The 57,671-nt window shown below is 33.5% G+C and carries 61 protein-coding genes; 8 read left to right on the forward strand and 53 right to left on the reverse strand.

What is annotated here, in order from left to right; all coding sequences use genetic code 11:
• Positions 1-242 precede the first annotated feature (242 nt).
• Positions 243-680: a CopY/TcrY family copper transport repressor gene (locus ACO5V7_RS06040; protein ID WP_485485460.1), complete on the forward strand. Its 438-nt coding sequence runs from the start codon at positions 243-245 to the stop codon at positions 678-680.
• Positions 681-958: 278 nt separating this feature from the next.
• Here ACO5V7_RS06040 and ACO5V7_RS06045 read toward each other — a convergent pair whose 3' ends face one another.
• The 23 genes from ACO5V7_RS06045 to ACO5V7_RS06155 all read right to left on the reverse strand — a co-directional run bounded on the left by ACO5V7_RS06045 (position 959) and on the right by ACO5V7_RS06155 (position 23,691).
• On the reverse strand, positions 959-2,485 hold the full coding sequence (locus ACO5V7_RS06045) for a BCCT family transporter (protein WP_485485461.1): 1,527 nt from the start codon (positions 2,483-2,485) through the stop codon (positions 959-961).
• Positions 2,478-3,212 (reverse strand): sugar phosphate nucleotidyltransferase, encoded by a 735-nt coding sequence (locus ACO5V7_RS06050; RefSeq protein WP_485485462.1) that lies wholly within the window; start codon positions 3,210-3,212, stop codon positions 2,478-2,480. Before ACO5V7_RS06050 ends, ACO5V7_RS06045 begins: the two co-directional genes overlap by 8 nt.
• Positions 3,212-4,969, reverse strand: coding sequence for a phosphotransferase (locus ACO5V7_RS06055; protein WP_485485463.1), 1,758 nt, complete (start codon positions 4,967-4,969; stop codon positions 3,212-3,214). The genes ACO5V7_RS06050 and ACO5V7_RS06055 overlap by 1 nt, the downstream gene beginning before the upstream one ends.
• 122 nt (positions 4,970-5,091) lie before the next feature.
• Positions 5,092-5,469, reverse strand: coding sequence for an iron-sulfur cluster biosynthesis family protein (locus ACO5V7_RS06060; protein WP_485485464.1), 378 nt, complete (start codon positions 5,467-5,469; stop codon positions 5,092-5,094).
• Positions 5,470-5,526: 57 nt separating this feature from the next.
• The gene (locus ACO5V7_RS06065; RefSeq protein ID WP_289014902.1) at positions 5,527-6,084 is read right to left on the reverse strand and encodes a DivIVA domain-containing protein; all 558 of its coding nucleotides are present in this window, start codon (positions 6,082-6,084) and stop codon (positions 5,527-5,529) included.
• A gap of 13 nt (positions 6,085-6,097) precedes the next feature.
• Entirely contained in the window at positions 6,098-6,889 is a 792-nt protein-coding gene (locus ACO5V7_RS06070) for a YlmH family RNA-binding protein (protein ID WP_485485465.1), read from the reverse strand.
• Positions 6,890-7,176: 287 nt separating this feature from the next.
• Positions 7,177-7,626 (reverse strand): cell division protein SepF, encoded by a 450-nt coding sequence (locus ACO5V7_RS06075; RefSeq protein WP_485485466.1) that lies wholly within the window; start codon positions 7,624-7,626, stop codon positions 7,177-7,179.
• Positions 7,626-8,309, reverse strand: coding sequence for a YggS family pyridoxal phosphate-dependent enzyme (locus ACO5V7_RS06080; protein WP_485485467.1), 684 nt, complete (start codon positions 8,307-8,309; stop codon positions 7,626-7,628). The genes ACO5V7_RS06075 and ACO5V7_RS06080 overlap by 1 nt, the downstream gene beginning before the upstream one ends.
• Positions 8,309-9,598 (reverse strand): cell division protein FtsZ, encoded by a 1,290-nt coding sequence (gene ftsZ / locus ACO5V7_RS06085; protein ID WP_314046734.1) that lies wholly within the window; start codon positions 9,596-9,598, stop codon positions 8,309-8,311. Before ftsZ ends, ACO5V7_RS06080 begins: the two co-directional genes overlap by 1 nt.
• Before the next feature lie 23 nt (positions 9,599-9,621).
• Complete coding sequence (gene ftsA / locus ACO5V7_RS06090) at positions 9,622-10,950, reverse strand: cell division protein FtsA (RefSeq protein ID WP_485485468.1); 1,329 nt, start codon at positions 10,948-10,950, stop codon at positions 9,622-9,624.
• 129 nt (positions 10,951-11,079) lie between these two features.
• Positions 11,080-11,937, reverse strand: coding sequence for a cell division protein FtsQ/DivIB (locus ACO5V7_RS06095; RefSeq protein ID WP_485485469.1), 858 nt, complete (start codon positions 11,935-11,937; stop codon positions 11,080-11,082).
• Positions 11,938-11,955: 18 nt separating this feature from the next.
• Positions 11,956-13,059 carry an undecaprenyldiphospho-muramoylpentapeptide beta-N-acetylglucosaminyltransferase gene (murG, locus tag ACO5V7_RS06100; protein WP_485485470.1) on the reverse strand — a complete coding sequence of 368 codons (1,104 nt, stop codon included), beginning with the start codon at positions 13,057-13,059 and terminating at the stop codon, positions 11,956-11,958.
• Positions 13,056-14,435, reverse strand: coding sequence for a UDP-N-acetylmuramoyl-L-alanine--D-glutamate ligase (gene murD / locus ACO5V7_RS06105; protein WP_204702771.1), 1,380 nt, complete (start codon positions 14,433-14,435; stop codon positions 13,056-13,058). Before murD ends, murG begins: the two co-directional genes overlap by 4 nt.
• Positions 14,436-14,525: 90 nt before the next feature.
• Positions 14,526-15,482, reverse strand: a complete 957-nt coding sequence (gene mraY, locus ACO5V7_RS06110; protein ID WP_049555036.1) for a phospho-N-acetylmuramoyl-pentapeptide-transferase — start codon at positions 15,480-15,482, stop codon at positions 14,526-14,528.
• 20 nt (positions 15,483-15,502) lie between these two features.
• Complete coding sequence (locus ACO5V7_RS06115) at positions 15,503-16,996, reverse strand: UDP-N-acetylmuramoyl-L-alanyl-D-glutamate--2,6-diaminopimelate ligase (protein ID WP_049555037.1); 1,494 nt, start codon at positions 16,994-16,996, stop codon at positions 15,503-15,505.
• 16 nt (positions 16,997-17,012) lie between these two features.
• Positions 17,013-18,791, reverse strand: a complete 1,779-nt coding sequence (locus ACO5V7_RS06120; RefSeq protein WP_485485471.1) for a peptidoglycan D,D-transpeptidase FtsI family protein — start codon at positions 18,789-18,791, stop codon at positions 17,013-17,015.
• Between the two features lie 5 nt (positions 18,792-18,796).
• Positions 18,797-19,168 (reverse strand): cell division protein FtsL, encoded by a 372-nt coding sequence (gene ftsL / locus ACO5V7_RS06125; RefSeq protein WP_485485472.1) that lies wholly within the window; start codon positions 19,166-19,168, stop codon positions 18,797-18,799.
• A gap of 21 nt (positions 19,169-19,189) precedes the next feature.
• A complete protein-coding gene (rsmH, locus tag ACO5V7_RS06130; protein WP_485485473.1) occupies positions 19,190-20,134 on the reverse strand; it encodes a 16S rRNA (cytosine(1402)-N(4))-methyltransferase RsmH in 945 nt (314 codons plus the stop codon).
• A gap of 14 nt (positions 20,135-20,148) precedes the next feature.
• The gene (gene mraZ / locus ACO5V7_RS06135; protein ID WP_039848828.1) at positions 20,149-20,580 is read right to left on the reverse strand and encodes a division/cell wall cluster transcriptional repressor MraZ; all 432 of its coding nucleotides are present in this window, start codon (positions 20,578-20,580) and stop codon (positions 20,149-20,151) included.
• A gap of 181 nt (positions 20,581-20,761) precedes the next feature.
• Positions 20,762-21,115 carry a hypothetical protein gene (locus ACO5V7_RS06140; RefSeq protein ID WP_485485474.1) on the reverse strand — a complete coding sequence of 118 codons (354 nt, stop codon included), beginning with the start codon at positions 21,113-21,115 and terminating at the stop codon, positions 20,762-20,764.
• A gap of 164 nt (positions 21,116-21,279) precedes the next feature.
• The gene (rpmF, locus tag ACO5V7_RS06145; RefSeq protein ID WP_005605990.1) at positions 21,280-21,459 is read right to left on the reverse strand and encodes a 50S ribosomal protein L32; all 180 of its coding nucleotides are present in this window, start codon (positions 21,457-21,459) and stop codon (positions 21,280-21,282) included.
• A 41-nt stretch (positions 21,460-21,500) separates the two neighbouring features.
• Positions 21,501-22,055: a YceD family protein gene (locus ACO5V7_RS06150; protein WP_485485475.1), complete on the reverse strand. Its 555-nt coding sequence runs from the start codon at positions 22,053-22,055 to the stop codon at positions 21,501-21,503.
• Positions 22,056-22,365: 310 nt separating this feature from the next.
• Positions 22,366-23,691, reverse strand: coding sequence for an ISLre2 family transposase (locus ACO5V7_RS06155; protein ID WP_485485476.1), 1,326 nt, complete (start codon positions 23,689-23,691; stop codon positions 22,366-22,368).
• 367 nt (positions 23,692-24,058) lie between these two features.
• Here ACO5V7_RS06155 and ACO5V7_RS06160 point away from each other — a divergent pair, with 367 nt between their 5' ends.
• The 7 genes from ACO5V7_RS06160 (at position 24,059) to ACO5V7_RS06190 (ending at position 27,734) form a co-directional block, all read left to right on the forward strand.
• The gene (locus ACO5V7_RS06160; protein ID WP_485485477.1) at positions 24,059-24,547 is read left to right on the forward strand and encodes a hypothetical protein; all 489 of its coding nucleotides are present in this window, start codon (positions 24,059-24,061) and stop codon (positions 24,545-24,547) included.
• Between the two features lie 63 nt (positions 24,548-24,610).
• Complete coding sequence (locus ACO5V7_RS06165) at positions 24,611-24,838, forward strand: hypothetical protein (protein ID WP_485485478.1); 228 nt, start codon at positions 24,611-24,613, stop codon at positions 24,836-24,838.
• 13 nt (positions 24,839-24,851) lie between these two features.
• Complete coding sequence (locus ACO5V7_RS06170; RefSeq protein ID WP_485485479.1) at positions 24,852-25,385, forward strand: DpnD/PcfM family protein; 534 nt, start codon at positions 24,852-24,854, stop codon at positions 25,383-25,385.
• Between the two features lie 320 nt (positions 25,386-25,705).
• Complete coding sequence (locus tag ACO5V7_RS06175) at positions 25,706-26,134, forward strand: anti-CRISPR protein AcrIIA5 (RefSeq protein ID WP_485485480.1); 429 nt, start codon at positions 25,706-25,708, stop codon at positions 26,132-26,134.
• A 2-nt stretch (positions 26,135-26,136) separates the two neighbouring features.
• A complete protein-coding gene (locus tag ACO5V7_RS06180; RefSeq protein ID WP_485485481.1) occupies positions 26,137-26,817 on the forward strand; it encodes a hypothetical protein in 681 nt (226 codons plus the stop codon).
• Between the two features lie 54 nt (positions 26,818-26,871).
• Positions 26,872-27,183, forward strand: coding sequence for a hypothetical protein (locus ACO5V7_RS06185; protein WP_485485482.1), 312 nt, complete (start codon positions 26,872-26,874; stop codon positions 27,181-27,183).
• Positions 27,184-27,209: 26 nt separating this feature from the next.
• Positions 27,210-27,734 carry an anti-CRISPR protein AcrIIA6 gene (locus tag ACO5V7_RS06190; RefSeq protein ID WP_485485483.1) on the forward strand — a complete coding sequence of 175 codons (525 nt, stop codon included), beginning with the start codon at positions 27,210-27,212 and terminating at the stop codon, positions 27,732-27,734.
• A gap of 102 nt (positions 27,735-27,836) precedes the next feature.
• Here ACO5V7_RS06190 and ACO5V7_RS06195 read toward each other — a convergent pair whose 3' ends face one another.
• The 30 genes from ACO5V7_RS06195 to ACO5V7_RS06340 form a co-directional block, all read right to left on the reverse strand.
• On the reverse strand, positions 27,837-28,157 hold the full coding sequence (locus ACO5V7_RS06195; RefSeq protein ID WP_485485484.1) for a helix-turn-helix domain-containing protein: 321 nt from the start codon (positions 28,155-28,157) through the stop codon (positions 27,837-27,839).
• A complete protein-coding gene (locus ACO5V7_RS06200; RefSeq protein WP_485485485.1) occupies positions 28,157-30,145 on the reverse strand; it encodes a DUF3991 domain-containing protein in 1,989 nt (662 codons plus the stop codon). Before ACO5V7_RS06200 ends, ACO5V7_RS06195 begins: the two co-directional genes overlap by 1 nt.
• A gap of 59 nt (positions 30,146-30,204) precedes the next feature.
• Complete coding sequence (gene mobP2 / locus ACO5V7_RS06205) at positions 30,205-31,455, reverse strand: MobP2 family relaxase (RefSeq protein ID WP_485485486.1); 1,251 nt, start codon at positions 31,453-31,455, stop codon at positions 30,205-30,207.
• Positions 31,452-31,871, reverse strand: coding sequence for a hypothetical protein (locus ACO5V7_RS06210; RefSeq protein ID WP_485485487.1), 420 nt, complete (start codon positions 31,869-31,871; stop codon positions 31,452-31,454). The genes mobP2 and ACO5V7_RS06210 overlap by 4 nt, the downstream gene beginning before the upstream one ends.
• A 19-nt stretch (positions 31,872-31,890) precedes the next feature.
• Positions 31,891-32,148: a hypothetical protein gene (locus ACO5V7_RS06215; RefSeq protein ID WP_485485488.1), complete on the reverse strand. Its 258-nt coding sequence runs from the start codon at positions 32,146-32,148 to the stop codon at positions 31,891-31,893.
• Between the two features lie 437 nt (positions 32,149-32,585).
• Complete coding sequence (locus ACO5V7_RS06220; protein WP_485485489.1) at positions 32,586-33,437, reverse strand: hypothetical protein; 852 nt, start codon at positions 33,435-33,437, stop codon at positions 32,586-32,588.
• A gap of 15 nt (positions 33,438-33,452) precedes the next feature.
• Positions 33,453-33,995, reverse strand: coding sequence for a hypothetical protein (locus ACO5V7_RS06225; RefSeq protein ID WP_485485490.1), 543 nt, complete (start codon positions 33,993-33,995; stop codon positions 33,453-33,455).
• A 12-nt stretch (positions 33,996-34,007) separates the two neighbouring features.
• The gene (locus ACO5V7_RS06230) at positions 34,008-35,111 is read right to left on the reverse strand and encodes a lysozyme family protein (RefSeq protein ID WP_485485491.1); all 1,104 of its coding nucleotides are present in this window, start codon (positions 35,109-35,111) and stop codon (positions 34,008-34,010) included.
• A gap of 5 nt (positions 35,112-35,116) precedes the next feature.
• The gene (locus tag ACO5V7_RS06235; protein WP_485485492.1) at positions 35,117-37,645 is read right to left on the reverse strand and encodes a VirB4 family type IV secretion system protein; all 2,529 of its coding nucleotides are present in this window, start codon (positions 37,643-37,645) and stop codon (positions 35,117-35,119) included.
• 35 nt (positions 37,646-37,680) lie between these two features.
• The gene (locus tag ACO5V7_RS06240) at positions 37,681-37,995 is read right to left on the reverse strand and encodes a DUF5592 family protein (RefSeq protein WP_298729653.1); all 315 of its coding nucleotides are present in this window, start codon (positions 37,993-37,995) and stop codon (positions 37,681-37,683) included.
• 3 nt (positions 37,996-37,998) lie between these two features.
• Complete coding sequence (locus tag ACO5V7_RS06245) at positions 37,999-39,693, reverse strand: pLS20_p028 family conjugation system transmembrane protein (RefSeq protein WP_485485493.1); 1,695 nt, start codon at positions 39,691-39,693, stop codon at positions 37,999-38,001.
• A 12-nt stretch (positions 39,694-39,705) separates the two neighbouring features.
• Positions 39,706-41,988 carry a VirD4-like conjugal transfer protein, CD1115 family gene (locus ACO5V7_RS06250; RefSeq protein ID WP_485485494.1) on the reverse strand — a complete coding sequence of 761 codons (2,283 nt, stop codon included), beginning with the start codon at positions 41,986-41,988 and terminating at the stop codon, positions 39,706-39,708.
• Entirely contained in the window at positions 41,981-42,388 is a 408-nt protein-coding gene (locus ACO5V7_RS06255; protein ID WP_485485495.1) for a single-stranded DNA-binding protein, read from the reverse strand. The genes ACO5V7_RS06250 and ACO5V7_RS06255 overlap by 8 nt, the downstream gene beginning before the upstream one ends.
• A gap of 48 nt (positions 42,389-42,436) precedes the next feature.
• A complete protein-coding gene (locus tag ACO5V7_RS06260) occupies positions 42,437-44,467 on the reverse strand; it encodes a JAB domain-containing protein (RefSeq protein ID WP_485485496.1) in 2,031 nt (676 codons plus the stop codon).
• Entirely contained in the window at positions 44,457-44,801 is a 345-nt protein-coding gene (locus ACO5V7_RS06265; protein ID WP_485485497.1) for a hypothetical protein, read from the reverse strand. The genes ACO5V7_RS06260 and ACO5V7_RS06265 overlap by 11 nt, the downstream gene beginning before the upstream one ends.
• Before the next feature lie 133 nt (positions 44,802-44,934).
• Positions 44,935-45,741 (reverse strand): hypothetical protein, encoded by an 807-nt coding sequence (locus ACO5V7_RS06270; protein WP_485485498.1) that lies wholly within the window; start codon positions 45,739-45,741, stop codon positions 44,935-44,937.
• A 2-nt stretch (positions 45,742-45,743) separates the two neighbouring features.
• Positions 45,744-46,931 carry a hypothetical protein gene (locus tag ACO5V7_RS06275; protein WP_485485499.1) on the reverse strand — a complete coding sequence of 396 codons (1,188 nt, stop codon included), beginning with the start codon at positions 46,929-46,931 and terminating at the stop codon, positions 45,744-45,746.
• A gap of 11 nt (positions 46,932-46,942) precedes the next feature.
• Positions 46,943-47,257, reverse strand: a complete 315-nt coding sequence (locus tag ACO5V7_RS06280; RefSeq protein ID WP_485485500.1) for a TrbC/VirB2 family protein — start codon at positions 47,255-47,257, stop codon at positions 46,943-46,945.
• Positions 47,257-47,454 (reverse strand): hypothetical protein, encoded by a 198-nt coding sequence (locus ACO5V7_RS06285; RefSeq protein ID WP_298730803.1) that lies wholly within the window; start codon positions 47,452-47,454, stop codon positions 47,257-47,259. The genes ACO5V7_RS06280 and ACO5V7_RS06285 overlap by 1 nt, the downstream gene beginning before the upstream one ends.
• Positions 47,455-47,534: 80 nt before the next feature.
• Positions 47,535-50,678 carry a SpaA isopeptide-forming pilin-related protein gene (locus tag ACO5V7_RS06290; protein WP_485485501.1) on the reverse strand — a complete coding sequence of 1,048 codons (3,144 nt, stop codon included), beginning with the start codon at positions 50,676-50,678 and terminating at the stop codon, positions 47,535-47,537.
• 158 nt (positions 50,679-50,836) lie between these two features.
• Complete coding sequence (locus tag ACO5V7_RS06295) at positions 50,837-51,670, reverse strand: hypothetical protein (protein ID WP_485485502.1); 834 nt, start codon at positions 51,668-51,670, stop codon at positions 50,837-50,839.
• A gap of 70 nt (positions 51,671-51,740) precedes the next feature.
• Complete coding sequence (locus ACO5V7_RS06300; protein ID WP_485485503.1) at positions 51,741-52,187, reverse strand: hypothetical protein; 447 nt, start codon at positions 52,185-52,187, stop codon at positions 51,741-51,743.
• 156 nt (positions 52,188-52,343) lie between these two features.
• Positions 52,344-53,318 carry a DNA cytosine methyltransferase gene (locus ACO5V7_RS06305; protein ID WP_485485504.1) on the reverse strand — a complete coding sequence of 325 codons (975 nt, stop codon included), beginning with the start codon at positions 53,316-53,318 and terminating at the stop codon, positions 52,344-52,346.
• Between the two features lie 24 nt (positions 53,319-53,342).
• A complete protein-coding gene (locus ACO5V7_RS06310; RefSeq protein WP_485485505.1) occupies positions 53,343-53,720 on the reverse strand; it encodes a hypothetical protein in 378 nt (125 codons plus the stop codon).
• A 108-nt stretch (positions 53,721-53,828) separates the two neighbouring features.
• Positions 53,829-54,863 carry a replication initiator protein A gene (locus ACO5V7_RS06315; protein WP_485485506.1) on the reverse strand — a complete coding sequence of 345 codons (1,035 nt, stop codon included), beginning with the start codon at positions 54,861-54,863 and terminating at the stop codon, positions 53,829-53,831.
• On the reverse strand, positions 54,856-55,158 hold the full coding sequence (locus ACO5V7_RS06320; RefSeq protein ID WP_298730168.1) for a hypothetical protein: 303 nt from the start codon (positions 55,156-55,158) through the stop codon (positions 54,856-54,858). Before ACO5V7_RS06320 ends, ACO5V7_RS06315 begins: the two co-directional genes overlap by 8 nt.
• Complete coding sequence (locus ACO5V7_RS06325; RefSeq protein ID WP_485485507.1) at positions 55,148-55,426, reverse strand: hypothetical protein; 279 nt, start codon at positions 55,424-55,426, stop codon at positions 55,148-55,150. Before ACO5V7_RS06325 ends, ACO5V7_RS06320 begins: the two co-directional genes overlap by 11 nt.
• A gap of 45 nt (positions 55,427-55,471) precedes the next feature.
• Positions 55,472-56,296 carry a ParB/RepB/Spo0J family partition protein gene (locus tag ACO5V7_RS06330; RefSeq protein WP_298730165.1) on the reverse strand — a complete coding sequence of 275 codons (825 nt, stop codon included), beginning with the start codon at positions 56,294-56,296 and terminating at the stop codon, positions 55,472-55,474.
• Between the two features lie 4 nt (positions 56,297-56,300).
• The gene (locus ACO5V7_RS06335; protein WP_485485508.1) at positions 56,301-57,089 is read right to left on the reverse strand and encodes a ParA family protein; all 789 of its coding nucleotides are present in this window, start codon (positions 57,087-57,089) and stop codon (positions 56,301-56,303) included.
• Positions 57,090-57,134: 45 nt separating this feature from the next.
• The gene (locus ACO5V7_RS06340; protein WP_485485509.1) at positions 57,135-57,632 is read right to left on the reverse strand and encodes a type III toxin-antitoxin system ToxN/AbiQ family toxin; all 498 of its coding nucleotides are present in this window, start codon (positions 57,630-57,632) and stop codon (positions 57,135-57,137) included.
• Positions 57,633-57,671: the final 39 nt, after the last annotated feature.

Here is a 57,671-nt window from a genome sequence, read left to right on the forward strand (position 1 = left end):
ATTCCGAAATAGAAATACAAGAAAATGCATTCCAATCTCACTTGAAACTCACGAATTTAATTATATCCACTCTAATCTATTTTTGCAATATTTTTACCATATTTTGTATTGTTCTTTTTGGCAGACACAAAATATAGTTGGTCAAATTCTTGCTTTTCGACATTTAGTAGTCAGGTCATTTATCGCATATTTGACAGAATCAGTCGACGATTGTAGACTAAAAGCGAAAGGAGTTCTATACTATGACTGAATTTCAACCAATGAGCCCTTCGGAACGCCAAGTCATGCGCGTACTATGGGCAAACCCAAGTAGTACAAGTGGATTTATCATCGAACAACTGCAGAAATCATTCCCTTGGAGTGAATCAACTGTAAAAACACTTATTATTCGCCTAACGAAGAAAGGCTATATTCAAATCGATAATCGAAAGAAACCCTTCCACTATTCTGCAACAATTTTGGAAAAAGAGCAACTCGACCAAGAGACGGATGCACTTCTTGAACAAGTGTGTCACAAACAAAATGGAAATTTACTCCATACACTAATCAATAAAGCCACCTTAAGCCAAGATGACATTCAAGTATTAGTGAATGCCTTAAAAGAAAAAGCTACCACCGCTCCTACTTCTGTTGCGTGCAACTGCTTACCTGGGCAATGTAATTGTCACCACCATCACTAACATAAAAAAACTATTGCTTACAGCCATAATGACTTTAAACAATAGGTTTTTTTGAAGTTATTCCAATTTGCACTATTTAAAACTTTAGCTAAATGACTATGAATCTTACGGATTTAATAGTAGCAGTAATGGGAATACTATTAAAACGAAATAGAGGGAGTAAGGAATTCATTCCTTACTCCCTCTTTGAGGCTTTAAAGGATCAAGACCTAGGCTTGCTCCTTTATTCCATTACAGCTACTATCCTTAATCCGTATAGGATTCATAGTCATGTCTTCTTACGATTTCAAATAGTCCTTCGCATCTTTAAAGAAACTTGCAATAATCATAATGATAATAATTCCAATTGGGAAGGCTGCAATAATGGCTACCGACTGAAGATTATACATTGAATTTTCAGAGAAAATCAACGCGATTGGGAATAGAATCAGTACTAATGACCAGAACATACGAACACGCTTATCACTATCATGTGTATGTGTTAATTCTTTATATGAATAAGCAGATACTACCAGTGTTAATGCATCAAACGTCGTCGCGTAGAAAGCAATCATGGTCACAGCCAGAAGTAATAATCCAATATTCGCTAATGGCATTGTCTCAAAAATTTTAAGAATCGCGGCAGCATAATCCGCATTCGTATTCAAAAGCCCTGTAATATCTACGCCATGTTTTAATTGTTGCGCAAGGCCGTAGTTCCCAAGAATAATGAATGCTGTAAATGTTCCTGCAATTCCCCATGCATATCCGCCTAGTACCGTATTTTTAACAGTACGACCTTTTGAGATACTTCCGATAAAGAAAGGTGTCGCTACACACCATACCATCCAGTAAGACCAGTAATAAATCGTCCATTTTTGAGGGAAACTTGTCTCGCGAAGTGGATCTAACCACGTAGACATTCCGATAAAGTTTTGAACAAGATTCCCAATTGCGCTAAATCCTGTTTCAAGAATATAAACAGTCTCTCCTCCTAGGAATAGGAAATACGCAAGAAGTGCAAAGAATAAGTAGGTACAAATTGCTGCTAATTTTGAGACAGCTTCCATTCCTAACATAACAGTACTTGTATAGACTACCGCAATTAACAATAATACAACAATAGTAATTAGTTTCGAATTTTGAATTCCAAACACTTGGCTCATGGCCGCTGAAAGAAGTGGTGTCGCTAGAGAGAATGTTGTTGCTGTTCCAGCTATTAATGCAAAGATCGCGATTAAGTCAATGACTTTCCCCATCCATCCATCTACTTTATCTCCTAAAAGAGGACGACAAGCTTCTGAAAATTTTTGTTTTTCTACTTTTCGATTATGTAACATAAATCCAAAAGCAACAGCTAACATGATGTAGAATCCCCAGGCAATAGGTCCCCAGTGGAATAATGGGAATGTTGAAGCCCATTTTTGAATGCTTCCAAGCTCTCCAAGATAGGACTCTTGCGCATAGAGCGCCCACTCAATCATGGCATAGAACACAATATCTGCAGCCATCGTAGAAGTAAAAATCATAACTCCCCATTGGAAATTCGAATACTCTACTTTAGCTTCATTCCCACCTAAAACGATACGTCCATATTTAGAGAAAGCCACATACACACTACAAAGGAATACGCCAACTCCTAGCATCGCATAATAAATACTAAATTGATCTCCTAGAAACCCTCGAACTCCTTCAAGTACAGCAGAACTAGAATCAGGGAATATTAAAAATAATAGTCCTAAGAATAATACTCCAAATAGTGGTACAAGTGTTGCTATCCAGTCAATTTCATCTCTTAACGATTTTTTCTCCAATTCATTATTCATAATGAGCCTCCTCTAATAATGTTTGATACGATGCATCCATTGTTACTAATTCTTCCAAGCTATCGATTTCTACGATATCTCCCTGTTGCATTGGATAGATGCCCATTTCATATTCTGTGGGGTAACAAAACATCGCAACATCATCCCAATATATTTCATGATTTTTCTTTTCTTCAAACTCAATTTCTAAATGATGTTTTAACTTTTCCCCGTCTTCTTTTGTCCAACGAGAAATGCTATATAATTGCCATCCCTTTTCTCCACCAGTACGACTACAGCTGGTAACGACTCCATCAGTATTCACTTGCATGAGCCATTCATCCGTGCCATTTTCTACAGGAATACAAGCGTAACCTGAGCGTGTAAACTCTGGATGTAAAATATTACTGTTAAAAATCAATTGGTCTCCATCCAAAATAATGGCTTCTTCTAAATGCTCTCTGACAGCATAAAGAGAAGAAATATTGTTGGCAATATCAAAATAAGGATTTTCTACAATTGTAAGGTTGGGATAATCTTTTTTTAACTCAGAAAATTTTTCCTTTAAATAACCGACGACCACATAAATCTCGTGAATCCCTTGCTCATATAGGGCATCGATTACCGTATCAATCATTCTTTTCCCATTTACTTTTACTAATGGTTTTGGAATTTCATTGGTTATTGGACGCATTCGTGTCCCTTTTCCCGCAGCCATAATAATTGCTCGTTTAATCGTATTTGTCATTAATTTTCCTCTTTTGCTAATTCTTCTTGCACAATGCGGTAGAAGTCTTTGGCATAACGGTATTGCATCAATGAATACTCTCCAAAGTCTACCCCTAAGGTCCGTTTATATTCGCACCAGTTGCTCCAAAGCATTCCGCTAACAGCCATATACGCATAAATTTTAATACGTGTCATCTTTTCGCATTTCCCTTCAAAATAAAGGTCTATCAATTCGTCCGCTTGTTTACGGTCATAACCAGCGTAAATACAAAACATTGCAATATCGATATGCGGGTCTTGCATTCCTGCATATTCCCAGTCAATCAGTCGAATATCTCCTTCTTTCGTGAAAAGAAAATTATCGTAGACTGAATCTATATGGCTTAGAACTGGCTCCTCTTTATATCTTTCAACAAAACTCTTTAAGCTTAAAATTTCATTTTGCGTTTTTTCATGATCCTTATAATAAGAAACTTGTCCATTCCATAAACTTTGATAAAATACAATCTGTTTAAATGGATCAAATGTATGAGCGACTTTCAGTTTAGACGCATGAAACTCACGAAGTTTTGCCATACAACGTTTCAAATCTTCTTTATTTTCACTATCACAAGAGCGTGCTCCATCTAGATAGGCTGTAATCTTATACCCATTCTCAGAATTCATATATACAACGTCGTCACAGATTTTCTTGCCTTCTAACACGCGGTATACATCAGCTTCTTCCTTACGATTGATAAGATGATCCGTTCCTTCCCCTGGAATACGCATAATGTACTTTTGTTCTTTACAAGTAAATAAGAAACTACGATTCGTCATTCCTTTTTTCAAGACTTCAATATTGATGATTTCCTCTAGAGGAACCTCTAACGCTTTTGAAATATTGACTAAAGCATCCGTTTCAAGATGACTAGATGATCGATCGATTTCACGTAACTGCTCGTAAGTGTTAATTTCAGTAATCTTTCTATCATCAATCATTTTGGGATACACAATATACTTTCGATCTTTATCTTCTAAAGTAACTTCCCAAAAAGACTTCTCATGTCGTTCTTCCTCAGCAGCTATATCTAATTGCTTGGCCACTACTTTAGCTTCTTTTTCGGCAAGATAGCAAATTCCGTATGGTCGATTCCCTTTTCTTCTTTTCTCACTAATGATAATTTCTTGTTTTTTATTGACTCTAAAAAAGCTTTGTTTCACTTCTTCGTGTCCAATCAAATACCAAGAATATAGTTCATCCTCTGCAAAAGGATTCTCTTTACACCATAAGTCACAAGGAACAATATAGGTGTTCCCTAGTAATTGTGAGACTCTTTGTAGGGAATAAAAATTATTTTTCGAAGCATAATCAGTGTTTACTGCTAATTTTACTTGATATTCATCTATTAAATATTCGTACTGCTCTTTCATAAAGCCTACAACCACAGTAATATCCTTTACTCCTACTTTTTGTAATTGTTTAATCAAACGTTCAATAAGCGGCTCATTTTTTACTTCTAGGAGCCCTTTTGGAGTTTCGGTATTGATGGGAACCATTCGCATCCCAAAACCAGCCGCTAAAATAACTGCATTTTTAGGTTTATTTTTCTTGAATAAGGTTTTGGCCTTACTTGTAATTCGAAAGTCTTCATCGACTAGCTGTAATTCTCTTAACTTTTTTATTTCACGATTCACAAGTCCTAGAGAATAGCCGGATAAATCTGCTAATTCTCGTTGATTATGAATATCGTTCTTTTTCATCAGTTTCAATAAATCTAAATTTATTTTGTTCATAAAATCCACCTCTTTTGTTTTCGTGAACAAAATTAGTATACTATTTCTGCCTAGAAGGTACAAGTCTTTTTAAGGTAAAGAAATATTTAAAAACAAAAAAGATGAGCAAATACTCATCTTTTTTACTCTATAAAATCAATATTGAGTCTCATGGATAAGATTCCTGCCTCACTTTTTAAGTAGAATCCATATTTATCAACACTATAATCGACTACATTTTTTTGATCAAACATCATTTCATAATGACTAGAAACATAAACTTTTCCAAAATTAGTCTCTAATAACTTGTCGAACTTACGATGTAAAGTAGACTCCTCTTCTTTTTTTAAAATGACTAAATGGTACTTTTCATTGACTTGGCAATGACACCCTCCGCCTTCGTCGTAGAAAGGACTATCTCCATCAGCATAATCCATAACGAAAAAAACATCCTTTAATCCTTTTTCATTGATCAATTTTAATAGTTTATCTTTAGCTGTTTCACTAAAACTAATTTCCATTGCTTTCCCTCTTTCTATCGAAAAAGGAGACCTCCTTTTGGTCCCCTTCTAAATTGGTTATTGTTGTTCTTCTTCAGTAAGATGCTCAGTTCTTTTAGCACGTTTTTCGATAATTGAATCAATTGTCGGTGGTGTCACTTCAATTTGTGAAGGTGTATTTAACACCATATCCCACTCTTCATTTTTAATCATTTCTAATTGTGTTTGACTTAAGATTTGAAGACGTTGACGGAAAATACGTGTTTCCTTCTTAATTGCGTCTGTTTCACGATTAATTTGAGTCGCTTTTTCAGCTGCCTCTTTTAATAATTCTTCAGCTGTTTTTTCTGCTTCGAAAATAATGATTTCCGCATCTTTACGCGCATTTTCACGTAGTCTGTCTGCTGCTTCTTGAGCTACAATAATAGATTTATTCAAAGTTTCTTGAATAGAAGTAAAGTATTCTACTTTTTCTTCATTAAATTTCACGCGTTTTTCTAAATCTTTATTTTCACGAATTAAATGTTCTAATTCTTTTTTGACTTCATCCAAAAAGTCATTAACTTCTTCTGGATCAAATCCTTTAAATTTGGTTGAAAAATCTTTGTTATGAATATCGTTTGGTGTAATTGACATGAATAACTCCCCTTTATTTTTTATTTTTTTCTAATAGACCAAGTTCGATTTTAATTTTATCTTTTTTTGTTCGTCCTTCAATTTTTTGAATTTGAAGGCGCCCATATCCGCGAATGGATACAATATCTAAAATTTCCAGCATAAAGTCCGGGCGATTCTCTTCTGTCCAATTCACCTTTACTTTTCCACTTTCAATCATTTCTTTGGAACGTTGTCTAGATACATTAAAAACTGAAGCAATCACTGTATCTAAACGAAGAGAACTCACAACCGTTTGAACATTCGTCCAGTGGTCAATGGGTATAATTAATTTCGTATAATCGATTTCTTCTAAACGAACACTCACGTTTCCAATCTTTTCTAATTGCTGTTTAACATATTCTTTCATGTTTTGCGCACAAAACAATTGCCATTCTTCCCCATCAGAAATAATATCCCCAATCAGGCTACGATCAAACCCTAGACTCATCACAGACCCTAAAATTTTTCCATGCCCTAGAGTAGCAAATTTCTTAGGATATTGAATGTGAAATAATGTGTATTCAAAATCATCAGGTCTAGGTTTGTAGTATTCTGGGCAAATCATACATCTTTTTCTCTCAGCGGCAATATACCCCCCATCAAAGAAGTAACGAATGTCATCGTATTGGCCAGCAATCGCTTCTACAATAAATTGCTGACGTGGATCTAAATAATTTGTTAATACAGGGGCATATTGAAGACGAACTTCTTCTACCCATTCTTCAACCTGCTTTAAAAAAGATAATTCCTCTTTTCTAAAATGTTGTTCAACTCCAGTTCCCATAATCCTTCACCTTGTTAAAAAATTAAATGTATGAAATTAACAATCACTAAATTAATGAAAAAAACAACAACCATATAGGTCAATAATGCTAACCCATAATTTCCAATTCTTGAATTCTTAAAAAGACTCACAAAAGGTCTACATACATTATCTAACCCTTCTTCAATACACATCGGAAGTTACATATTCCAATAAATATTCAGCCCATATACCATTAAGAATACTGCATAAAATGACAAAATAAAAGTGAATTATTCAATTAGTACACTTGCTATAATAATCTACCTCTAAAAATCAAGACTTCGAAAAGCATCTCCTGCTCCTTCGTCAAAGTTTCCTTGTACTTGAAAATTCGCCGGTGAGCAGATAAAAATTTCATCTCTTACTTTTTGAACATCTCCGTTAATAGCATACGCCACTCCTACTACAAAATCAATGACACGTTTTGCATCTTTTGGTTCCATCCGTTTAAAGTTGATGAGTACTGCTTCCCCTTTTAAGAGAGCATCTGCTATACGTTCCGCTTCAGAATAAACGCTAGGTTCCATCACATAAATTTTAGATGTTTTCTTTACTCCTGGGCTTTGGAAAGGAACGACATTCGAAGAATTTGATCTAGAACTTAGTGGAGTCTGAGTGTTCTCTACTGACTCTTTAACATATTCCATCTGATCGTCTTCTTCATAATAATCATCTTCAGGACTTAAAAAGTTTTTTACACGATTCATGAATCCCATTATTTTTCCTCCGTTTCAAACCAACTTGTACCAATTCGAATATATGTAGCTCCACACTCAATTGCAATTGGAAAATCTCCACTCATGCCCATACTTAACTGAAGGGGTTGTGATAGTTTTTCCTTCTCTTCAATCTCTTTAGCTAATTGTGCTAAACGCGAAAAAAAGAAGCGAATTTCTTCATCGCTTGCTTCAAAAGGCACCATCGTCATTAGCCCAACAATATGGATTTTTTCATACTGTTTACTCTCTTTATATGCGACAAAAGCCTCTTCAGGTGAAAAACCATGTTTCGTTTCTTCACCAGAGACATTTATTTCTAACAGACAGTCCAAAGGTTGCTCGAGACGTTTATCAATCTCACTCATAATGGAGAGTCTATCAAGAGCATGAAATAAATCAATGTGATTAATAACTTGTTTTACTTTCCGCTTTTGCAAAGGACCGATTAAATGCCAGAAAATATCCTCTTGGGGAAATTGTTCCTGCCGTTCAAGTAGTTTTTCAACACGATTCTCCGCAAAATGTCGAAAACCCAAATCATACATCTCTTGAACTTCTTCTTGAGAGCGATTTTTTGTCACAACAATAGGACAAACTTCCGTAGATAGTCTATGAACTTGGTTACAAGAAGATGCAACCAAGTTCATAATACGACTTACATTCTGTTTAATGATACCCATTAATTTCTATTTCTTTTTCTGAAAAATGGCGGAGTATCTAATCCATCATTTTCAGCTTGTTTTGGCTCAGAAGGAGCTTCTACAAAATTGCTTTGCGCAAATGGTGAATCTGCATCAGTTGATGAAGAAGTATCACGCACTGTAGTTTCACGACGGATATCCCAATCACCAAACAAGTCTTTTTCTGCTTTCTTTTCTTCTACAACTTGTGGTTTTGAAGGCACTTGTTTTTCTTGGAAAGTTTGAGGATTATTCCCTAAATCTTTACGAGTTGAAGTACTGCTTGTAAATGGAGAACGGTTAGCGCGAGTTACTGACTTTTTTTCGTGTTTACGCTCCTCGTCAATTCCTGTTGCGATAACAGTAACAATGACTTCATCTCCCAAGTTTTCATTGATTGAAGTACCGAAGATAATGTTTACTTCACTTGTTGAAGCTGCTGCAACGATATCTGAAGCGTCTTGTGCTTCAAATAATGTTAAGTCTGCACCACCAGTGATGTTTAATAGGATTTGTTCTGCTCCATCGATAGATACTTCTAATAATGGTGAAGAAATAGCTTTTTTTGTAGCTTCTGCCGTACGGTTTTCACCGCTAGCAACACCAATCCCCATTAATGCTGAACCTTGATCTTTCATCACTGTCTTCACATCAGCGAAGTCCAAGTTAACGTAACCAGGTGCAGTAATTAAATCGGAGATCCCTTGTACCCCTTGACGTAATACATTATCAGCTTCACGGAAAGCTTCTAACATAGGAGTCTTTTTATCAACGATTTCTAATAAGCGATTATTTGAAATCGTTACTAATGTATCTACGTTTGCTTTTAATTGTGCAACACCTTCTGCAGCGAAACGACCACGTTTTGGTCCTTCGAAGCTAAATGGACGTGTAACAACACCCACTGTTAATGCGCCTAATTCTTTTGCAATACGAGCAACAACTGGTGCAGCACCTGTACCAGTACCACCACCCATACCAGCAGTAACGAAAATTAAGTCTGCTCCAACTAAAGCTTCACGAATTTGTTCTTCACTTTCTTCTGCAGCTTTTAGACCGATATCAGGTAATGATCCAGCCCCTAAACCTTTCGTTAATTTTGGTCCTAATTGAATTTTAGTTTCTGCTTCTGAATTTCTTAAAGCTTGAGTATCAGTGTTTGCTACGATGAACTCTACACCTTGTACTCCTTCTGAAATCATACGGTTAACAGCGTTGTTACCAGCACCACCAACACCAATGACTTTAATGACTGCGCCATCTAAATTTGTATCGAATTCGAAATCCATTTTATTTCCTCCTTGGTTTCTTCTTAATTTTCGTCAATAAACATTTTAAAGAAGTTCTTCACTTTTGCTCCAAACCCTTGTTCTTCACCGCTTGCTTCTTGTTCTACATCTTGAGGTTGTTGAACTTGAGCTGTTAGTTGAGTCTGTACAGGTGCACTTTTTGGAGCGCTTTGTACTGGACGTTGTTCTACAACAGGTTTTCCTTTTTGTGCAATACGGTGAACATCATCTAAGCTTGCTGCATATTGAATTAACCCCATACTAGTTGCATAAATAGGATTTCTCATTCCCATTTGCTCTGGAATATAAGTTTTCACTTGTACTCCAAAAATTTCTTGTGCTAACTCTTGAACTCCTGCAAGTGAAGAAGCTCCACCCGTTAACACGATTCCACCTGGAAGTTTTAAGGCTTCCACTTGGTCTAAAGCACGTTTTACGGTTTCAAAAGTTTGAACAACACGGGCTTCAATAATTTCTGATAAGTAATGTTCATCTACTTTGATTGGATCTTTCTTTCCAATTGTCTCAACAGGGAAGAATTCATCTGCACTCGTTTCAGATGAGATTGCATATCCATATTCACGTTTAATACGTTCTGCATTTTCAAAGCTTGCATTCAAGATGATTGAGATGTCTTTTGATACGAAATCTCCACCCTCTTGATCCACAAATGAGAATTTCAACTGATTGTCATGCATAACAGAAGCACTAGTTTGTCCTCCACCCATGTCAATTAAAATTGTTCCAAATTCTCTTTCACCTGGAGTTAATGCTACTTGACTAATCGCTAATGGTTGAATCACCATTTCTTCAATATTTAATCCAGCTTTGTCAATACAACGTTTAATATTATGAACAATCGTCTTAGGTCCAGTAATCATGCTCGCAAATAATTCTAAGCGAACACCAATCATTCCACGAGGATCTTTAATCCCGTCAAATCCATCCACAATGAACTCCTCGGGAATAACAGAAATAATTTCGCGTTCAGGTGCAACTGAACGAACTTTTGCAGCAGAAATCACATTGTATACATCCACATCTGTAATTTCTCTATTTTCACTTGATACGGCAATCATTCCATGACAAGGTTCGATTGAAATTTGATTACTTGGAATTCCAACAATAACGTCCTTGATTTGGATATTTGATTTTTGTTCTGCTTGTCGTACTGCTTTTCGAATTGATTCAACTGTTTCATCAATGTCTACGATGACTCCACGGCTTAATCCTTCTGATTTTTCATTGCCGACTCCAATAATATTTAATTGTCCTCTGACATACTCAGCTACTACAACTTTTATTGAAGTGGTTCCAATATCTAAACTCACATAAATTCCCTGATTTTTCACGTTTATTGAAACCTCCTATACGATTATTCATAATTCATTTTTTAATGTTAATTTTGTTAGTGATACTCCTTATATTTTAACACATTTAGGTTCACTACAAAAAACATATGAGCGAGTTTTAAGACTTTTTTATCGAATCGTTGTATCCGGTGTAAAGTATATTCCCACTTCCATATCAACGGTTCCTTTTTTACCATTCAACTGTTTCGCAATTGATGGATAATACACTAATTTATCCCCAATATCCTTTAAATTTCCGATGACTCGATTTCCATCTTTCATCTTCAAATAAATTTTTTGGTGATTTTTAATATCATTTGGATACTGAATTTCTTTTATCTCTCGAATAATATTACTAGAAACTTTTTCTAATTGCTTTGCTAGTGTCTTATACTGAGTTTCTTCAGTAAAATCTACTAATTCTGGATATTCTTCTGTAGAAAGATTTGCTTCCACTTCGATTGTTTGACCATCAGCAAGAAGTTCAAATGTTTTCTCTTCCGTTTTAAAATAACCAATAGCAGGATTTTCTTCAATATTCAAACGTATTTTATTCCATGCTACTAATTCAATAGAAGCATCTTTAATTTTTGGACTGGCAGCTTTTAAAAGCGTTGCGGTACGTGTACGATTGGCTAAAATCGTCCAAATACTTTGCCCTTTGACAATTCCATCTTTCTCTTGAACCAGTTCAGTAGAAACTTGACTCAATCCTACTACCTCAATCTCAGAAACTTTTGATAGTGGAGAAATAAAATAAATACTCCACGCTAAACATACGATAAAAATTCCTTTTAATAGTGTTGCATTCGTAATCCCTTTTGATTCAGGTTTTTTCTTTTTGGATTTAGGTTCTTTTTTGGGAGGACGTACATCCTCTTTTGGAACTGTCTCTTCTACTCTAGAAGTAGGTGAGTTTTGCTGCGCTAACTCCCAAGGTGTTAATTCACGCGGAGGAGCTTCTTTTGGTGTCTTTCGATTAAACATATTCTCCTCCTTCTATCTTTATTTCACTAGAGAATGAATAATTGTTTCAAGTCTCGTTGAAGCATCAGTAATTCCCAAAGCTTTGGAATTACTTGCCATTTGTAGACGTTTTGGTTCATCTTCCATAATACAATCAATTTCTGCAACTAAACTCTGTCCATTTAAATCTTTCTCTAAAATCATAGTCGCTGCATCTTTTTCTACTAACGACATTGCATTGGCTTCTTGGTGATTTTCAGTCACATACGGACTTGGAATTAAAACGCTTGGTAATCCTAGAGCTGTTAATTCAATCAATGTTGTTGCTCCACTACGGCAAACTACTAAATCTGTGTTTTGGAACATTTGCACCATATTATTAATATATGGTAAAACTGTGACATTTTGCAATGGTTTTTTCAAACTTGTAATATGATTGTTGATTTTGTCATAATGCACTTGCCCTGTCACCATAACCACTTGATAATTTTTAGCTTCTAATTCCTCTAAAGCCTCTAAGAATGATTCGTTCATTCGTAATGAACCTCGGCTTCCTCCAAAGATTAATACAATAGGTTTTTCTTTTTTGATTCCAAGTGAATCTAGATAAGCATTATCACGAACAGCATTCGCTAACTCTTGTCCACGAGGATTCCCTGTCATGACCACTTTATCTTCGTATTTTGCAAAATCTTTACGAACCGCGTCGAAGCAAATTGCAATCTTTGAAACTTTACGCGCTAAAAATTTATTGGTGATTCCTGCTAAACTGTTTTGCTCATGAATAATGGTTGGAATGCCCATATTGGCTGCTGCGTATAATACTGGCGCACAAACATACCCTCCAGTACCAATCACGATATCTGGTTTGAACTCTTTTACAATTTCTTTTGCTTTAAAATAACTTGTGCAGAAATACCATAATGTCTTGAAGTTTTCTAACGATAATGAACGAACGATTCCTTGAATCTTAATCGTTTTAAAATCATATCCCGCTTTTGGAACGATAGTACTTTCTAACCCACGTTCAGTTCCTACATAGAGAAACTCTGTTGAAGGGTCTTTTTCTTTCAAATAATTCATTAAGGAAAGAGCTGGATAAATATGTCCACCCGTTCCTCCTCCTGAAACTAATACTCTCATCTTTTTTCTCCTATAAAATACAGTTTATCTACTGCTTCAATGAAACAATCGCCACGTACTTCAAAGTTAGCGAATTGATCCCAACTTGCACACGCTGGTGAAAGCAATACAATTTCACTTTTACGACTCGCTGCATACGCTTTTGGTACTGCCTCTTCTAATGTGTCTACTACAGTTACTGGAATAGATAGTTTTTCAGCAGTCGCTTTCAACTTCTGTTTTGTTTCTCCGTAAACGACCATTTCACGGACATTTCCAAGAGAGGGTTCTAATTCCTCAAAACCATTTCCACGATCTAATCCACCCGCAATCAATACAACAGATTGATTTGTAAAACTACGTAATGCTGTTTGTGTCGCAATAATATTCGTTGCTTTTGAATCGTTGTAGAATTTACGACCTTCAATGGTTTTCACATATTGTGTACGGTGTTTTACCCCGTGGAATGAACGAACCGCTTTTTCGATTCCTTCATTAGTTGCACCTTGTAATTTACTAATGGCAACAGCTGCCAACACGTTTTCCACATTTTGAACGCCAGGTACTTGAATGGCTTCAAGAGGCATGACTGCCTCCCCATTAAAGTAAATCGTTGTCTCATCCGGATAAGCACCGTGTTCTAAGACCGATTTGCGGCTGAAAGGTACTAATGTCGCTTTTGTATGGCCTTTAATAAACTCATATAATTCTGGGAAATCCGCATTGTAAACAAGGAAATCCTCTTCTGTTTGATTTTTAGTAATTTTTAATTTTGCTTTTACATACTCTTCACGTGTTCCATGATAATCTAAATGTGCGCTAAAGATATTCACGATACACGCTACTTTAGGACGAAACTCTTCAATTCCCATTAATTGAAAACTTGATAATTCAGTAACATAAATATCTGTTTCTTTTGAATCTTCTGCTAGTTGCGATAAAGGTACTCCGATATTTCCGCAAGCAAAAGTTCTTCTTTCTGGGAAGGATTCATGTAGCATCAAGCTCGTTAGTGTGGTTGTCGTCGTTTTTCCATTAGAACCTGTAATACCAAGAACGGTTCCTTCCATGACACGTTGTGCAATTTCAATTTCAGTATAAACTGGTAAACCTTTATCAACAGCTTTGGCTACTAAAGGATTTGAATAAGGAATCCCTGGGTTTTTAACAACGAAATCCACGTCTCCATCAAGTAACTCTAGTGGATGCCCCCCAGAAACCACTTTAATCCCTTCAGCTACTAACCCTTGTGCGTCAACACTTTCTTCAAGTGGTGTTCGGTCGTTCACCGTCACATCTGCTCCTAAATGGTATAGCAATTTCGCTACATTCACTCCACTTTTAGCAAGTCCAATGACTAGTACTTTTTTATTTTCAAATGCATGTGTATTCCGCACAATGATTCCTCCAATTTTCTCTTTTTAATATGTATATGGAGAAAGGCTGGACAAAAATGGCCAGCTCTCCGTTAAAATATGTTAATTCTCTTAGAAAATAATCGCAACAATTAGCCCCGCAACGAAACCGACAGCACTAAAGACTGAAACGATTTTCACTTCTTTCCATCCACTCATTTCAAAATGGTGATGAATAGGACTCATTTTAAAAATTCTTTTTCCTGTCAGTTTAAATGACCCTACTTGCAGGATAACGCTAAGAGTTTCAAAAACGAAAATAATCCCAACAAGAAGTAAGGTCCATTCTTTATGAAGCATAATAGAAATAATTGCAAGTCCTGCTCCAAGAGCTAATGAACCAACATCACCCATAAAGACTTTCGCCGGTTTCCAGTTGAATAATAAGAAGCCTGCTAATCCCCCTACTACACAGAAACAAAATACAGCAATTGAATTTTGACCTGCATGAGTTGCGATAATTCCGTAAGTTGCATATGCAATAATATTTGTTGAAGTGGCTAATCCATCTAAACCATCTGTTAAATTCACTGCATTTGAAAAACCTGCAATCCAAATAATTGTGAATAACGCAAAAACAATAATACTATTTACTTCTCCAAACAACGGAAGGTAAATAAGAGGTTGGTTTCCACTTAAAAGATACAGTGCCACAAAAATTGCAGCTCCCAATAATTGAAGAGCAAATTTTTCGTGACTCTTTAATCCTTCATTTTGTTTCTTAAACACTTTAATATAATCGTCAAGAAATCCGATAGAACCAAAGAAAGCAAAGCCGATAACTCCACTTAATAATACAAAATTGAAATGACCAAAAACGGCTCCCATAATTAAACTAGATAAACTAATCATACAAAGAAAAACTAGTCCACCCATCGTTGGTGTTCCGCTTTTAGCTTTATGCCAAGATGGCCCTTCATCTAAAGTCGTTTGTCCTAACTGTTTCATTTTCATAAATTGAATAAAATGTGGTTCGGCAATTACCGTTGCTAGAAACGATAACCCGACTGCTAAAATGATTTCAATCATAATACTCTCCTTTTTCTACCCTAGTTCTTGTACCCTAATTTTTCAAGCGCTTGAACCACCGTCTCAACTTCATTGTAAGGAATATATTCTTCGCCAATCACTTGGTAAGGTTCAACACCTTTACCCGCAAATAACAAGATATCTCCTTCTTGCGCGAGTTCTAAGGCTCGTTCTATTGCCTGTTTTCTATCATCTACACATTCATATGGAGTATTTTCGTTTTTTCTACCTGATACGATTTCAGAGTAAATTTTTTCTAAAGACTCCTGTCTAGGATTGTCTGCCGTTAAAATCACATAATCCGATTTTTCAAAAGCAATCTCTCCAAGTTCTGGCCTCATACTTGAATCCCGATTTCCTCCACTATGTCCCATAATTGTGATTACACGATTTATTTTTACTTCTTCGAGCGTTGACAACACGTTTTCTAACCCATCTGGGGTGTGAGCGAAGTCAATAATGACTTGGAATGGCTGGCCTTTTTGGATTAATTGCATTCGTCCACCTACACCAGGGAACTTGGCAATTTTTTCAATCGCCTTTCGTAAAGGAATTCCATTAACCATCGCTACTCCAAACGCCGCCAACACATTGTAAACATTAAATAATCCAATCATTGGAATCATTACAGGAAGTTTTTCACCATTCACGGTTACTACAAAAGTTGTCATCGCTCCATTGCTCTCAATTTCAGTAGCTCGAATATCTGCTTCTTCAGTAAAGCCATAGGAAATAATTTCGGCTGATGTAGAATATGCAAATTGCTCAAAATATTCCTGGTCACGATTTAGGATAGCTACCCGTGGCTTCTCGTTTTTAGAATGATTTCCTAATTGTGAGAATAGTAAGCTCTTAGCATGCGCATAATTTTCCATTGTTTTATGCAAATCTAAATGTTCATGCGTAAGGTTTGTAAACACTGCCACATTATAGTCAATCCCCCACACACGCCCCAATTGAAGAGCATGAGAAGAAACTTCCATAATACAGGTATCTCCACCAATTTCCTTAACCTTTTGCAATGTTTCATGCACGGTTAATATTTCTGGTGTTGTATTTCTTGTTTCAATACGTTCCTCACCAATTTTACGATACATCGTTCCAATCAATGCAGTTGGCTTTCCTAATTCTTCTAATAAATAGTCTACCATATGGGTTACAGTCGTTTTTCCATTTGTTCCTGTAACCCCAATCATATTTAAATTCTCTGAAGGATAACCATAGAAATGATTCGCAAAAAGCGTCATTACTCGAGTCACATCTTTTACATAAATCACAGGGGAATCCCCAACTTGTTCTTTAATCGGTTTGGAAGCAACAAATACATTAGCTCCTAACTCCTTTGCCTTCCCCGCAAAAAGATGACCGTCTACTGTTACACCTTCGATACAGAAAAACATTGTATTGGGCACAACTTTACGCGAATCTTGAGCTAATTTATCTACAACGATATTATCTAAAGAGCCTTCCACTCGTTTAATGACTAATAAATCCGCTAGTTCTTTCGCAAACATGTTCTTCCTCCTTCTTTTACTCAGAGAGTCTTGAATATTCTAAACTTCTCTTCATTAATGGATTGAAAATTTCTTTAAGAATTGTATTTACAGTTACAGCCACCCGAGGTTGTTTAACTGTAACATATAAAATATATTTTGGATCATTATAAGGAGCAAATCCAACTACAGAAAAAATATAGTTATTTCCATTTGAATAGTATTTACCTGTCTCTGGATTAATAAATTCAGCAGTCCCTGTCTTAGCTGCTATTTCTTCTCCGTCAATATTAAATTCATAAGCCGTCCCATTTTTCATTCGAGTTGCTTGATATAAATATTCGAGTGTTTTTTTAGCCGCCTCTGGTGAAATGACTTTTCCTAATGAGTTTACTGGATTTGGTGTTTCTTTATCGGTATTAGGGTCTGTAAAATGATCCACTAAACGTAATTTTTGCATTTGTCCACCATTAGCAATCGCAGTAAAAGCTTGCATCATTTGATACACCGTAACCGTAATCCCTTGTCCAAAACCAGTAGATAATTGTTGTAAGTAGGAATTAAATGGATTTGAACCAGAAATTTCATTTGCAAATCCTGAATTAGTAGATTTACTAAATCCAAATGCTTCTAAATATTGTTTCCATTTTTCGACACCTATCTTTTGAATAACATGAACAAAGGCCACGTTACTAGAATGGGCTAAGCCTTCTAAATAAGTGATATTTCCCCACCCTACTTTATTATAATCCCTAACTAAGTCCGTATAAATCTTTACACTTCCTGATTGATATCTTTCATTTGGATCAAAGACTCCTTCATTAATTGCCGCAGCTAAGGCTAAAATTTTCATAGTGGAACCTGGCTCGTATGCTTGATCGGTTAGAAGGTTGTTCCACTGAACATCAATTCCCTCTTTCGTCGTAGAGTTATAAGTTGGGCGTTGTGTAGCCGCTACAATATTTCCACTTTTTGGATCCACTAGCATTGCAGTCATCTGAACAGGTTGATACTGCTTATCTGCCGCGCTGACTAAAGATTCTAGGTAAGTTTGAAGTCTCTTATCCAATGTTAAAGTAATATCTTTTCCGTCTTTTGGTTGTTTGGTCACTTTTTCAGTATCCGAAATCACATAGCCATTCCCATCAACCGTATATTCTACTTCTCCTGCCGTTCCGGTTAATTGTTCATTATAAAGGCCTTCTAAACCAGTCTTTCCAACTAAAGAAATAGTCGTTTTATGATCAACAGCTTCCTCAACAGAATCCGTATATCCAATTAAATGCGAAGCAAAAATCCCATTTGGATAGTATCTTGCAGGGCTCTCTGAAAACTTAATTCCGGGAAGTTTCTCCGCTTCAATTTTGTCTTTTACTTGAACTGAAAGATTTTTTCCGGCATTTCCAAATTCGACTTGAGAAACATCCTTCTGACTTAAAATTTTTACAATTTCCTCTTTCGAAAGAGAAAGATGTTTCGACAAGACTTCAGCCGTCTTATTAATATCTGTTACATAATCAGGTGTTTCTGCATTCTTACTCCATTGGTCGGTTAAAATCGCATAAATGGAATAATTCGTTGCATCCACTGCAATTGGACTCCCGCTGGCATCATAGATGGTTCCACGTTTAGCCGCTAAAGTCCGTTTCTGATGAATTTTATCATTAATTTCTGCTCGTAAATCTACATTATGGATATTTCCTAAAACCATGATTCTAAAGAAACGCATAGAAAAAATGAGAAATAAGACACTAGCGAGTCCCATTAAAATAAAGCTCGCTCGACGCCTATTTCTCGCAATGTTATTGTTATTCATTTTTTTCATCGTCCAACATTCCTAACATTTTCTTCATTCATCTTCAAGCCTTGTTCATTTGCAATACGATTGACACGGTCATATTGAGACAATTCTTGTGTTGATTGAAGTAAAGTATTATTTTCCCGTTGAATTAGTGTTGTTTGTGATTCAATATCCTGTAATTGTCTGTTTTTATTAGCAACAATCATGCTAGCGACAATTGTCATTGTTGCTAAGAACGCCAAAACCACTCCTGAAAGCATTAAAACTTGCATTAAGTTTGCTTTTTGTTTTTCTTCAGGAATCGAAGTGACTTCTTGGCCTTTACGAACTAGAGGCGTTTGCTTAGGCACACTCACATTCAACGTGTCTACATATTTTTCTGCTAATGCCACTAGTAATCCCTTCTTTCTAAATTATCCTTTGTTTTTTTCAATGACTCTTAACTTCGCACTTTGCGAACGAGAGTTTTCTGTTATTTCTTCTAAACTTGGTAAAATTGGTTTTTTATTTACTAACTGAAACGGGGCTTTTTCCTCTTCGATTGGTAAAATCGGTAGGTTCTTCGGTGCTTTTTCAACTGTACTTTGTTGTTTAAACATCGTCTTCACGATTCGATCTTCCAATGAATGGAAAGAAATAACACTTATTCTTCCACCAATCGAAACCACTTCAAACGCTTGCTCCAAAGAATCTTCTATCGCTGCTAATTCATCATTTACAGCAATACGAATTGCTTGAAAAATTCTCTTAGCAGGATGTCCACCTTTTCTTCTTGCTGCTGCAGGAATACTATCACGAATAATATCCACTAGCTCCCCAGTTGTCTCAATTCTATGTTGGGCACGAATGCGTTCAATATTACGAGCAATTTGTTTTGAAAACTTTTCTTCTCCATATCGATAAAAAATTCTCACTAACTCATCATAGCTCCATTCATTAACGATTTCTTCTGCAGTTAACAGAGCACTTTGATCCATTCGCATATCCAGTTTAGTGTTTTGATGATAGCTGAATCCTCTCTCGATTTGATCAAGTTGCGGAGATGAAACACCTAAGTCATATAAAATCCCATCTACTGTAGAAACTCCTAGTTTTCCTAGTTCTTTCTTTAGTTGACGAAAATTTGCATGAATAAAAGTCACTTTTCCTTCTTCTACTTCTTTAGCAAGACGAACTTTTGCATATTGAATGGCTTGCATATCTTGATCAAAGCAATAAAGATGCCCTGTCGTTAATTGGCTAAGTAAGTATTGACTATGTCCCGCACCACCCAGTGTACAATCTACGTAGATTCCGTCTGGCTTAATGGATAATGCATCTACCGTTTCATGTAGCAATACAGTGATATGTTTAAACATGGTCCCTTCCCTTTCTAAAAGCCAAAATCAATCATATTTTCGGCCAATTCTTCAAAATTCTCTTCTGTTTCAGCAATATATTCTTGCCAACGTTCTTCGTTCCAAATCTCAATACGATCATTATTTCCGATAACGCGACAATTTTTTTCTAATCCCGCATACGCGCGAAGCGTTTGAGAGATATTCACACGGCCTTGCTTATCAAATTCCACTTCAATCGCAGCAGAGTTCATAAAACGAGTAAAAGCACGCGCATCTTTTTTAGACTGTGGCAAGTCTCGTAATTTATTCTGAATGAGCTCCCATTGTTCGAGAGGATAACCGTATAAACAGCCATCAAGTCCGCGTGTCACGATAAAGGTGAAACCTAAATCTTCACGAAACTTAGCAGGCACAATCATACGTCCTTTTGCATCAATAGTATGTTGATATTCACCGATTAACATGCAGACTCCTCCATTCCAATAATTTTAGTAACCATAGTTTACCACATTCCACCACTTTTCACCACTTTTTTATCAAAAAAAGTTAAAAAAATTTTTTCCTCCCCCAATTTATGTTTTTAAAGCAGAAAAAAGCTCTTTACACTTTCCGCGTAAAGAGCTTAGAACTATTGATTTTATGCAATTATTTAAAGAATCTTCCCACTTGTACTAATAAGACAAGCAATCCAAAAAATAAAAACGAAATGGAAAATAATTGGTGGAGGAAAGGTCTAAGAACTAGTTTCCCTCTTTTTAATTTGAAATATAATAATGCTAACCCAATAAGAGCAAAACCTAATGTAGCAAAACTAAACCAAGAATAACCATAGGCATTCACACTAGTGGTATGTAATACCAACAACAGCATTGGTGTCATAATTTCACGAATAGTTATGAAGCGAGTCTCATTATAGAAGATTCGATTTCCAAAAACGACCGTGAAGCCCACGAAACTTAAAATAAATACTAACCATAGTACGATTTCAAAAAATAACATTGACTCACCTCCATCACTACTAGTTTACAATAGATTTCTTAAAACACATAATAATTTCTAATGTATCAATTTTGATACGTATCATAAATGATACATTTACACTTTTACAGTTTAAAAAAAGAAAAAACCTTAGACAGCTGTCTAAGGTTTTGTAACGTTTATGATTATGCTTCTTTAGAAACAACTTCTTTTCCGTCGTATGAACCACACTCAGGACAAACGTGATGGCTCTTTCTTAATGCTCCACATGATGGGCATGCGCTCAATCCTGGAACTTCTAATTTGAAGTGAGTACGACGTTTTGCTTTTCTCGCTTTTGATGTTTTACGTTTTGGTACTGCCATTTTTGTACACCTCCTAATCAATCTTCTTTACATAATGCTTTTTACTTCTCAGTCTCATCCTTTTCGAAGAAAGACTGTAAAGACGCTAGCCTTGGATCAACCGATTGTTCTTTTTGTTGTTTGCGTCGCTCTTCAAGAGCTTCTTGCGTCACAACCTCCCAATCATTTCCTGAAGGCATTTTATCTTCACTCAATTCCTCTTGCGATAAGACTTGTAAAGGAATTGAAAGTAAAATATGATCTTCCACAGCGGGTTCAAGGTCAACCCAATCACCATCAAGAGGCATCACAATTTCTGTTAGCTCTTTCTCATCAACCGAGAGATGGGACGGAATGTATCTTTCCACAATATCTATGTGGAGTGGAACTACCACTGGCTCTAAAGACCTGGATGAAGGAAGTGTGATATCAACATCGCAAGTAAATTGCGCTACAACTGATTGGCTTTGATAAACAAGAAATCCTTTGATGTGTGCTGGCGAAACAGCAAGAATGGAATCATCTCGTTGTTTTAAAGCCTCTTCCACATTAATTTCTGTATCAAAGTAAGTTGGAGTCCCTTGAGAATCCTGAAGCTGTTTAACTGATATTTTCACAATTTTCACCCCTAAAGCAACATACTGAATTATACTAGTTTATTGAAAGTTTGTCAAAGCTTTTTACTTTACAGTGTGTGTCTGAATTTTAGTTATAAGTATGTTCTGAAAAAAGATTAAAAATGAAAGGAATTAAAATATGAAATCATGTGTAAGGTATCTTTCAACCTTACATTTATATTATACAATATACGACCGTTCAATGCAACAATTTTACTATAAAATAATATATTTTTTTCAAAAACAACTCCTATAAATAAAGGTTTGTAACTCTTCTTCATTTTTTATTCAAAATGAGTATGTCTTATATTTAATATTTCCGATCCAAATATTTTGTTACACCTTCATTTACAATTCTTACACTTTTGATTTTAGCTTCATTTTGTAAATTCTTCTGTAAAAAATCTGTCACATCAATTTTTTCTAGCCTTTCTATTTCTTTATACTCTTCTCTCCAAGTTCCTGAAAACAGTTCTTTTAAATTTCCTTCCTTATATACATCTATAATTACTTTTGCTAATGTGATTGCTCCAACTGAAGACCAGTACATTTTTCTATTTTTCATTCTATTGGTAATTTTACAATGTTGAGATTCAATTACACCAATTGCATCTATTTGTATTCCTCTATTTTCAGGAGGATTAGTATACTTAAAATAGTTATTCAACTGCTTCTTGAAAATTAAAAAACGTTCCATTACTACAGGATTCAAAATCAATGATTCTAACGTATCTAGTATAACATTCATTTTCTTTTTATTGTGTCGATAAATCGATTTTTTGAGTTCTCTTATCAACTCATAATTACTCACTTGAAAAGATAAATAGTTAATTTCCTTTTGAATATGATAAGAATCCCAAAAGTGTTCATGTTTCGCTCCAAACCATTTTGCAATTTCATTAAATACAGTTGCACCATAACCTCTTCCTAAATCAGAATTTGTAATAAATACTGTTTCTGAATGACATTGATAGTGATTGATAATATACTGAATGGTTTCTTCCATAGTAGAGTGGGTGCTTTCCGTAATGATTTCCTTCTTATTTTTCAATCTTTTTCGTTTTCCATATTCTTTTTCGATCCCTTCATGAATAACAACATGAGACATATCTTTTCTGTTTTTTTTACAGTGATTTGTTTTTACAGAAACGCCATCTCCTTCTATATATAAGATATCGATTTTTTTATTCCCTTCTTCTTTAATTTCATTAGCTTCAAATTCTGATTTTTGTTTATATAGTTCATTTGCTGCTTTTATGCCTTTTAGAACAGTATCTTTTGTAATGTAAATATGTTTAAATTTTTCTATTAAAAGTGCAACTTGCCTGTAAGGGATAATTGAAGCTAATTCTACTATTTCACGTAAAAGTTTTATGGAATACCGACTATACTTTTCTAATTGAAGGTACTCATCGATTGGATATTTATATTCTCCATTTTTTACATAACAACGTCTTGAAATACATATTTCTCCAAATGAAAAAGCAACAGTCCTCTTTGCAGTTTTTACGTATTTATAACCTTTAATCAGCATTTCCTGATGAAACGTGCCTTCTAATTGTTGGATATGATTCAGAAAATAATTCTCGTGCATTGAATAAAGCTCTTCACAAAATTGTTCTTCATTGAATTTCATTTTATACTTCCTTTTCTATTTCATTCAATCAACTTATTATTGTAAAACTTAATAATATCTTTTTAAACCATTTCTTGCTCCTGACGTTCCAACCGCCACCACCACTACTCGCAAGTTCAGAACTCGTAAACGAGTTCTTTCATAAGGTAGATTTTTGTATCAAAAATCTTTAGCACCTTTTGCCATTTTGGCAAAAGGTTTTTATAGCTACGCCTTTCCGAAAAGTCAAGTGCGCTGTCGGCATAAATTCCCTCGCTTCGCTCGGTCAGACATTTATACGACAGCTACCTTGACTTTTCTTCTCAAGGCTACGCTTTTTCAGAAAGTGTAAGGTTCAATTACAAAACGAAAGAAAGAAGGTTTTAAAATGGAATACTGGAAATTAAGAAATGAAAAGGATAAAGCATATTTAGTGGTTTATGGTTCTAGAATGTCATATGGGCTTGAAAATAAAACGAGGGTTTTTACAGACTGTAATAGTTTTGACAGTTTAGAAAAAGCTTATAATTTTGCTAATAAACATGAATTTTCAGAAGTACTTGAATGGTTTAAAGATGATTTTATGGTTAAAGAGTTTGTTAGAGAATATTATACAAAGAAATGGAATAACCAAGAATGTGTATTTCTCTTTAAAAACTTTTTAAAAAATGAATACCAGTTTTTTACTGATATTTATACATTAATGTTTTTAGTAGCTAAGTACAGTTTGGTAGTTAAACAATTCAATTTTTTATCTGATAATCACAATTATTATTTAAAGCATGTTTTCAATCCGGTTTTCTACGATAGATTATGCACACAACAAGGATATAAAAGAATTGGTTATGTTGATTTTGAAAAAGGGATATACAGATGAGTAATATTTCAACAGAGAATCTGAAGAAATATGGTTTTGAAAATTAGAAAGGAAGATTTAATAATGCAAGAATACAGAGAGTTAGCAAGCAGATATTATGCTCATTTAGAAATGATACAACACGGAAAAGAGATTACATTGTTAGATTGGAACGGTCATAAACTGACCGTTCGCAGATATGGTAGATGGTTAAGCGGACGAATCTATAAAGGGTTTGTAATTATCAAGAAAAAAACAATTAAAGAGTTAGACGATTTAGCAAGTATTATGCAGGAATTATGCGAAATGTAAAGGAGATAATATTATGTTTATAAAACAAGAGTTTCTAAAATCTTATAAAAATAAAGTAACTAATAGGTATTTTATACAGGTAGATTTAAATGATATTAATTTTTTACAGGCTTATTTTGCAAATAAATTTCAATTAGAAGTTAATCAACAAGTGAAAATAGGTTTGGACATTATTAATGATATTTTAGATAGAATTAATAGAGTTGTTGACAATAACGAACTAGCTATTGAATTATTACCAACGTTAGAAACTTTATCTTTTGGTAATAAAGAGTATAACAAATTATACTTTGAGGAATTAGAGGTGGTTAAGACAGGTTTACTTAAAATAAAAGACGATTGGAATGAAGAAGAATATAATTACTTTTTTGACTCTTATACTAAACAAACATTTAAAGTAGCAATAGTAGAAACCTTATCAAGAATTGTAGAAGTGGAAGCCTTTGATGAGGAAGAAGCTAGAGATACAGTTGAAGATGATTATAGATTAAAAAAGATTATTCTAACTGCTGATGATTTTGAATACGTTGAATTTGATAATTTATAACTAATTATAATAACCACATTCGTATCTCTCGTGTACGATTGTGGTTATTATGGTTCACAAAAAAAGCAGCCTCGCTCACCACCCCCTCCCGCTCGGCTTGAACAGACTAATGGATCATAGATCCATTAGTCCTATGAACGGTTCACTAGTTACACTACTGAACCAAAAGAGTTTTCTAGAAAAATGTTTGCGTTATCGTTTTAGTTTAATGAACGATTTTATCTAATAATTTTTAAGAATTTTAAATAAAAGTATTGACTTACATATATATAAGTGTTATTATATATATGTAAGGTAAATAAGTTTAGGGGGTATCTTAATTGTTTAATAAAGGACGTTATAATTCATATAGGAAACGAAGTTTTTCTTTATCAGATACAAAGAGAAAAGAATACGCAGAAAATATGAATTTAATTAAAGAGTATTTTGACGATAATCCGTCTTGGAGTATTTCATATCATTTAGATTCTGCATATCATTACTATGAACAATTCCAATTAAGATTATCAAATCATTCTGCAGATAATATGTATCATGATCTTAACAGTTCAGAACGTCTGTTAGTAAATGTAAAATGTTCTAAATTAGAGTTTATTTCTACTATAGAAAATAAAGTAGATACTATTGTTAGGTTTTTAAACACTCTTGAATTAGATAGGTATAGATTTATTAATATTGTTGGTTTTAACGTCAATTGTTACTTAAAAGGGTACAAAACAAAAAAAGAAAATTATGATTGGAGAGGTTAATTATGCGAATTGCTTTTGATATTTACGAAACAGGAGATAGGTTTGAAAATCAAGGAATAGAATTAGGTTATTTTGATATAGAGTTTCAGTCGTTGTTTTTAAAATTGTTAGAAAAGTATGATATCGACATAGAAAAGGTAAAAGAATATATAACAAGTTATTTGTATGATAATGCTTCAAAAGAGATTATTTACGCTAAAACATATCGAGAAGGAAAAGACTGGTTATTAGATTATACATTAAGAATTAGTTGTGAGATCCCTTTTAAGGGGTTTAAAAAAGAATTGAATGATATTGTCTTATATACAAGTAGTGATTTTAAATCTTATGCTTCTGACGATACTGGTATTAGTGATATAAAGCCTATTATTAAAGGAATTAGAGAAAAATCATTAAGTAAAGAGAAAACTTATGACTGGTTAGATGAAAAATGGAAACAAGATATTATTTCAAGAGACCTGTATCATAAATTATATCATTTAGTATATACTGTTAATTTTGATGATTTTTCTTTTGAAGGCATTAAACAAACATCAGGAAAATATTATTGTACGGTAGCAGAAACTATAAAAGAAAGATTAGAGTTTTACGAAGATAATTTAGGAGACGATTTTGAGGAGTTCTTCAACACTCTAGATGAGGAAGAAAGAAACGCCTGCTATCCTATCAATTTAGTAGGTTAGTATTTTAGAGGGATCTATAGATCCCTCTAAAATTAAAAGAAAGGAAAAGCTGAAATGGAATATAAATTAGAAAACTGGCAATGGAAACTATTGAGTGAATTTGATGATATTCAACTTGATTTTATTAACTGCGGATTTTGGGAAGATGGCACACCATACGCCGAAAAACAATGGAATAATTGCGAAGACTCTAAACTGGTTTTAAACGTGAAGGACGATAAAGCGTTTGAATGGTATGTAGAAGTTGCGAACGGAGTTAAATTTTGTCAAGAGAATGAAATTCCTGAAGAATTACAAATTAATACAGATGATTGGGATTATTACAGAAACATCAAAGAATCGGTATTGAATACTTTAGCGAAATAGTAGAAATGAGGTCTAGGACAGATTATATGAGAATTAATAATGATATTAAAGAATTGATAGTTAAAACTATCCCAAAATACTACCCTAGCGAGGCATCGTTTTATAAAATCAATGGAATTAAATTTCCTGATAACAACTGGCAAAAATTTAAAACTGGGGAAACTAAAATTGAGAGAATCGGTTCGGCTAGAGTATTTAATATGTTAAATAGGTTGTTTACTTCGTATGAATTAGCTCTAATAAGTGAGGCACAGCTAGAATACTCATTTGATAGAAATAAAAAAGAATTTAAAGATATAGAATTTTACGAGTATTTTGATATGTTTAAAAAGGAACATTTGAAAAAATGGATAAAAAAATATCCTGATACACTTTGTGGGCAAGTTGACAGAACAACAACAGCTAAAGGAGACTATACACCTAGCTTTTTACATATCTATCTTGATGATACAATTTGTAAAATGAGGTTTAGACATACAGTTGCTAAAGTTCCAGCAGGACATAAGAACAGGTTTGAATGGATACGAGATAACTTAGACAAATTAATATAAATAAAAAACTACACTCGATTGAGTGTAGTTTTTATTTCGTTTCATAAAATTGATGCTTGACTTTTTGCCAAAATGGCAAAAAGACTGGCAAGAAAATTCTTGTCAGTCTTTTTTGTCCTTGTCTTTATTCTTGGATTGTTCTTCACGCCACCGCTGCAAATTTTTTGTTGCGATTCTTCCTACTCTTTCTTTTCGTTGATTCGTAAGTTCTTGTGCTTTTTTGGCATTATAAATACCATCAATACTGTTACGATGAACTTCATCAACGATAGAGGTTTTCCCTAGGTTTAGCGTTTGGGCTATTTTAAGATAAGATAAACCTTCATTCCTCAATTTTTCAATTTTTTTCCTTTGAGAATAGGTGATTCGTTTAATCTTCTTATCTTTCTTTTCTTGCAATATTTCCACCCCTTTCACTTCCACTATAAACTTCTATCGTATTCTTTCTGCATCGTTTTTTGTTGACTTTTTTCTAGAAAATCAGTTCTAGTTTTTTTTAATTCATTTTCCCATGTAGTTGTCAACACCGGATAAAGTACTTTTAGTATACCCTTTTTATCGTTTTCTCTCAACTCTTCAAAGTCAATGAGAAATTGTTTTCCTTCGTCTGTTTTTTCAGAACAAAAATACACTACATTAATATTAGGTAATAAATCTATACGGTCTTGAATACATTGTTGCTTTTCTTCTTTAGAAAGAGTATCTAATGATACTAAATGTGTATGGTTTAATACGCCTTTGTGAAGTGTCCAAAACTCTAATAATTGATTGATTTCTTTAAAAGCGATCACACTTTCAGGATTTCCTAGAGAAACACTAAATGTATTAGAAGGAAGGCTATTTTCTAATCGCTGATATTCTCTAGTCGTTTCATTCCATTCTAACGCTCCTATTGTTTCTTTATATCGATTGAATACAAAAACTGGATTCCCTTCAGGCGTTGATCGTAATAGTCTTTTATCCATTAAATGTTCAACAATTTCAGGGGCAATATATTTCTTGTAATAAAAGTCTCGAATTGCTTCCTTGTCAGTCTCTTGATAAGGATATTGAAATTTAATTCTTTTTTCCGTTCGAGGTTTAAGCATCTTTGGTTTATGAAGTAACATATCATTCCAATCCTTTTGAAACGTAATAACTACTTTATGTTCGTTATTAGAATAGTAAGTGTATAAATTTTCTACACTACTTCGATTAGCATACTTTATAGATTCTTCTTTCGACGTACTTCCTTTTATAAACAAATCTTGAAGAGCGGTTGGAACGTCTTTACCTTGAATATCTTTTGCAAGTGTTATTAGTTTTTTCTCAAATTCTTTACTTGAATAACCTTCGTTATCTTTCTCATCTTTTGTCGTAAAATATCCTGTAGATTCCTTATGATAAGAACGATTGTTTAATTGTCCGCCATTTTCATGTTTATGAATAGCTATCAATAAATTTTTATCTACTTGGTATTCTTGAGATACACTCTCATATATTGGATAGAGTTTGTCTAATAATTCATATCGTTCAGGAATAATCGATTCCACTTGATACCCCATAATAGAAAATATTTTTTGTGTTTCTTCATAGAAAAGCGTTCCTGCTTTATCGTTATCTGTTCCTATGTACAAATGACGTGGTAACGATCCAAAATATTCCTTTGTATTTTCCATAAACGCTTTTAATACATTTTGTTTTACTCCGTCCATAGAAACAAGTCTTACATTCTTTAAGTCTTTATGCAGCGTCCAATAACTCAACAAGTCAATTGGTGCTTCAAACACGTAAAGTTCTTTTGGCGTTCCTAGCGTAACATTAAAACCAAACAATTCCGAATTTTTTTCAATATATTTTTTTGGCAATGGATTTCCATTGTCGTCAAATCGTTGAACAGTAGCTTGTTTAGTTGCTCCAACACGTTTCCCATCTTTTAATCCTGAATCAATCCAATCAAAAATTACATTGCCGTATTTATCCTCATGAATATATCCTTCTTTAATAAGTTGTTCTACAAGTTTTGAATCGATTCCCCTTTCCTTTGTTAAATAATTTTTCACACGATAAGTAGTTGGATTATGTTCAATCGAATAGACAAATGGTTCTTTCTTTACTTCTACGGGTTCTTTCTGCAGACTGACTTTCCCTTCTCTACGAAACTCCAATAATTTTTTTACAGCTTCTTGAAAGCTTAAACCTTCAAAGTGTCGTATAAATGTAATTATATTTCCACTTTCATTAACTGCATTATGGAAAAACATATTTTTTCGTGTGTCTACCACCACACTATCACTGCCATTAATCGATAATCGATACTGATGTCCTTTCCGATAAGTAAATTCTCCTATACCTGTCACGTCAACATAATCAACGATTGATACTTCACTTGCATTTTTAATCGTTTCTTTTGAGTATCCTTTACTCGTCATTCTCTCATCTCCTTTCTAACCTTTTGCCATTTTGGCAAAAAGTGAATACAAAAAAACAACTAAAGTCCTCTTCCGTAATCCTGACCTAGTTGTTGATTCATTTCTTTTTCTTCAGTTAATTCTTTCAAGAAGGCTTCTCGTTCTAATTTCATCTCTGTTAAAAACTCTTGCTTTGTTTTCTTTGCAAGCTGTCTTAGTCCACTAACAAAAGCAAATTTTGCTTTTATCATAGAAGAGGTAAAACCTTTTTTATATCGTCCTTCTTGTTTATTATTCATCTTTGAATGATTATATTTTGAATGCATCCTTCGTTCCTCTAACGTATATTGTCGCATTTCATTTAATAATCCATTTCCAACATGTGCATACAGTTCTTTCCATTTTTCCTTTTCGAAATTCTTTCCTTCTTTATTATTTCCATATAATCGACTTCTAAATTTAGATTCCTCACGAATAGCTTTAGTAAATTCTTCCATAGCTTCAGGGGTCACTTTTTCAATCAACTGTTTTGAAATTGAATCAATTTTCTTTCGATAAGGTTTCATTGCATTCATATTATATTTCCATGTACGCAAATCTTCAGGCAATTCTTTCATGAGTGTTTTACATTCTTTAAAAATAGAATGATCATTCAACATTCCGTTTTGTCTAATGTTTTGATTTATTTCCTTTCTCATTAAAAAAGATATACGTGTTAATTCTTGTGTACGATCGACAATAGAATTCGCAAATGTGCTCTTTGCATTCCATAATGTATGCTTCTGAAATTTCCCTTTTCGTTCTTCATATACCTTTCCATTTTTATTTTGAAATGTTTCTAATTTTCTTGAAGTCTGTTCTTCAGCTAATGCTACATGAATATGAATGTTGTCCGTATTGTAATGAATTGCAGCTGTCCATATCATTGTGTCATTAAATTTTTCCTTCTCTTGTATCACAGAAATAGATTGACGAACAGCTTCACGAATTTTCGATTCGTTCAGTATCCCATCTTCAGATAATAGATTTTGTTCTTTTAAAAAATCATTGTCGAATGAATATACAATTTGCCAAAGAGGACTATCATTCTTCTGTGCTTTTGTAAATTGTTCTTTAATCGTTTTTAACTGTTCCCTTGATAAACTATTTTCCTCTCGATTAAAAACACCTGAAGATTTATCAGGATTCCCCATGTAGTCAGTATATTTTTCAAATTCATTATTTTGGATATATGCTTTCGTTTCATCACGGTCAATATAATTAATAAATTTTGAAAAGTCTTTTCCTCTTGCCGTGACAAATTTCATTTTTAATACAACCGCTGGTATCATTCTATCCCCTCATCAATAGAACGATTATTTTTTTTCTGACTAAAATAATCAATCTGTTTTTGAACTCGTTCATTCGATAATCGATAAGCTCTTGATTGCCAATCAACTGTATCGTATAACTCGTCTTTGTCGAAACGTCCTTCTAACATAATATGGTTCAAGAGGTCTAATACGATTTTCATTTCTTTATCAATGTATCCGGTTCGAACTCTAATAGGTTGCAATTGTGCAAGTAATCCCTTTATAACTGCATTAGTAATTCGATCTTCTGATACTCGTATTCGTTCTGAATTTAGATATTGCTCACACAGAAAATCAATTGCTTCTCCTTTATTCCTTAATTTTTGATTTTCTACAATCTGTTTTAAAACTTCATCACTCGAATTTTTAATTCTGTTTCGTATTTGAATGGACATGTTTTTTACCTCTTTCCATTTAATCTTCCTCTTCATCTCCACCTATCAAATTAAGAAGTTGTAACATCACTTCTGTATTTTTTTCAATTGTTTGGATCATAACTTCTTGTGCTTCTAAATATTTTTTTCTGTATTCGAGCACCTCATTTTCTTCTGCAAGACTGTTTAATTTGTCTAATAAATAAGAATTAAGCGAAGGATAATTATTTCTTTTTGCTAATTCTTTTAACTTTTCAATTTTACTTTTATCAATTCCACGAACTTTAATTTCATTCATTGATTATAATTTTCCTTTCCATATAATTATTATTTTTATTTTTTATTATTCCTCTTATTCAATTAATTGCACTTTTCAATATTTACCTTTTCTAATAAAACCGGTCGGAACGACTGGTTCATTTCTGTTTTTTGAGCTTGCGAAAAAAACAGCTTTTTTTGTGAAGAGCATAAGGGGTTTTGTCCCCAAATTCTTGGGGAATCTTGCAGTGCAAGATAAACCTACGGGGTCAAAAAACAGGTAATATACTCACTTTTGAGTACAGTAGGTTCTCAAAAGTGAGTACACTAAAAACGTTGTTATATCAATGAAAACTCTAGTTTTCGGATATTTTCCTATTTTTTTGTTTTTGTCTATTTTTCTATTTTTTGAAATTTTTATCGCTTAAAAAAATACTTTTTTAAGTCTCAGTTTTTTATTTTTGAATCCCACTTTTCCTAAAGTGAGATTGAATATTCTTTTTTCAAATCGTCTAATTTCTTTTGAAGTAAATGTTCTTGTTCTTCATATTCTTTTTTTATTGACTCTAATTGTTCAATTTGTTTTTTCAAAGTCTCTTGTTTTTGACGAATGGTTTTCGCTTGTGATTCCCTTCGTTCTTTTTCTTTTTCTGTTTTGTATTGAATATCAGTCATCAATTTTTTAATTTCATCTTCATGTGTTTGTATTGATGCTTGATACTCTTCTTCCTTTTTTGTTACATTGGTTTCTATGTTTTTCTTCACATTAGATATTTCATAAAGAGCCCCATACACTTTTGCATAACCTTCTGTTGCTCGAAAATCTTTTTCAGAAAATATATTTTCTTTATCGTTATAGTTTGATTGATGATTAAAATACATCAATGCTTGTTGAGAGTTATTCTTTGCTCCTACTTTCAATCGAATGGTTGTCCAATTTTTAGGAAGATTTTTGACCGATAATAAGTAGTAATACTCTGACCCTTTATACACTTTCACTTCACTGTTTGCTATCGACATATCTTTTAATTGAGGGATAATATCGATTTCTTCAGGGATAACTGTTGTACTCTTTTCAGGGTCAATCGCAATTCCAATCACTACTTCATTTGACGATTCGTTAACATATTTTTGTGTCCATTGGTACGCAACATTATTCACAACAATTGATTCATTCGGTTTTGTTTCTACAACTTCTTCCTGTTTTTCAAAAATTAATCGCGACGTCATGAATCCAATAAATAAAATACAAAGGATACTAAAAGTGGTTAAGTACTGAATCGATTGATTCGTACTTAACCACAACCTAATTTTTTTAATGACTTTCATACACACCTCTTCCTTCTAATCAGACGCATGCACATGCGCCATTCTTACATCGTCAATTACATGGTTTGTAACTGTAATAAAGTAATATGGATAATGTGGTTCATGTGTTCCCTCACGGTCTGACATTTGTGTTTCCACGATTACCATATACATATCTCGATAACTTAAATTTTGATACATTGTCACTTTATTCACGACAAAATTTAAAACTTTATTGACTTTAATTCTGTCTTTTATATTCGCATATTCAGATTTATAAAGATCTTCTTTTACATTAGCTTGGATACTTTCTAATAATTTAAGTCCTTCTTCATTGCTCGAATGAATAGCTCGAACATATTTTTCAATCAATTGTTGATCTTCTTCTTCCAATTGAAGAGTTGTCTTTTTGTTATAAGGTATTTCTGTTGTTGACGAATTGATTACTTCTGTTTGTGCTACTTCTGAAGTAGTTGTTGTTGAACTAGGTTCATTTGAACCGGAAGTTAATCTTCCTAAAAAGAAAACTCCACCAAACAAAAAAATGATAATCAAACCAGCTAAAATTTTTTGTTTCATAATTTTCACCTCTTATTGAAATAAACTCATTGGGTCAAAAAAACCGTCCCATGGTTCAGTACTCACGCCTAAATGTAAGTGTGGACCAGTCGACCAACCTGTTGAACCCATATTCCCAATTATATCCCCTTTACTTACTTTATCTCCTGTGTTAACTGAAATAGAAGATAAGTGATAGTAATGTGAATACAAATTATCTTCATGTTTGATTAAAACCATGTTCCCTGTTCCATTTTTATTTCCTGAATCGATGACTACACCGTCTCCAATTGCTCCAATTGGTTCATTTTGATTTCCGCTCTTTGGAACAAAATCTACTCCATTATGTGTATTTTCTAACGGCGTTCCATCTTGTAAAGTTAAACTTCTATGATTTCCAAATGGACTTGTAATAATATAATCAGGAATTGGAAATTGATATGTTCCACTTCCAGCAATCTGAATTTTGTCATTTGTTTCTTCCTCTTCACCAAAGGTTAAGTACTGATTGACAAGCTCTGGGTAGAAAAAATTACCGCCGTTTAAATATAAATATTGTTTCCCAAATTTTTTAGAAACTTCGTTTACATAGGGATAGGTTTCTCCATTATAATTCCCTAAAGAGGGGGCAACCACTTCTCGTGAGTATTGTTCTGATTTTTCTAACGAATAATCTTTTCCATTTATATGAAGCCAATCGATAAATGCATTTCCATAATTGTATCCAGCTGCAGCTACTAACACATTCATTCCATACTTCTTTGTTTTCTCGTATGCTCGTTTAAAAGCTTGAACACCAACTCTTATTGATTCTTCAGGATCTGTAATAGTATTTGGTGCTAATCCTTGAGATTCGCTACTTTGCATGACATCTCCACCATTACCATTACTTTCAACTTGTATGATCGCTAAAATAACGTTCGCTACTTCAGGTATTCCCTCTTCTTCCGTAATTTGTTTCACTAGTTTTTCATACGATAACACTTTCTCACTCAATCCTTTACGACTTCTCACATTGGTTTTAGTGGTAGAAGAAGAGGAATTAGACGTTACAACTCCTGTAATAGAAAATACGATGATAAAACAAATGAAAACTGGAAGTAGAAGTAAAGTCATTCTTATAATCCATTTCTTCATACCTCTCACTCCTCTTCATCCCTATCAACTCGTCCGCCACCTTTAAATAAGGCTAATTCATTTTTAGAAGCGTATACGCTAAACTCATAGTTTGCCCCACCATCAATATTTAACAAACATTCTCCTACACCATAGCGTACTAGTCGTTCTAATTGTCCTTGACGAATCATTCCGTAAGATAATCGTTTTAACCGTTCGATAGAATCCGGTGGCATTTTGAAATAGAATCTGTTTTGAGAGAATGAAAAAACTTCTTTTAACGCAATAGCTTCCTCTGAAGAAACGACTTCAGGAGATAAACTATTAATCGATTGTGTCGCAAGAGTTACTCCAATAAACAACTTTCGCCCTTCACGCTGAAGAGTATTAATAAATCTTGTTTGTCGTATGTTATCCGCATTAATCTGATTATGGCATTCATCTATAATTAATTGCCCTCTAATAGCATCTTCAAATTTAATAATCCCTTCTTCTACTAGTCGTTTTTGTTTTTCTCCATTTCTTATTAATTCCGCCCACATGGAACTAGAAGCAATAAAGACTTGTGCATTTGTAATTCGTGGATCTAGTTTTCTAAGTCCAGTAATATCATAAAATACAATCTGTTCATCTTGTACATTAGAAATAGTTGTATATTGGTTAAACAACTTCCCATACTGATTCAAGAGTTTTTCGATTGTAACTTTGATTTTCCCATAGGCTTCTTCTTCAACTTTAGAAAAGTTCTTTTCTTCACGTAACAACTTCTCTTTTAATAATTCTTGAAGGTCTTCTAGGCGAGGATAAGTCGTTGCTGGATTTCCAGTATAAGGTATTCCATTTCCAAATCCTCTTTTTTGATACAATTGTCCTACTAGATTTTCAAAGCAGTCTATCTCTTCCGCAGTCGCTTCAGGTTTTAAGATAGAATACCATGTAGCTAATTTTGAAATGTGTTGAATATAACTAGAAGAATCATCGATGTTTCCTTCCTCATCAACGCTAGTAGGAAATACTTCAAATACATTTATTGTTCCTTTTGTTCCATCTAATGTAAGTACTGTTCCATTAAAGTACTCTACTAATGTCCGATATTCTCCTGAATAATCAAATCCCCTAAGCATAGTTCCGATGGATGCCCAATGTGTCATAATCTTTTTAAGTAAGGTTGACTTCCCTGAACCCATGCTACCTAAAATAATAGAATTATAATGCACGCGATGGACATTATCGACTTCAAAGGCATCCCAAATAATCTGTCCATTTGTAAAACTATCTCCTATATACTTTCCTCTTGCGTCATGTAAAAATACATGGTTTGCAGGAAATGTTGTTCCAATATTTCTAGAAGGAATATCTCTTCCAATTCGTTTGTTAGGTAGTTTTCGCTGACTAACAGCGTCTAAGTACATTGATTGCCATTCTTCCTTTTGTTCCATTAAAAGAGTTGTTGTTTTAAAACTATGACGATCTAAAACGGATTTTGCGTCCTTTAATCGTTCTTGTAGCTCTTCTAATGTGTCCGCATGCAAATTGATTCTAAGGGTCATATACTTCACTACTTCTTTTGCTTTTCGCACAGCGATTCCTAATTCTCTCAAATCTTCAAATTGTTCTAAGGCAATCATTGAATCGTAAGCGTCTTTCTCATTGACATATCTTGAATACTGTTCTCTCATTGCTTTAGATAGATTTTTTAATGTTTCGTCATCTTCTTTACTAGAAAAGTCCTTTGTCACAATAGCGTTAGGAATATTGAAGACTTCACTTAACCAAAAGCCATTAATTTCAGTTGGTAATTTATAAACATATAAAGTTGTAGAGTACCCTTCTCCGGTTTTAATATACGTATCTTTAAAGACAATTCCCCCAATTGGTTGAATATTGCAAAAGAACTCTACGTTGTACCCTTCTTTTTCATACTTTGTGATTCCTTTAAATCGATTATCCTTTTTGATTTCCTTTTCAACTGATGCTGAAGGATTCGCTAATCTAAATAATACAATTCGTTTTTTATCATTCGTGATTGGATATACGTTTAACTGTCCACTATACCGGAACATATCTTGACGATTTTCTTTCAGTTCTTCGATTGTTTTTCCATAAATGAAAATGAAGATTTCTTTATTATTGCTATCTTCATTAAAGACTTCCATTTCTGATAACGATTCATTTAATCGATACCGTTTGACTTCATCTGTTGTTTTATTTAATTGCTTACGATAGTATCGTTGCTGTGAAGATGTATCAATTGGTATATTCATCGATACGACTTTATAAGGCATTACATATAGCAATGATAATGCTTCATATAGATGGACAATCTCACTAATTTCAGATTGATCCATTCCCATCAGATTGTATCCACCTAATTGTAAGATATCCATATATCCATCTTTTAGACGGATAAATCCACCTTCTGATTCATTTAGAATCCCTTTTACTGGTAATACATCAGTCGCATAAAGAACTCGTTTTGTAGTAATTCTTTTGTTATCTTTTTTCTTTCCAAAGAAACTCCTTTTTTCTTTCTTTTGTGTTGTATCAAATCCCATATGTTCTCCTTTCTATTATTCATAAAAGACCTAGGTTAGTCCCCTAGGTCTTGGTACTCATTTAATACACCTTCTTCTTCAAGCATGTGATAGTAGTTTTTATCTCTCTTTAAAATTAACCATATCACTTGATATCTGCGTTTATCAGGGTTCATTCGATTGCGTTTAATCGACCAAAAACTGATAAAGATACAAAAAACAATATAAAATGGTTGTAAAGGTTGATAAACGGCTGGAGAAAGCATATAAAACAATAAGCCAATCAATAACATAATGAAGATATCATTCAAGGTATACTCACCTATGATTTTAACTTCAGGAGTTAATGATTCTATATTTCTTTGATTCATTTTCTATTCTCCTTTTCCAGAAGGACGTGTTGGGTGATCCTTTGTTTTATTTTGATATTTTAAATGTGTTGTTTTATATCGTGGTGCTTTCAAGGTTACAGAATCATTTTTAGTATTTTTTTCAGAAGTTGTTCTTCCCATCGATGGTTTTATATTATATCGTCCTTGTACATTATTTAATCTTTCTCTTCTTTGTTTAGCTTGTTTTATAGATTCCTTAGATGCAACTAAAGGACGTGTTGGAGAGTTTATATCCTCGTTATCTTTACGATTATTCGGATCGGAAACACCATATTTTTGTTGGTTTTTTCTCGCTTGTTCCTCAAATGCTTTTTCCTTCTCGTTTTCCTTTTGAACGCTTGGATTAGTCGTTACAGTAGGTTCATTTGTCCCTGAACTTTGTTCAGTAACAGATGGAGTATCTTCTTTTTCTTTCATCTTATCATTTACAGCTTGTTCAAATTGATTGCGTTTTGAAGAATCAGAACCATTTTTTTCTTTCTTAGAACCACCAGAAAGGATATCTGAAAGTTTATCTTTCCCTTTTTTCCCAGCTTTATACGTTGCTGAACCAACTTTTCCAAGTCCTTTTCCTACTAACACTCCAGCCTGAAGCATTCCAAACGCTCCTAATGTAGTCGATTTTAACCCAGCGTCATATCCAGTTAATTCTTGAATAATCACTGGACCATCTATAACCGCTAACGCAACCCCCATTTGTGCAATGAGTTTTGTAAAGCCATTAATATCTAACTGATTAATTGCCCCGTACACAATTCCAAAAAGATAAATCATATATGAGGATAGGACTACAGTTAAAAGTACATTCAGCACATTCTTGATAATCTTTTTGATTCGTTCTCCGTTTTCAATATCGGATAAAGCAAATATATTAATTAATGTGTAGCTGTAAATCATTTCAAACAATAGTTTTGCTACTTTTAAACTAGTCATTACATATACCGCAATCAAAATGATTAATCCTAATGCTATCATAATGAAATCATATTTATAGCGGTAATAGCCTTCTGTTTCTTTAATCAGAAACATTTTACTTAGCCCTTTAACTTGAATTTCTCCAGCTTCGTCCATATCTAGTTTTTTAGCAAAAACTTCTTTATAGTTTTTCAACTTATTGCGGTCAATAACTTCATTGATATTAATATATTGAATATTCTCTTTTGTGATGGTAGGACGTGCGGAATCAAGTTTTCCGTCATTTGCTGCATCAACCTTATATAAGTCAGTCATGTTTTTAGAAACGACTTCATAAACAACTGTTGCCTTTGTATCTCCACTAAAATTTGTTGCTATATTTGTGGCACTATCAGACACTAACGTCATTATCGTGCTAGAGCAAACTAGTATTAATACTCCGAACAGGAAATTGCGAACCCCTTTTGATAATCTCATTTCTGGATTCAGCATATACCTAATTCCAAAGTAGGCAATCGCAACTCCACCTACTGTCCATGCAACAGGAGAATAGTCTTTTACGATTGTTGTAATTTCAGAGTTTTTCAAAACATCAAATATCTTGAACAATTCAACGTATACCCCTGAAATACTTTCAGCAATCCACACAATAATTTTTAATAAGCCCCAGAGAAGAAAGCGAATAAAATCTAAAAGGAAATTACTTAACTCTAAAAATGGAGATAGGCTTTCTAGTGTTGCTTTTATTTCTTCTACTGTCATAGATACTCCTTTCTAAAAAATATGTTTGTTTTCATTTATAAATTCTTGTAATTCAGCCACAGTTTCTAACTCATCAATAGATGGAATTAGATAAGCATTAGCTGTACCTTTGACTTTTTTCTTCAAAGCTTCTTTCTGTTCTTGAATTGTCTGGTCATCGAAATTAGATGACGTTGTAACTGGGAACGGCATTGAATAACCACTGTAGATATCTGTTGCTTTAAGTTCTTTTGGTTTTTCAGAAGAAACATTGAGAGTTTCCTGCTCTTCATCTTGTGCTTGCTTTTGAAAATTCATCTTTAATTGTTCTAATTTTGCTACAAAGGCTTTTGCATCCATGTGTAAATTATCATTAGAAATATGAGGAAGATCTAATTCTGTAATCGGCAGTTTCTTTATCAAATCTCCTAGATAACTATAGGCATATTCAAATTCATGATCTTCTCCAGTATTAAAAATTGGATACGGTCTAATTTTGTTCCCTTTTAAATCAGTTCTCTTGGTAGAACGTTCTACTACAATTTCCCCTTCTCTTAGTCGACCTAATTCGTCAGGGGTTAATAAAGGTCTTGTTTCAACATTTTCTGTAATAGTTTTATTAAAACTTGCGAATGTACCTGTTCTTGAAGCTTGTGTATATTCTTTTGAACCTAACCATTCAGAAAATTCCCTTCTTGTTTCACTATCCCCTGACAAAATATAGAATCGATTCATAGATTGAGAACGTAATAATCGTGCTATATCGTTTCCGTATTTAATATCAAATTGCGATAAATCTTGAATATATAAGTTATATAACAACCCTCTGCCAGCCCCTACTGTTAACATTGAACCAATTCCTGAAAAAGAAGGCATATTCCCAAATTCGTCAAAGTGATGAAAAATCCTTTTTGGTAGTCTATCTCCATGTAAACTAGCATATTGAGATAAGAAATAATAACATTGTTGTAGCCATGTTGTTGCTATAATATAGTTTGTTTCTACATAATCAGGAAGGACTAAAAACAATGCAATTGGTTCTACTTTTCCCTCATCGTTCGTTTTTATAAACTCATCAAATTGAAAGGACGTTTGATCCATTAATTTTGCTACTCTTCGTGCTGTAAAATTACGAATCTTTGCTTGTGCTGAAGTAAAGATAGATGACCTCATTTGAGACGTAGACATTCGAACTGTTGAATACTCTAATCTTGCTGGATTATCTAATGGTAGTGAATCAAAGTAATCATCAAGCATATAACTATTGCCATTTTCAGCTTCTCCTAAGGAATTAAGCATTTGTGCTACGTTATACATATTTACTAAAGGTATTTGTTCAGGTTTAAAGTTGTCTCCCTCTCCAATAAATTCATGACATAATGCCAGAATTAAGGCGTTGACTAAAGCCATAGCGGTTTCTTCCCAAACAGGTTCTTTTGCATTTTCGTTATGATACAAAGGATATGAGAAGGTTTTACAGATTTCTATTGCTTCGTCATAATCTCCTTTTGCGTAAGCATTGGCAATTAATGTTAAAGGATTATATTGTTCTGAACGTTCCATATCAATTAGGTTTAGAACTTTAATTTTATATCCTCTTTGCTTTAACATTTTTTGCGTACCTTGTAATAACTCGTATTTACCTGAAGAAATAATCATATGTGGTTTCTCTTCAGAACGAGAAGCAATCTCAATATCTGTAAGTACTTTAGATTGTGTTTTACCTGAACGTGTTCTACCAACAATCAAGCTATGTGCGTCATCAGTATCTATATATAGCTTATTCTTAATACGTGCTACTAAAACACCAGCTTTTCCTTTATAGCTATCAAATTCTTGCATAAATTGTTCTAATACTTGTTTCCGTTCAGATGTTAATGTGGTTTTAGAACGACTTTCATTTTCTTGCGATTTCGCAATATATTTTGAGATTTCTTTATACTGTTCCTTGATTTCTTTATCTGTTGTAAATCGTCCTGTACCTTTATGACCTTTTTCTAGACTTCCATAGGCAAACTCTAGTTTTTTATAGTACCGATAAACTACAAAGAACGATATAGCATAAAATAGGGCAAATAACAGTAATGACGGAATAAATGGAATTGATGGTAGTTCTTTAGGAAGTAATCCATCAAACTCAAATTGATTCTTCAATTGTCTTGCTTGTTGATACACGCCTAAAATCACTCTTATGATAAACTCAAAAACTTTAAAGAAGGTTAAAGCAATAGCACTAGAGATACCTACCCATAATAAGGTTAAAGCTCCTGACCCTTCTAACTTTTGAAGTTGCTTATATATAAATTGGTTAATCATTAAATGTACCTAGATAATCCATTGGTTCAATTGTTGGAAATGGTTCTTCCCATTCAACAGTTACTTCTTTTGCTGGATTATTCCCTTTGCTTAATACTCTAAATGTATGTTGGTAGAAATACATATTTGATTTTTTACCTTCAGTCCATTTCGTCATTTGAATTGAACCGTTAACCATTAGGAACGTTCCCTTTTGTAATTTTTGAGATAGATATACCGCTTGTTTTCCAAACACATTGATAGGTATATAATCCACTTCATAATTACCAGCCTTATTTTTATAGTTTCGATTAACCGCCAATGTATAAAATAACTCCGCTTTATCTTCAGACTCGTTTTCCTTAAATCGTGGGTCAATCGCTACATACCCTACTAAATTAACTTGATTTTGAATATTCATTGTCTTGTTCCTTTCTCTTTAAAAACCTTTTGCCATTTTGGCAAAAGGTTATAGTTGACGTTCTTGTTCTTTTTGTTGATTTTGATGAAGGTGTCTTTCTTGCGTGTGTTTCATCTCAATTGACGTTTTTACATACGTCATTGCTGTATCAGGAGCTGGATAGGCTTCTTTCTTTTGAAGTAATTCAATTACTTGTTCTTCTTCATCAAATACTTGTTTTGTTTCTTTTCCATTTATTGAAATCATTGTTACTTCAATTTGTTGCGAATCTGTTTGTTTAATAACCGCTTCTTCTAACAATCCGATACGGTAATAAGGGTACTTTTCTTTCACTTTATTTCTTAGAAAGGCTTCTTCCTCATTCCGTTTTACTTCTTGTTCTTCTTTTGGAAGTTTTGAAATACTGTCATCGATTATCTTTTTCGCTAGTGTCATTTTTTGATTATCATTTGCAGGATATTGAAGTACTTCCAATTTATCTGTAAAGGATAACGTTGACCGTTCCGACAATCCTAGTCGTTCCAATTCCTGTTGTTCTTCTTTAGTAAATTCTTGCGATTGAACTTTTTGAAGTGTGTTTTCAAATTGTTCTAAAATTTGATTAGCAACCTCTAATACTTCTTCTGTTAATTCTCTTCTTTCTACTTCTGATAGTTTTTCAGAGTAATCTTTAATGTATCCATAATCTTCATCTTTTACCGGAATTTGAAGCGTATCTGATACAATAACAGATACCATTTGTGCTTGAAATTCTTCCGCTTCTTTTGATAATTTACTTGTTTTATGCAACATTCCATGTGCTAGCTCATGTGATAATGTTTTGAATCGTGCAACAGAAGTTAAATCCGGCTGTAAGAAAATTTCATCAGAAGCTGGAATATAATAGCCGTATGTGTTTAATCCAACACGTCCTTTATCATAGTCCACAAATTGTATATTCTGTTCTTTCATCAAACTATTTAATGCAATATTTTGAATCTGATAATTTGTTATATTTTCTAATTCATAACCTGTACGAACAAGTTTAGGATAGCTTTCTAAAGGTGCTGTGGTTTGAGAAATGTCAAATACAGCCTTTGGTTGATATCCGCTAACGATCGTTCGTTTTGTATAACGCCCAATCTTTAATAGATTTTTTTCTTCTTCTGTTGCCTTTTCTAACGTTGTAACAATCTTCCCGTTAGAATCCAATAACATTTCAGAAGTCATTGGCGAATAGATTCGAATTCCTTTTTCTCCACGTTTTACAGGGTATCCTTTTTTCTTCCAAAACCCATACGCCCCAACTCCTAAAGCAGTTGGCTTTTGAGAATAAATTAGCATTGTATTTTTTGCAGAATAGTTAGGGAACTGGCGTTTGAACAACAGAAAATCTTTAACTAATTCAGGATTTCGAATAAAGGAATCCACTTTATCTTGCACTACTTTTGATAGTGCTTCTAATTCTTGTTTCTTTTCTTCTTTTGTTTTTCCTTTATAAGTAGTGGATTCTTGTACTGTTTCTCCTGTTAGTACTTGTTCAGATTCAGTAATTGAGGGGATTTCAAGTTCTGTCATTTCCTCTTTAATGCCAGTCCAACTTGTAGCAGTTTCTAAAACCAAACTCTTATCTAAAGTCATATCGTACTCACTAATAATGCTTAAATAGTCTCCCAATTGATTAACAACTAGGTGATCTAATACCTCGATTCCAAGTACGTCTCCTGTAGCGATAATTCGTTTTGTGAAGTCAATATCCGCTTGAGATGGTGTCAGATCCCCTGAAGGGTGGTTATGAAATAAGATAACTTTTGCAGCATTCGATAAAATACTTGCTTTAAAGATTTCTCTAGGGTGAGCTACTGAACTATTTATTGACCCCATATGGATCATCGAAGCATTTATCACTTCATTTTTTGTTGTTAGATTTAACGAGAAAAGAACTTCTCGATCAAATGAACCAACCTCTTTCGCAATCGTCTTAATTGCAACTTTTGAAGCCGTTTTTGAACTATTAATTTTATCCCCAATACTTAACTGATAATCGTCTACTAATTTGATTTTAACGATTTTCAAATCTGTCATTTCTTCATTTGCCATCGAACGTTACTCCCTTCAGAAAATTTAATTCCACCACGTATATTTCATCTTCTTGCATAGTATTCACTAATTGTTTTAAATCTGTTCCTTCTTCAACAATAAGTTCTTCTTCAATTTCCGGATTGAACAGTTCATTTGTATCATCAAGTAATAATATCTCTTCACTCTCTGTATCAAAAAAGACGGTATTTTCTTCTTCAAATGCAACTGTTAAAATATTCCAAAATGTAGATGTTTCAGGAAGGTGAGTAATTTCTAACTCTTTCTCTCCAAATTCCGTAAGTAATGTAATAAATGGATAATTTAATTCCTCTATCGTTGCATATATTTTCATGTTGTTCCTCCTTAATAAACTTTTTGCCATTTTGGCAAAAGGTTTGTTTTTTGAAAAATAATTTTTCTAACTTCACTTTTTACCAAAATGGCAAAAAGTAGAAATTGGTTGTCAATTTCTACTTTTCTTTTCATTATGATTTTTCAGGTGTCTTAATATCTGTTGAAGGTGTGTCATTTGTTGTAGTTGTGTTATCATCATTCGTTAATTTTGAGATATCTAATTCAGGTAAAGCGTCTGTTGTTGTCGCTTCTCCTGTAGCGTACTTCACTTCTTCTCCATCTACTACTTTTGTTTTAATATCCAATTGTTTTTCATCTTCAGATAATTCTTCTGAAGGTTGTACTGGTGTTACTGGATTCGTTGGAGCTACAGGTGTTGTTGGTTCTGTTGGTAAGATAGGTGCTATAGGTTCAGTTGGTTGTACTGGTGTTACTGGATTCGTTGGTTCATCTGTTGGTTTATTATTTTCATCTGATGGAACAGTTGGTTTTTCTTCTGTTGGTTTTGTTGGTGTTGGAAGAATAGCAACGTCATCTTGTTTCTTACTATCTTGCTCTACTAAACCAACAACTTTATCCAGTTCGGTAGTTGGTTTTTCAATTAATGTAACAACTTTATCCAGTTCTTCAGGTTGAGTTATTTTAGCTTCAGCAACTGCAATAATTGTATTGACGGTTTCTTCAGCTACAGATTGTGAACCTATTTCTACTAATTTGTCGACTACTTCTTCCTTTAGAACGGTATGTGGTGTTTCTTTAGTAGGTTTATTTTCTACTTGTACTACAACTGATGTTGTCGTTGTTTCCTCTACCGCAACTTGCGTATTTTGATTACTTTGTTGAGATGACGTAAAAATAGCACAAGCTCCTAGTGATAGTAATAATAAAGCACTAGCACCAATAACTTTAAAATTTTTCTTTTTGTTTTGTTGTTCCATAGTTAAAACACTCCTTTTTTAATTTTTTCAATTTTTTCTTGAATTTGTTTTAATTGTTTGTTGGAATCTTCCTTTTGCTCATCTGAAAGGGAACTATCCTTTAGTTTGTTCTTCAGATTGTTTTCCTCGTTTAACGCTGTTGTTACATGGTCAATTTTCGTTTGCAAGGTCAATTGATGGATTTTATCTTGAATCTTTTCAGCAGTCTTTAAATCCAATGCCTTTAACGCTTCGATAGCTTTTACTTCATAGGCTTCTACAATTAATTGTTTTAGACGATTACTTCCTAATTCCTGATTCAATTCATAGGCTTCATCAATCATTCCTAATTTCACGTAACTAACCGCTAAAGCCGTTTTTCGTATTGGCGTTGTGGCTTCATTTTTCAAATCCACGACCTTTTGAAAATCCTGTTTTAAATAAGCTAGGTCATATCGAGAAGAAGATGAATTAGTCTTTGCAACATATTCTTCAAGTTGCCCTACTCCCTCTTGCCCCTTCTCGAATAATAGTGATTCAACTTTATCCTTTTTTTCAGGATATTCCGCAACAGCTTTTACATATTCTTGGTTTTGAATTAATGTGTCATATTGAGGTTTTAATAATATTGGAACATACATAAAACCAGCTATTATTCCAACGCCAATTACAACCGCTATTGATAGTGACCCTAGTACTTTTTTCTTAGAAAGGTTCTTCTTTTTTTGTCCATTCTTAATTTCTTTTAATTCTTCAGTTTCAACGTTCTTTTGAGTAACCAGACTAGATTCAACTGATGCTACACTTTTTTTCTTAAGAACATGATCACTTTTCAAGTGAACTTGTTCTGATTTTTCTTCTACTGACACTTTTTTTGTAGCTTCATCTATCAACTGATTAATAAGTTGTCCTACTTCAATTTCTTTATCCGGAAATAACTCTAATAATTCTTTTTCAATTGTATTGATTACTAAGCGTCCATTTCCTTTTCCGACTACAAACGCTTCAGATTTATAAAGAAAATCATCTTTAGGTTGATTTGTATCTTTTAAAATGATCGCAACTTCTACTTGCGAATCGTCTTCTTGACAACTTTTTTCTAAGGAACTCATTTGCTTTAAAAAAGTAGAGACGTTCATCTCTACTCCTTCAAATCGTTTATATTTCAGTCGTTGCTTAAATCCTTTCACTTTCGTTGTTGCAACAATCATAGAACCACCTCTTATTGATATACCGCTACTTTAGCTTTCATGAATCCTGTGATAACCCATACCAAGGATACAATTGCGAATCCAATAAAGATTCGTGGTAACCATTTTTTTCCTGTTTCCGCATGTTCTCTAGTCCCCATAATCAAGAATCCACAACATGCAATCGCAATTGCAGCACCTCCTGTAGCAATACCTGTAATAAAGTTTACAATTTCTACAGCAATTTCATTAACGTTTTTATCTAAGTTTCCTGTCGTTGAAGGAGCACCCTCTAGAAATGTTGTCCAAATGTTATATGCTAATAGTTTTAATGTTAATCCGTTCATTATTCATTTCCTTTCTTGTTTTCGTTTAATTTTCCGATATTATCAATTACAAGTTTGTATTGTTGTTCATACCAATATGCGTTAGGATCGATGCCCATATTTTTTAAAACAGTATTTGCCATTTGTGCCATCTTTTTCCTTTGTGCTGGAGTTACTTCCATCAATACTTCAATTGGTTGTTCCTTTTTCACAGCCATTACAGTTCTCCTTTCTAATAAAACCTTTTGCCAAAATGGCAAAAGGTTAAGAGTGACCTTTTAGCCACTCTTTCCTTCTTCTAGTTTTGTTTTCTCTTTTTTGATAATCCTAACGCAACAATTAACGCTACAAGTCCAGCAAGAATCGTCATTCCGCTTCCTTGTGTACCAGTGTTTGGTAATTCAGGTCTTACTACTGTTACTGTTTGTTTATCATTTTTAAGGTCAAAGTGTGTTGCCACTTTTTCTTTATCACGATACAAATCTTCTCCGTACACGATATTGCCTGTATATCCTACAGGAACAGTAAATTCAAAGATTTCTGTTCTTGTTTCTGAATCAGCAATAAATTCACGTTCTTGTGTAGCAAATACTTTACCAGTACTGTCATATTGAGTAGCAATAACTGTATATTTTTTACCGATTGTTAAATTAGTAAGAAATGCTTTTTCAATATGCTTTTCATTTTCATATCCTTGTTTACCACCTGAAGCAGTTGTAGCTTCTGTATAGATTAAAGGTTGACGTTCGTTCTCAACTACTGTACGAGTTTCGGTTGCTTCTGTAGAATTATCATTTTTATCTACTTTTTCTCCGCCTTTAATGCTGAAGAAGAACTTTTGAAGATTTCCTAAGTATCCTTCTAATGGTTTTGTTTCTTGAGCATAGTAGTTTCCATATTCTAAATCTTTGAAGATGATTCTTCCGTCTTTATCCGTTGTATAACGTCCTACCTCAACTTCTCCATTGTTTTCAGATACAGCTACTAATTTAAATTCAACGCCTTCTAAACGTTCTTTACTATTTGCTTCAACCTTAACTAATTCGTGATCTCCACGTTTAATTTCGTTAATAATAGGGGTTTCTACTACTACTGTTTGAGCAGGGCTTCCACTTGTCGCAAAGCTTGTAGATACGCCAATTTTTGTATCATTTAGGCTGTATGCTTCTCCAGTAGTGATTTCTTTTAAGTAAAACTCTCCATCAATCGGAAGGTTTCCAAATGTATATGTTCCTGAACCATTTACTTGTGCAAGTCCTACTAAACTATTAGCAGGCAAGCCTTCAACAGCATTAGCTGTATAAAGTCCAAAGGTTGCTTTTTGTTCGTTCTTAAAGTATTTAGATTCCTCAAATGTTTTATTGAATTGCACCGAAATTGTCTTACGTTCGTTATGAACCGAAACACTATGACTATCAACTTTCACAGTTTGTTCTTGTGGTGTGAATGTAATTTCATGTAATGTTGAATCCACTACATACCCTTCAGGAGCTGAAATTTCACGATATTGGTATTTTCCTAATGGTTTATTAGAAAATGTAACAATTCCGTTTGTGTCTGTTGTTGCTTGTTCTACAACCACGCCATCTTTAATTAATTCAAAGGTAACTCCAGCAAGAGGTACTTTTTGAATGTTAGGAACGTTTACTCCGTTACCATCTTGTACCCATGAGACAATTTGTGAACCTGTTTTTGTAATTTGCAATTGACCTTTTTGAGGTGCGTTTGCAAATTTAACCGTTACAACAACGTCATCTCCTGAAATATTCACGGCTAAGCGTTTGTCTGATAATACATAGCCTGTTGGTGCTTGTACTTCTTCGATTTCATAGTTCCCATAGCTTAATTGTTGTGGGAATGTTACTTGACCGTTTGCATCAGTTTCAAAAACATCAATTGTTTGTAAAGATGGATATGTGACTTGTTGACTAACTTGTTTTCCATCTTTATAAAGTTTAAAACGAACGCCTGAAGCTGGGATTATTTTCCCTGTTTCAGCATCTGTTTTTAATAGCTGCAAGAATGATTTCTTCACATTATTTTCTACTAAATAATGATATGTGTGATTGTCTTTAGACGTATCTAACTCAACTTTAATTGGTTGAGGTGTTTGATAGCCTGTTGGTGTGTGTTCCACGATCGTTACAGTAGTCGTATATGGAATATCATTTGATACCGCATATCCTTTTTCATCCGTCGTAATCGTTTGGACAACATTACCATTAGTATCTACTAAATCGAATGCAATATTTTTACCGGGTACACGAGTTCCACTGCCATCTAACGCTTCATCTAAATGTTTTGAAATACTTACTTTATATTTCTTAGAAACATTTGTCGCACGGACAGTAACCGTATCTCCAGCTGGGACAGTCACGCTATAAACTTGATTATTAAGTCTGTATGTTTCTAGTGTTCGTGTTTCTTTAATATCAAATTCTTTAGGGTCATAGTCTTTAAAGAACGCTTCCCCTTCATCATTTGTAGTTGCGGTTGCAATAGCAGTTGTACTACCTTTTTCAAACAATCCAAATTCAACCCCAGCAAGCGGTTTTCCAGTTTCGTCATCAGTCTTCACAATCTTAATGTTCCCTTGTTTAACAACCTTTAAGTTTAGTAATCCCGTTAATCTGTCTGGGTCACGAAACATCATTAAATTCTGACTAGTACCGTGAGTTAATAATAGTGATGCTGGAGTGTAATCTTCAGGGAGATTTTTATTTCTAAAAAAGAATGTCCCATCTTGAGCGTCTTTAGTAGGTGTAACCTTTAGCTCATTAGAATTCAATCTTTCAAAAATCCAACCACGATTATTTTTTGGTAATTCAATATATTCAAAAACATTATTATTATCTGTAAGTGTAATAGATTCTCCAACTTTAACAGTATGAGTTTCGTTATGCCAGCTTGTGGCACGTTGGTCATTCATCTTTCCATCTATAAAATCAGATACTTTTGAATATCCATCCCATGTATTTCCACCTCTAAAAGATTGTGGTGTCCACCCTAAAATATCCCAGATTTTAGACTGCACATAGAGATATTGATTCCCACTTTTATCTGAAGACATATCCCATCCCCAAAAGATAGCATTTTTAATTTCATCTATTTGTTGTTGAGTAATTGTATTTCCAAAATGATCTATCAAAGCCCCATCTTGTATTTCTGCAGAACTGTAATAAACCCCATTTTGAACTAAGGTAGGTGGCTCAACACAAAACACGACTTCTCCATTAACTTTAACAATAGAGATATTGTCATTAATATTTAACCACCAACTATAATCGTGTACTTTATGATACACTTGAACATTCCCATTTCCTCCGTTTTCTTCGCTTACTTGATATGCGTTAACAGAAGAGTGACTAGCAAATGTAGCTAGAACGCCTACCCCAACCGCAAGGCTTGCGATTGTCTTCTTAATCATTTTTTTATAATTCATTATTCATTTCCTTTCTTCTTATATTCACCTTTTGCCAAAATGGCAAAAGGTGGTTCCTTATTCCTCAAGTAATCCATATTTTTCTCCTTTTAATACAAAAAAAGCAATGATCGGATTTTCCAAACATTGCTTTTTCTACTAATTTTATTAAGTTGTCGTTATTGTTTTCTAAGGTTTACACTAGCTGTTGTATGCCCATCACTCCAAGGGATTTCGAAATAGTTACCTGTATAAACCCAATCTTGTTTCCCGGCTTCAGCTAGTGCACCACTTTCATCTATTTTTTGTTGTAGCCATGCCCCAGCTTCTGCAAGCGTTGCAAACTCTAAGCCAGTATTTCCTAAAGCTGTTAAGCGTACAGGAGCTGGTGCTTGAGTTTCTACTGGTGCTGGTTCAGGCGTATATGTTGGTTGTGAAGGTTGTTCTTGATAGCTGTTGTTTTGTGAAGAAGAATCGCTACTAGAACTGTAATCTTCGCTGTACGAACTTGAACCGCTATTTGAAGATGAACCTGAAGAATAATCATTTGAAGATTGATTGCTTGCGACAGTATTAGACTCTGAAGCCTTGTTTTCTGTTTTCTTTTCTTCAGAAGAAGATTCCTCTTTTTTCTCAGAAGAAGTAGTTTGTTCGACTAACGTAACTTTTTCTAATTTCTTGATTAAGTCTTCTTTTTCTTTATCAGATAGTTTTGAATCCTTGATCGATTTTTCAAGAGTTTCTTTATCCTCTTTCTTCAATGCTTCAGAAGAAGCTTTTGCGACTTTTTCTTGTAAGTCTTTCAACTCTTTGTTTTCAGTTGTAGTAGTTGATTCAGTAGTCACTTCCGCTACTTGTACAACCTCTTGTGTTTTTTCTGTTTGTCCAGCTAGTGTGGATGCAGCATATCCACCAGCTAACAAAACAACGGCACTTCCGCTAATAATCATTACCTTTTTAACATTTGATAATGATAAAAACTTTTCTTTTAATTGGATTAATTTTTCTTTCATAATTTTTTCCTTTCTTACTTTTCGCCTTGAAGGCGAAAGGTTATCTAAACACTTTTGTTTTTCATTGCTTTCATAAAGCACCTATTTCATTAATAAACATTCCTGTTGTTCCACTCAAAATGAGTAATATAATTTTTACAATAAATAAATACAACGAAAACGATAAGAAAAAACTTGCCACGTGATCTAATTTAGTGTATCCCTCTTTCTTATATCTTTCTTCAAAATTATCCCTAGCTTTTCTACCGACCCAACATAAAATAATTAACACTATTATTTCAGGTATTCCATCAATCTTATAAATTTGTTTTCTTATTCTTTCTTGCACATGTAAAAGAGTAAGATAAAACATAGCATTTGAAAATATAAGTATCATTATTGTGTTAAATACATTTTTTATCCTTTTTTTAAAGATTTCTTTAAACGGTATTTTTTTTCGCAATCCTGATACTGTATATAATATCAACGAGATTGCACAACAACCAAACATAACAACGTCTATAATAGAAAATTTCATACTACACTCCTCTTTCTATTAAAATAAGAGTGATAAAATATAACTCTTATTACTTTTTGCCCTGAAGGCGAAAAGTTGCTTAAGCCTGCCCATGGAACGGTGGTGGAGGTTTTTCAGATTTAGGATAGTATCTTAAACGATAGGTATCTCCACATTCTAAATATTTTTTGCTATAGCTTCAATCACATTTACCGTTACACTATTACCTGCTTGTTTGTACAACTGACTGTTACTGTTTACCTTTTCTGCTCTTTCAAATGCCCAATCTGGAAAACCTTGCAATCTCCAACACTCTTTTGGGGTTAGTTTTCTAATCCTGAAATCACGATTAATCACATCTTTTATAATTAAAAAATTATTTTCTTGATAACTATTTTTAGTTATTGTTGGTGCTATATTATGTACTCCACCTTGGTTAAATCCTCTTGCTATTTGCAAAATCTTTGGTTCACGTCCTCCGCCACCCATGCAATTAAGGCATGGTGAAATCCCGTCCGATGAATACACTCTACCTCTATGTGGATTCCCACCAAAACTATTGGTTTGTATCAAATTACCTATTTGTCGTACACAATTAGTGTTTTCACTTTCTCCTCTGATAGGAAAAACTTTTCGTCCACCTGTTCCTCTAAGATGTCCGATAATGAACACTCGTTCCCTATTTTGGGGAACTCCGAAATTTTTGCTGTTAAGCACTTGCCATTCCACGTCATACCCCAACTCATCCAACGTTTGCAAGATGGTTTCAAATGTTTCTCCTTTGTCGTGGTTGAGTAGTCCTTTAACGTTTTCAAGAAACAAAATTCTAGGTTTGAGAATAGATGTGAACCGTGCAATTTCAAAGAATAAAGTTCCTCTTGTATCTTCGAATCCTTTTCTGTTTCCTGCAATCGAGAAAGATTGGCACGGAAATCCTCCACAGATAATGTCAACGTGTCCGATGGATTGAATAAACTCGTTTGATACGGTTGTAATGTCATGTAACACAATCTCTCCTTTCGTGTCGTGTATCGCTTTATAACTTGCTCTTGCAAACTTATCGATTTCACAAAATCCAATGCATTTGTGTCCGGCTGCTTCCATTCCTAGACGGAAGCCACCGATACCTGCAAATAAATCTAAAAACTGCATCTAACCCTTCTTTCTATTCTTTTGTCATTCTAGTGAGTTTTGTATTAAGAGTTTATCTAAGAGTTCTTTAGCAGTCATTAAAACCACTCTTTCGTTTTCAATGCTTTTCAGATTTTTTCTATAATCTTCTTGTAGCATTTCTAATGTTATTTTGTCTGACTCATCAGGATAACCTAGTTCGCAGCTATCACCTAAAAAGTCTTTTTCTGTAGGCATTTCAGAGTCTATATAATCAACGATAAAATCAACATCAAGTATTCTACCATCTACAGTTCCAAAAAATTGAAGGACAGCATAAACTTTATAATCTTCTCCAAACAAAAATATATCTTCTGATATATCTTGTATTAATTCTTCACATGGATATGACACTAAAAGACCGTTTTTATTCTTTATAGCCATTAAATACACCTCTAATATGATTTTTTTTATTGACTTTTTGCCCTGAAGGCGAAAGGTTTACAGATTATCCTTAATCTCTGCTCCTTAATCGTCTATTAGAATTCTGTTTTAATCACCATTCGAAACACCTCTATCGTAATAATTTTGTACATAATTGTCAAAATAATTTCTTAGCGATTGAAACAGGTATTTTTCAATATTTTGAATATCTCCGGTTTTGATTTTACAGAAACAGGCATGTAGTACTTGATATAAATTCCCCCAGTCTTCTTCTGTAAACATTTCAAAAACGATTGTTCCTTTCCAACCTTGTGAAGTAGCATCCCTAAGTACGCTAGATTTTGCTTTAAATAATAATCCCATTCTTTCATGAATACCTTTATAATCATTCACTCCAGCGGTTAATATCGATACAATGTTTTTGGGAATTCCTTGCTTATCATAATTTAGAAATCGTTTATCAAATACGACTTCTGATTCATATGATTCATTTGTATTAATAATATTATTACTAGGGTTATTATTACTAGGGTCTAAATTTTGGACTTCTAGAAGTCTATTTTTTAGACCTCTTGATTTAAGAAGTCTAAATTTTAGACTTCTTAATTTTAACCCTTTTGAATGTGGTTTAGTATTATTAAACTCATTTTTCTTAGAAGAAGATTCTGTCTCTTCCGATTCTTGACTTGTACCATTCTTTGGTAACGTCTCTTGATTACTCTGATAAGATGTTTTAAATTTTTCCTCGTCTGAAGGCGTTGCAATAGGATTAAATAAATATAATTTAGCTGGTTGTCCTCTACCTTGTTTAGTTTGCTCTAGCAAACCGTATTTAATTAGTTCTGTTTTTATATTGATTGCTTTTTGTTTAGATACATGCAGCATTTGCTGAAACTCTTCGATTGTATAAATAAAATAAATTTTCCCTTTTTCGTCATACCATTTGTTTTTGATAGAAACATTTTTTCTATCTTCAAGAATTCCGTAGGCGATTTTCGATTCAAGACTTAATCCTTGGTATAGTTCTCCTAACCAAAATATTTTAGGAACTTTATAAAAGACCTCTTTTAAACCTTGTTGAGTTGTTACATGTTGTTTATGTAATTTTATATATAATTTCTGTTCTTCTGTTAAATTAGTCATCGATTAAATCCTCGTCATTATCATTTAACTGTATAATTAGACTATCTTTAGTTCGATAGTAAGAATGAATAATTCCGTATTTAATTAAATGTTCCAATGTAGTCAATGGATTCTTACCTTTGATTTCTTTTCTTAATTCTGAAATTGAAACTTTTGCTTTCCCTTTATTACTTAATAAATTTAAGTATATATATATTGTTTTATCTTCATTTGTTAAATCTTTATGATCCATAATTCCTTTGTGAACATAAATATATTCAGTTGTTTGATATGCTAACGGTTGTTTATATTTCATCTTCGTTTCCTTCCTTTTCTCCTCGTTTTATTATCTCTCTAAACAACAAAATTATTGTTATCAAAGCTCCAAATGAAATTCCTATTATTAAGAGTATTGTTTCAGCATGAGGGTTATATAATAAATTTCCCAATGTACCTAAAATTAACAATGTTGGAACTCCAACGATTACTGTTCTAATTGAAAAATTAAATATTTTTAGGATTAGCTTTCCTATAATTGCACATATAAAAAGTATCATTAAAACTTGCCCAATAATAACAAACATAAAACCATCTCCTTTTTAACCTTTTGCCAAAATGGCAAAAGGTTTTTACGATTGTAAAAGTTGCATAAACTCTCTATATTTTTCTTCTGATAAAAAATAATCTAGCGGTTCAAAATTTTCAGGAAGTTTATTTTCAAATGATTTCTTTTGTTTTTCTTGCTGTTTTTCAGCAAAGAAAACACTATCTAAATTCTCTTCTGTAAATTCTTCAACTTCTCTTAATAAAATAGCTTGATGCAAATTTACTTTTAGCGAATGATTAATAAGATAGTCACTTAGTACTTGTTGTTTTCCTTCAGATAATTTTGCGACTTGCTCTCCAATAGCTAGTGAAATTTTTTTCTGATCTAATAATTGTAAAAATTCATCAATAAGAGAAATACAAGCTGTGTATCTTGAAAGAGTTCTAAGTGATAAATTCTCTTGTTTTGCAACAATATCTAGTGCATTATTCCCTTTTTTCCCTTGTCTTTTGTTGGCATTCACTTTCATTGTGTACGCTTTTACTTTTTCACTTTCTTTTATTAATTGTCGTTGATAAAGATTGCTATTGACTAGACGAATCATTGCATCTTCGTCTGTTAATGTTTCAACAGTAACTGGAACAGTCACCCAATCTAACCGCTTGATAGCATTAAAGCGATTATGACCGCTAATAATTTGATACCCCCCTTTGTAGGGTCTTACAAGAATTGGATTGTATAATCCATTTTCAGAAATATCTTTTGAAAGTTGTTCCAACTTTTCTTCAGAATATAAATCAAAAGGTTGCTCTTCGTATGGAAAAATATCTTCAATTAATACTTCAGTTCTAGGAAGCTTATTATTTAGAGTACTATTGAATAATGCATTATAATTTTCGTTACTCATGATCTTAACCCCTTTCAACTAATTCTTTTGCAAGGTTTAAGTAGCAAGTTGCTAATCGACTGTTTTTAATTGCGAATACAGATTCGCTCATTCTGTAGGAAGATTCTGCTTCATTTAACAATGGAATTAATGTATTGAATACTGGAACATTGAACGATTGAATTGTTTTTGAAATTTCCTTTGAATTGTTCGTGTGTGTTACCATTGTTTGTAATAAACCTTCGATTTTAATTTCTTGTCCTAAATTATCTTCAATTTCCTGAATTGTTGAAGTTAATTCCTTATAACCTTCTACAGACGAATTTTTACTATCAATTGGAATAATTACACTATCGCTAGCAATCAACACATTGATTAACAATCTTCCAAGTGAAGGTTTTGTATCAATCAACACATAATCATATTCTTTTAACGGTAACTTGCGTAACAATCTTGAGAAAACCATTTCCCCACCAATCACTTGATTCAACGCTAACTCAATACCGCTTAGGTATTTGTTAGATACAATATAATCAATTTCTACTATTCCATTATCAGTTTTCATTTCTTTACGTTTAATCAATTGATTGTAGTTAAACTGCTTTTTATCAATAATTGAATCGATACCTTCAGTTAAGCTATTTAAGTCCACTTTGCTGTCATTTCCTAAATAGCAACTCAAATTAGCTTGTGGATCACTATCTATTAATAGTACTTTCTTTTCTAATGCAGCTAATGCTGTACCTAAGTTCATGGTTGTTGCTGTTTTACCAACTCCACCTTTTTGGTTTGCTATTGCGATAATTTTTGTCATTGTATAATTCTCCTTCTCCACTTCTTGCCATTTTGGCAAAAAGTTCTAATAGTGATATTGTTTTGCTTGTTCTTCTAACAACTGAAAATTACAACAACGTTCTTTTAGTTTTATCTCAAACTCTTTTAATTCTTCTCCTTTTGTAGCAATATTGTATATTCGCTCCGCTCTATTATGAATAACGGAACTTTTTTCATTCAAAATATAATATTGTTTCTTTAATAGACCTTTGTATCTTTGATCAGATACTTTCTTGAAATCAATTCTTTCAAGGCATTCTCGTTTAATAGGAATCATTTTATTTAAATTAATAATTCCTAAATTCCCAGAGTCTAATTTATAAATATCCAGTGAATTTCCTAAAAAACGATGTCTTCCTTTTGGACTACTTAATGGAAGAAAATAATTTTTAGAGTCAATAGTAATTACAGTTCCAACATATCTTCTTTGCTTAAATGTAGCCTTTTCAGCTAATACATTAGAATCGAATTGACGTAAATAGGAAATATATTCAGGACTTGCTTCATATAAATCTAATTTCATTGCTACCTCCTTAATAATATAAAAAGCCTATTCCTCATT

Source organism: Granulicatella sp. (assembly GCF_057274575.1).

Excerpts from the sequence above, each read along its gene's own strand:
- ACO5V7_RS06040 (WP_485485460.1), top strand. The coding sequence starts at position 243 with ATGACTGAATTTCAACCAATGAGCCCTTCGGAACGCCAAGTCATGCGC.
- ACO5V7_RS06045 (WP_485485461.1), bottom strand. The coding sequence starts at position 2,485 with ATGAATAATGAATTGGAGAAAAAATCGTTAAGAGATGAAATTGACTGG.
- ACO5V7_RS06050 (WP_485485462.1), bottom strand. The coding sequence starts at position 3,212 with ATGACAAATACGATTAAACGAGCAATTATTATGGCTGCGGGAAAAGGG.
- ACO5V7_RS06055 (WP_485485463.1), bottom strand. The coding sequence starts at position 4,969 with ATGAACAAAATAAATTTAGATTTATTGAAACTGATGAAAAAGAACGAT.
- ACO5V7_RS06060 (WP_485485464.1), bottom strand. The coding sequence starts at position 5,469 with ATGGAAATTAGTTTTAGTGAAACAGCTAAAGATAAACTATTAAAATTG.
- ACO5V7_RS06065 (WP_289014902.1), bottom strand. The coding sequence starts at position 6,084 with ATGTCAATTACACCAAACGATATTCATAACAAAGATTTTTCAACCAAA.
- ACO5V7_RS06070 (WP_485485465.1), bottom strand. The coding sequence starts at position 6,889 with ATGGGAACTGGAGTTGAACAACATTTTAGAAAAGAGGAATTATCTTTT.
- ACO5V7_RS06075 (WP_485485466.1), bottom strand. The coding sequence starts at position 7,626 with ATGGGATTCATGAATCGTGTAAAAAACTTTTTAAGTCCTGAAGATGAT.
- ACO5V7_RS06080 (WP_485485467.1), bottom strand. The coding sequence starts at position 8,309 with ATGGGTATCATTAAACAGAATGTAAGTCGTATTATGAACTTGGTTGCA.
- ftsZ (WP_314046734.1), bottom strand. The coding sequence starts at position 9,598 with ATGGATTTCGAATTCGATACAAATTTAGATGGCGCAGTCATTAAAGTC.
- ACO5V7_RS06095 (WP_485485469.1), bottom strand. The coding sequence starts at position 11,937 with ATGTTTAATCGAAAGACACCAAAAGAAGCTCCTCCGCGTGAATTAACA.
- murG (WP_485485470.1), bottom strand. The coding sequence starts at position 13,059 with ATGAGAGTATTAGTTTCAGGAGGAGGAACGGGTGGACATATTTATCCA.
- mraY (WP_049555036.1), bottom strand. The coding sequence starts at position 15,482 with ATGATTGAAATCATTTTAGCAGTCGGGTTATCGTTTCTAGCAACGGTA.
- ACO5V7_RS06115 (WP_049555037.1), bottom strand. The coding sequence starts at position 16,996 with ATGTTTGCGAAAGAACTAGCGGATTTATTAGTCATTAAACGAGTGGAA.
- ACO5V7_RS06120 (WP_485485471.1), bottom strand. The coding sequence starts at position 18,791 with ATGAATAACAATAACATTGCGAGAAATAGGCGTCGAGCGAGCTTTATT.
- rsmH (WP_485485473.1), bottom strand. The coding sequence starts at position 20,134 with ATGTTTAAACATATCACTGTATTGCTACATGAAACGGTAGATGCATTA.
- mraZ (WP_039848828.1), bottom strand. The coding sequence starts at position 20,580 with ATGTTAATCGGTGAATATCAACATACTATTGATGCAAAAGGACGTATG.
- ACO5V7_RS06140 (WP_485485474.1), bottom strand. The coding sequence starts at position 21,115 with ATGTTATTTTTTGAAATCGTACTATGGTTAGTATTTATTTTAAGTTTC.
- rpmF (WP_005605990.1), bottom strand. The coding sequence starts at position 21,459 with ATGGCAGTACCAAAACGTAAAACATCAAAAGCGAGAAAAGCAAAACGT.
- ACO5V7_RS06155 (WP_485485476.1), bottom strand. The coding sequence starts at position 23,691 with ATGAAATTCAATGAAGAACAATTTTGTGAAGAGCTTTATTCAATGCAC.
- ACO5V7_RS06160 (WP_485485477.1), top strand. The coding sequence starts at position 24,059 with ATGGAATACTGGAAATTAAGAAATGAAAAGGATAAAGCATATTTAGTG.
- ACO5V7_RS06165 (WP_485485478.1), top strand. The coding sequence starts at position 24,611 with ATGCAAGAATACAGAGAGTTAGCAAGCAGATATTATGCTCATTTAGAA.
- ACO5V7_RS06170 (WP_485485479.1), top strand. The coding sequence starts at position 24,852 with ATGTTTATAAAACAAGAGTTTCTAAAATCTTATAAAAATAAAGTAACT.
- ACO5V7_RS06180 (WP_485485481.1), top strand. The coding sequence starts at position 26,137 with ATGCGAATTGCTTTTGATATTTACGAAACAGGAGATAGGTTTGAAAAT.
- ACO5V7_RS06185 (WP_485485482.1), top strand. The coding sequence starts at position 26,872 with ATGGAATATAAATTAGAAAACTGGCAATGGAAACTATTGAGTGAATTT.
- ACO5V7_RS06190 (WP_485485483.1), top strand. The coding sequence starts at position 27,210 with ATGAGAATTAATAATGATATTAAAGAATTGATAGTTAAAACTATCCCA.
- ACO5V7_RS06200 (WP_485485485.1), bottom strand. The coding sequence starts at position 30,145 with ATGACGAGTAAAGGATACTCAAAAGAAACGATTAAAAATGCAAGTGAA.
- mobP2 (WP_485485486.1), bottom strand. The coding sequence starts at position 31,455 with ATGATACCAGCGGTTGTATTAAAAATGAAATTTGTCACGGCAAGAGGA.
- ACO5V7_RS06210 (WP_485485487.1), bottom strand. The coding sequence starts at position 31,871 with ATGTCCATTCAAATACGAAACAGAATTAAAAATTCGAGTGATGAAGTT.
- ACO5V7_RS06215 (WP_485485488.1), bottom strand. The coding sequence starts at position 32,148 with ATGAATGAAATTAAAGTTCGTGGAATTGATAAAAGTAAAATTGAAAAG.
- ACO5V7_RS06220 (WP_485485489.1), bottom strand. The coding sequence starts at position 33,437 with ATGAAAGTCATTAAAAAAATTAGGTTGTGGTTAAGTACGAATCAATCG.
- ACO5V7_RS06225 (WP_485485490.1), bottom strand. The coding sequence starts at position 33,995 with ATGAAACAAAAAATTTTAGCTGGTTTGATTATCATTTTTTTGTTTGGT.
- ACO5V7_RS06230 (WP_485485491.1), bottom strand. The coding sequence starts at position 35,111 with ATGAAGAAATGGATTATAAGAATGACTTTACTTCTACTTCCAGTTTTC.
- ACO5V7_RS06235 (WP_485485492.1), bottom strand. The coding sequence starts at position 37,645 with ATGGGATTTGATACAACACAAAAGAAAGAAAAAAGGAGTTTCTTTGGA.
- ACO5V7_RS06240 (WP_298729653.1), bottom strand. The coding sequence starts at position 37,995 with ATGAATCAAAGAAATATAGAATCATTAACTCCTGAAGTTAAAATCATA.
- ACO5V7_RS06245 (WP_485485493.1), bottom strand. The coding sequence starts at position 39,693 with ATGACAGTAGAAGAAATAAAAGCAACACTAGAAAGCCTATCTCCATTT.
- ACO5V7_RS06250 (WP_485485494.1), bottom strand. The coding sequence starts at position 41,988 with ATGATTAACCAATTTATATATAAGCAACTTCAAAAGTTAGAAGGGTCA.
- ACO5V7_RS06255 (WP_485485495.1), bottom strand. The coding sequence starts at position 42,388 with ATGAATATTCAAAATCAAGTTAATTTAGTAGGGTATGTAGCGATTGAC.
- ACO5V7_RS06260 (WP_485485496.1), bottom strand. The coding sequence starts at position 44,467 with ATGGCAAATGAAGAAATGACAGATTTGAAAATCGTTAAAATCAAATTA.
- ACO5V7_RS06265 (WP_485485497.1), bottom strand. The coding sequence starts at position 44,801 with ATGAAAATATATGCAACGATAGAGGAATTAAATTATCCATTTATTACA.
- ACO5V7_RS06270 (WP_485485498.1), bottom strand. The coding sequence starts at position 45,741 with ATGGAACAACAAAACAAAAAGAAAAATTTTAAAGTTATTGGTGCTAGT.
- ACO5V7_RS06275 (WP_485485499.1), bottom strand. The coding sequence starts at position 46,931 with ATGATTGTTGCAACAACGAAAGTGAAAGGATTTAAGCAACGACTGAAA.
- ACO5V7_RS06280 (WP_485485500.1), bottom strand. The coding sequence starts at position 47,257 with ATGAACGGATTAACATTAAAACTATTAGCATATAACATTTGGACAACA.
- ACO5V7_RS06285 (WP_298730803.1), bottom strand. The coding sequence starts at position 47,454 with ATGGCTGTGAAAAAGGAACAACCAATTGAAGTATTGATGGAAGTAACT.
- ACO5V7_RS06290 (WP_485485501.1), bottom strand. The coding sequence starts at position 50,678 with ATGAATTATAAAAAAATGATTAAGAAGACAATCGCAAGCCTTGCGGTT.
- ACO5V7_RS06295 (WP_485485502.1), bottom strand. The coding sequence starts at position 51,670 with ATGAAAGAAAAATTAATCCAATTAAAAGAAAAGTTTTTATCATTATCA.
- ACO5V7_RS06300 (WP_485485503.1), bottom strand. The coding sequence starts at position 52,187 with ATGAAATTTTCTATTATAGACGTTGTTATGTTTGGTTGTTGTGCAATC.
- ACO5V7_RS06305 (WP_485485504.1), bottom strand. The coding sequence starts at position 53,318 with ATGCAGTTTTTAGATTTATTTGCAGGTATCGGTGGCTTCCGTCTAGGA.
- ACO5V7_RS06310 (WP_485485505.1), bottom strand. The coding sequence starts at position 53,720 with ATGGCTATAAAGAATAAAAACGGTCTTTTAGTGTCATATCCATGTGAA.
- ACO5V7_RS06315 (WP_485485506.1), bottom strand. The coding sequence starts at position 54,863 with ATGACTAATTTAACAGAAGAACAGAAATTATATATAAAATTACATAAA.
- ACO5V7_RS06320 (WP_298730168.1), bottom strand. The coding sequence starts at position 55,158 with ATGAAATATAAACAACCGTTAGCATATCAAACAACTGAATATATTTAT.
- ACO5V7_RS06325 (WP_485485507.1), bottom strand. The coding sequence starts at position 55,426 with ATGTTTGTTATTATTGGGCAAGTTTTAATGATACTTTTTATATGTGCA.
- ACO5V7_RS06330 (WP_298730165.1), bottom strand. The coding sequence starts at position 56,296 with ATGAGTAACGAAAATTATAATGCATTATTCAATAGTACTCTAAATAAT.
- ACO5V7_RS06335 (WP_485485508.1), bottom strand. The coding sequence starts at position 57,089 with ATGACAAAAATTATCGCAATAGCAAACCAAAAAGGTGGAGTTGGTAAA.
- ACO5V7_RS06340 (WP_485485509.1), bottom strand. The coding sequence starts at position 57,632 with ATGAAATTAGATTTATATGAAGCAAGTCCTGAATATATTTCCTATTTA.